Genomic DNA, 43,609 nt, shown 5'->3' on the forward strand with positions numbered 1-43,609 from the left:
CCCGTGCTCGGCCAGCAGCGCGCGCAGCCTTGTTGCCTGCTCGCCGTCGAGCACGCCGCCCTTGGCCGGGCCCTTGCGTCCCTCGGCGATCGCCATGATGACCCCGTGCAGGGTGTGCATGTCCTGCTTGGTCGGCTCCATGCGGCTGAAGATGTTGCGCAGGTTGACCAGCATGGTGTCGCGCTTCTCGGCCGGGCGCAGGAATTCGACCCGATCAAGCTCGCGCACAAGATTGTTGAAGAAGGCCTGCATCTGGTGCTGCGAGGCGCGCTCGGAGCGCTCCGGCATGCCGTGCGGCAGCTCGCCCGACGTCATCAGCTTGAACCATTCATAGCCGATCAGCAGCACGGCCTGGGCGAGGTTGAGCGAGGCAAAGCCCGGATTGACCGGGAAGGTGATGATGCGGTTGGAGAGCCCGACCTCCTCGTTGGTCAGCCCCCAGCGCTCCCGGCCGAACATGATGCCGGCCTTGCCCCCTGTGGCGACGTGACCCGAGATCTCGGCCACGGCGGCCTCTGGCCCCACCACCGGCTTGGCCTGGTCATGGGCACGGGCTGTGGTGGCGAACAGCAGGTCGAGGTCGGCGACGGCCTGCTCGACCGTATCGAACAACTCGACCCGTTCCAGAATGTGGTCGGCGCCGGCCGCCGCGCGCTGGGCGGCGATGTTGGGCCAGCCGTCGCGGGGGTTGACGATGCGCAGGCGGCTAAGCGCGAAGTTGCCCATGGCGCGCGCGGCCATGCCGATGTTCTCCCCGAGCTGCGGCTCCACCAGGATCACGATGGGACCGTCGAGGGAAAGGCCCGCCTTGCTCTTGTCAGTCCCCGACATCTCGTTTCGCTTTCACACTGGTTCTCAAGGCCTTGCAGAGGCGCTCTTAGGAATCGATTCAAAGCCGGCCATAGGGCCAGCCTGCCCGGTCGCCTGTCGTTTGCCTGTCCTGACAAAATTCTCAAGGGAAATAACGGGGTTAGATTCGACTTTTGAATCTCGCCTGTAACTTCACCCCCGCCGGTGCGACAGGGCCGCTCCCGCCCCCCATCTGTGGAAGCTGGATGGGCTAAAAGTGCATAATCACTTGGCTTTCGCCCGCCGCTGTCGGGTGCTAAGAGGCCCCCGATATTCACGTTGGCGCCAGCGGCGCCGTTCCCAAGAGGGCTTCCCCGATCATGGCAAAAATCAAGGTGACCAACCCCGTCGTCGAACTCGATGGCGACGAGATGACCCGGATCATCTGGCAGTACATCAAGGACAAGCTGATCAACCCGTTCCTGGATGTCGAGCTGCTCTATTTCGACCTGGGGATGGAGCACCGCGACCACACCAACGATCAGGTGACCATCGACGCAGCCGAGGCCATCAAGAAGGTCGGCGTCGGCGTCAAGTGCGCCACCATCACCCCGGACGAGGCCCGGGTGAAGGAGTTCAACCTCAAGCAGATGTGGAAGTCGCCGAACGGCACCATCCGCAACATCCTCGGCGGCGTGATCTTCCGCGAACCGATCATCTGCAAGAACGTGCCGCGCCTCGTTCCCGGTTGGACCAAGCCGATCATCATCGGCCGCCATGCCTATGGCGACCAGTACCGCGCCACCGACATCAAGTTCCCGGGCAAGGGCACCCTCTCGATGAAGTTCGTCGGCGAGGACGGCACCGTGATCGAGAAGGAAGTGTTCAAGGCTCCCGGCGCCGGCGTCGCCATGGAGATGTACAATCTCGACGACTCCATCATCGACTTCGCCCGCGCCTCCTTCAACTACGGCCTGCTGCGCAACTACCCGGTCTATCTCTCGACCAAGAACACCATCCTCAAGGTCTATGACGGCCGCTTCAAGGACATCTTCCAGGACGTCTTCGACCGCGAGTTCAAGAAGGAATTCGACGCGAAGGGCCTGACCTACGAGCACCGCCTGATCGACGACATGGTGGCCTCGGCCCTGAAGTGGTCCGGCGGCTATGTCTGGGCCTGTAAGAACTACGACGGCGACGTGCAGTCCGACACGGTCGCGCAGGGCTACGGCTCGCTCGGCCTGATGACCTCGGTGCTGCTCACCCCGGATGGCAAGACCGTGGAAGCCGAAGCCGCGCACGGCACGGTGACCCGCCACTACCGCGAGCACCAGAAGGGCAAGGAGACCTCGACCAACTCGATCGCGTCGATCTTCGCCTGGACCCGCGGCCTGTCGCACCGCGCCAAGCTCGACAACAATGCCGAGCTCGCCAAGTTCGCGAACACCCTCGAGAAGGTCTGCGTCGACACCGTCGAGGCCGGCTACATGACCAAGGACCTCGCGCTCCTGGTCGGCGCCGACCAGCGTTGGCTCTCAACCACCGGCTTCCTCGACAAGGTCGCCGAGAACCTGGCGAAGGCGCTGGCGGCCTAAGCTGCCATCCGCAATTTCGCCCGACTGGGCCAGACATCATCACGGGCCGCGCCTCAAGCGCGGCCCGTTTTCTTTGGAGGTGACCTCCCGCCGAGACACCGGCGTTCTCAGCGACATCACGACGGTACAACGTATTCATGCGCACGGCGGCTGGCTGGACGATACCCCCTGCGATCCGGCCGGCAGCTTTAGGAGCGTCCCCTATTCGGCTGATTACGTTTTCCTGAAGAAAGGCTGATATAGACTGAACCGAGCCGCCACACGGAGGTCTTGTCGATGCTCTTCATGGTGATCGAACGCTTCAAGGACCGCGATCCCATTCCTGTCTACCGGCGCGTGCGCGACGAGGGCGTCAAATTCCCCGAAGGTCTCAAATATCTCGGCAGCTGGATCGAGCCCAATTTCGACCGCTGCTTCCAGCTCATGGAATGCGACGACGCCCGCCTGCTGCAGGAATGGGTTTTGAACTGCCAGGGCTTTGGCATGACCTTCGAGATCGTGCCTGTGGTGCCCAGCAAGGAGACGCGCGAGGTCGTGGCGCCCTTCCTCGACCGGGACTAGAGCGTTTTCGAGCGAAGTGGATACCGGTTTGCGTAAAGAAATTGGCGCCTTGGGCAATTCGGCCGCAGAAGAAGGGCTCTTGCGGCCAGCCGCGTTGTGGGCGGCAGATTGTGCTGAGCTGGCTCTGCCGGCTTTCGTCCGACGCGCTCCAAATGATGAGCGCCCACGGAATGCCGTCGTCGGCGGACGTGAATTCGGACAAGGCAAGCGGCGCGGCAAGGCGCTGCGAACTCTTGCCTGGGCCGCGCACTCGGCAGCCAAAGAGGCTGAGGACAAAGCTGCAGAGTATGCGGCTCGCTCAGCGATGCTAAGCGCCGCTGTCGCCTACACCCACACCGATCTGACCCAAGGCTTGCCGGGAATTCGTCAGGCACGGCACCTGCTGGGACCAATCGTTTATGCGGCACTTGCGCTTGAACTGGAAGCAACCAGTCCAACCGATGTGGCGAACGATGTCATTTCCTTCGCAGTGAGAACGGCACCTCCAGAAGCTCTGGAATTGATTCGTCGTATGCCACCACAGCAACCAGGCACGACTCGTCTCGGTCGACTATTCTACGCTCTCGATGCGAAGCTTCGAGCGCCACTTTCCGACGGCGAGGATGATTGATTGTTTCTTGGCGCAAGGTCATGGCCAGCACAGATCGCTTCCGGATAAAAGCCGTCGGCGGCGCTTGCTCTAGCGGCTACGCGCCGCCGCGTCCGTCGTCCTGTTCGGCCTGCGCCAGTTCAGCCGCGGCGAGATCGCCAGTCTCTTCCAGCCGCGCTTTCGCGGTCTGGTGGACGTGGGCGGCCAGCGTCGGCATTCGCTCGATCAGGGCGTGAAAGTCCTGGGCGTCGAGCAGCAGGAGGCGCGTCTTGCGCGTCGCCGTCACCGTGCCGCTGCGCTTTGTCTTGTGCAGCAACGCGATTTCGCCGAAGAAGGTGCCGTCGGCGAGCCGCACATGCTGGCTCGGCAGCGAGATCTCGACCTCGCCTGCGGTGATGAAATACATCGACGAGGCGGCATCGCCCCGCCGCACCAAGACCTCGCCCTGCTCGATGGTCCGGGCCCTGAGCAGCCGCATGATGTCCGCGATCTCCGCTGCCGACAAATGCGAGAACAGCGGCACCCGCGCCAGCATGCCCCAGGTGACGACGAAGTCGCGCCGTTTCACCTCTTCCGCAAAGGCGGTCGAGATGATCGCGACCGGCAGCGCGATCATCGCGAAACCCGCGATGATCGTGAACACGGAGATGATTTTTCCGAGCGGCGTCACCGGCACCACGTCGCCGTAGCCAACGGTGCCCAGCGTCACGATCGCCCACCACATCGCCTGCGGGATGGTGCCGAGCTTGTCCGGCTGCACGTCGCGCTCGATGGCGTAGAGCAGCGAAGCGGAGGTCAGCACCGCGCCGGTCAGGATGACGATGCAGCCGATCAGCGCCCGCCGCTCGGCGTGCACGGCCGCGAGCAGCGAGCGCATCGCCGGCGAATAGCGGATCAGCTTGAAGAACGGCAGCACGCCGAGCGCGGCCAGCGTTGCATGCCGGCCGGTGACCAGCACGACCGCTGCGGGCAGGAACGACATGAGGTCGATGATGCCGAGCGCAGAAAAGGCATAGCCGAGCCGGTCGGCAAGCGGCGAGCCCCTGCGCGGCGTATGGCCTGCCACCGTCCACATCCGCGCGGCATATTCCAGCGCGAACACGATCACGGCGAGGATGGTGATCGCCGAGAACAGCGCACCGAACTGCGCGTCGAGCTCCGGCACCGAGGCGAGTATCATCGCGGCGACGTTGAGCACTATGACGCCAATGATGATCTGGATGAAGCGCGATCCGACCGAATAGGCCAGCGGATCGTACTCCAGCAATTCGTACAGGCGATCCCTTAAGTTGGGATCGCGCAAGCCACGTCCTCGCGGAACGAGGCGCATGGCTCTTTAAGCGCCTGCCATCGCTTTTTCGATCGCCACGAGGGCAGCGTTGGCATTGGCGCCGTCGGGACCGCCGGCCTGCGCCATGTCGGGCCGGCCGCCACCGCCCTTGCCGCCGAGCGCCTCGGAGGCGACGCGAACCAGGTTCACGGCATTAAAGCGCGAGATCAGGTCGGCAGTGACGCCGACCACGACGCCGGCCTTGCCGTCCCCGGTGACGCCGACGATGGCGACCACGCCGGAGCCGATCTGCTTCTTGCCGTCATCCGCAAGGCTCTTGAGATCCTTCATCTCGATGCCCTCGACCGCGCGCGCCATCAGCTTAACGTCGCCGACCTCGCGCACGCCTGAGGCTGCGCCATTGCCGGCGGACGCGCCGCCGCCCATCGCGAGCTTCTTGCGGGCATCGGAGAGCTCGCGCTCCAGCTTCTTGCGCTCGTCCATCAGTGCGGCGATGCGCGCCGGGACGTCCTCGATCGAGGTGCGCAGCTCGCCTGCCGCAGTCTTCGCCAGCGCCATGGTCTCGTTGGCATGTTTGCGCGCATAATTGCCGGTCAGCGCCTCGATGCGGCGCACGCCCGAGGCAACCGCGCTCTCGCCCGTCAGCGTGATCAGGCCGATGTCGCCAGTGCGCTTCACATGGGTGCCGCCGCAGAGCTCGACCGACCAGCCGAGCGCATTGGCGCCGCGCTCGCGCGCAGTCTTGCCCATCGAGACGACGCGGACCTCGTCGCCGTATTTCTCGCCGAACAGCGCGCGCGCGCCGGCCTCGCGGGCTTCGTCCACGCCCATGACACGGGTCGTGACCTCGTCGTTCTCCAGCACCACGTCGTTGGCGATGTCCTCGACGCGGGCCAGCTCCTCCGCCGTGATCGGCTTCGGATGCACGAAGTCGAAGCGCAGGCGGTCGGGCGCAACCATCGAGCCGCGCTGAGCGATGTGGTCGCCGAGCACCTGGCGCAGCGCCTCGTGGATGAGATGCGTCGCCGAGTGATGCGCGCGGATCGAGGAGCGCCTGCTGTGATCGACCTCGAGCTGCAGCGCGGTGCCCACCTTCAGCTCGCCCTGCTCGACCGTGCCGACGTGAACGAAGAAATCACCGAGCTTCTTCTGCGTGTCGGTGACGCGGAACTTGACGCCACCCTCCCCAAGCAGCACGCCGGTATCACCGACCTGGCCGCCGGACTCCGCATAGAACGGCGTCTGATTCAGCACGATCGAACCCGTCTCGCCTGCCTTGAGGCTGGCGGCTTCCTTGCCGTCCTTCACCAGCGCGGCAACGACGCCTTCGGCGCTCTCGGTCTCGTAGCCCAGGAATTCGGTGGCCCCGAGCTTTTCACGAAGCGGGAACCAGATCGCCTCGCTCGCCGCCTCGCCCGAACCGGCCCAGGACGCACGCGCCTTCTCGCGCTGGCGTTCCATAGCGTCATTGAACGAGGCCTGGTCGACGCCGATACCGCGCGACTTCAGCGCGTCCTGCGTCAGGTCCAGCGGGAAGCCGTAGGTGTCGTACAGCGTGAAGGCGACGTCGCCGTCGAACATGTCGCCCTTCTTCAGGGACGCGCTCTTCTCGTCGAGGATGGCAAGGCCGCGCGACAATGTCTTGCGGAAGCGGGTCTCCTCCAGCCGCAGCGTTTCCTCGATCAGGTTCTCCGCGCGCATCAGGTCGGGATAGGCCTGGCCCATCTCGCGAACCAGCGCCCAGACCAGGCGATGCATCAGCGGCTCTTTCGCACCGAGCAGCTGCGCATGGCGCATTGCGCGGCGCATGATCCGGCGCAGCACGTAACCGCGGCCCTCGTTCGAGGGCAGCACGCCATCCGCGACCAGGAAGGCCGAGGAGCGTAAGTGGTCGGCGATGACGCGGAACGATGCCAAGGTCTTCTCGTTCGGACCGCTACCGAGCGCGGAGGCCGTCGCATCGATCAGGTGGCGGAACAGGTCGGTCTCGAACACGCTGTCGACGCCCTGCAGGATGCAGGCCATGCGCTCGAGGCCCATGCCGGTGTCGATCGAGGGACGCGGCAACGGCACGCGCTCCTCCTTCGTCACCTGCTCATATTGCATGAATACGAGATTCCAGAATTCGAGGAAGCGGTCGCCGTCTTCCTCCGGGGAGCCCGGAGGGCCGCCCCAGATATGATCGCCGCGGTCGATGAAGATCTCCGAGCACGGGCCGCACGGGCCGGTGTCGCCCATCGCCCAGAAATTGTCCGAGGTCGGGATGCGGATGATGCGGTCGTCGGAGAAGCCGGCGATCTTCTTCCAGAGGCCGGCCGCCTCGTCGTCGGTGTGATAGACGGTGACGAGCAGCTTGTCCTTCTTCAGCCCGAAATCCCGGGTGATCAGCGTCCAGGCGAGCTCGATCGCGCGCTCCTTGAAATAGTCGCCGAACGAGAAGTTGCCGAGCATCTCGAAGAAGGTGAGATGGCGCGCGGTGTAGCCGACATTGTCGAGGTCGTTGTGCTTGCCGCCGGCGCGCACGCATTTCTGCGACGTGGTGGCACGCTGATAGGGCCGCTTCTCGACGCCGGTGAAGACGTTCTTGAACTGCACCATGCCGGCATTGGTGAACATCAACGTCGGATCGTTGCGCGGCACCAATGGCGAGGACGACACGATCTCGTGGCCGTTCTCGGCAAAGAAGTTCAGAAAGGTCGACCTGATCTCGTTGACGCCGCTCATGTTCATCCAATCGGGTGTGCTTGGACCCGCCAAAGGCCATCAAAACCTGTGATTTAGGCTGATATCTGCGGGCCAAAGCGCTTTTAGACAAGGCCAGCTTCGCTGTCCAGAAACTGTGCAAGGAGATGTGCAAGCAGATCAGTGGGTTGCCGCAGGCGCTCAATCCCGTTGAAAGACACCGAAGTCGCGTTGACAGGCTTGGCCGGGCTGTGGTCTGTACCTATCTCTATCGTACGGCCACGTCGGGAGAGACCGGCTCTGGTAGCCGGCGCCGAAGGAGCAACCGCCCCGGAAACTCTCAGGCAAAAGGACCGCGTGGCTTTGACAGCATCTGGAAAGAGGCGCCGACGGGCTTAGGCCCGGATTGCGTCCGCCGACGGGATAATACTCTCAGGCACAGCGACAGATGGGGCTTCGATTGGTGTCCTCAGGGGAATCGTCCCCGGGGAACCGCCGAGGGCCCCTGTGATGCTAGCGCGCGACAACCAAGATTCCCTCCGACGCACCCCCCTCTACGACCTTCATGTGTCGCTCGGCGGCAAGATGGTCCCCTTCGCGGGCTATGACATGCCCGTGCAATATCCGGCCGGGGTCCTGAAGGAGCACCTCCATACCCGCAGCAAAGCCGGTCTGTTCGATGTCTCCCATATGGGCCAGATCGCGCTCCGGCCGAAATCCGGCAAGGTCGAGGACGCCGCCCGTGCGCTGGAGCGGCTGGTGCCGCAGGATATCGTGGCGATTGCACCGGGACGGCAGCGCTACGCCCAGTTCACCAACGCCGATGGCGGCATCCTGGACGACCTGATGGTCGCCAATTTCGGCGATCACCTGTTCCTGGTCGTCAATGCCGCCTGCAAGGCCGAGGACGAGGCGCATCTGCGCGCGAATCTCGCAGGTGACTGCATCATCGATTCGCTCGCTGACCGGGCGCTGATAGCGCTGCAGGGGCCGAAAGCCGAAGCCGCGCTGGCGAAGCTTTGTGCAGAGGCGCCATCCATGAAGTTCATGGACGCCGGCCCGCACAGGGTTGCCGGTCTCGACTGCTTCGTCTCGCGCTCCGGTTACACCGGCGAGGACGGGTTCGAGATTTCAGTCCCCGCTGCGGATGCCGAACGCCTCGCCAAGACGCTTCTTGAAGATCCCGACGTGCTGCCGATCGGCCTTGGCGCCCGCGACAGCCTGCGGCTCGAGGCCGGGCTCTGTCTCTACGGCCACGACATCGACACCACGACCACGCCGGTCGAGGCCGCGCTGGAATGGTCGGTGCAGAAGAGCCGCCGCAGCGGCGGCGCCCGCACCGGCGGCTTTCCCGGCGCGGAAAAGATTCTCGCCCATTTCGACCAGGGTGCCGCCCGCCGCCGCGTCGGCCTGCGCACTGAAGGCCGCGCGCCGGTGCGCGAGGGCGCGCTGCTGTTTGCGGACGCGACATCGAGCCAGCCGGTCGGAAAGGTCACCTCGGGCGGTTTCGGCCCGAGCCTGAATGCGCCGGTCGCGATGGGCTATGTGCCCACCGCCCTCAGCGCGCTCGATACAAAACTCTTCGCCGAAGTGCGTGGCCAGCGGCTGCCGCTCATGGTCGCCGCCATGCCGTTCGTGAAAAACACCTACAAACGCTGAGGACCTGAGAATGACCACGACGCTGTACACCTCCGACCATGAATGGCTGGCCATCGACGGCGACGTCGCCACCGTCGGCATCACCGACTACGCCCAGCAGCAGCTCGGCGACGTCGTGTTCGTCGAGCTACCCAAGGTCGGCCGCACGCTGAAGAAGACCGAGGCCGCCGCCGTCGTGGAATCGGTGAAGGCCGCCTCCGACGTCTATGCGCCGATATCAGGCGAAGTGCTCGAGACCAATGAAGCGCTCGCCGCCGAGCCGGCGCTGGTGAACTCGGATGCGCAAGGCGCGGCCTGGTTCTTCAAGATCAAGATTGCTGACAAGAGCGAGCTTGGCGGCCTCATGGATGAAGCCGCCTACAAGGCCCATACGGCTTAAGGACGATGGAGCAAGCGATGACCGCGCACCGCAAATCCAGCGGCGAGACCGCCGCCAGTTTCGTTCGCCGCCACATCGGCCCGTCGGCGCGCGACGTCACCGCAATGTTAGAGACCGTCAGCGCCAAGAGCGTTGATGCGCTGATGGCGGAAACGCTGCCTGCCTCGATCCGGCAGGCATCCCCGCTCGATCTCGGCAAGCCGCTGAGCGAGACCGAGGCGATCGCACACATGAGCGAGCTCGCCGCCCAGAACAAGGTCTTCACCTCGCTGATCGGCCAAGGCTATTCCGGCACGATCCTGCCCGCGGTAATCCAGCGCAACATTCTGGAGAACCCGGCCTGGTACACGGCCTACACCCCGTACCAGCCCGAGATCAGCCAGGGCCGGCTGGAGGCGCTGTTCAACTTCCAGACCATGATCTGCGACCTCACCGGGCTCGACATCGCCAACGCCTCGCTGCTCGATGAGGCGACCGCGGCGGCTGAGGCCATGGCGCTTGCGGAGCGGCACTCGCAGGTGAAAGCGAAAGCCTTCTTCGTCGACAAGGACGTGCACCCGCAAACGCTCGCCGTGATGCGCACCCGCGCCGAGCCCCTGGGCTGGAACCTGATCGTCGGCGATCCCCTCACCGATCTCGACAAGACGGACGTGCTTGGTGCGCTGCTGCAATATCCGGGCAGTTCGGGCACCCTGCGTGACCTCAGGCCCGCGATCGCGACCCTGCGCGCCAAGGGCGCACTCGCGATCATTGCCGCCGATCTCCTGGCACTGACACTGCTCGCCTCGCCCGGCGAGCTTGGCGCGGACATCGCCATCGGCTCGGCCCAGCGTTTCGGCGTGCCGATGGGCTATGGCGGCCCGCACGCGGCCTACATGGCGGTGCGCGATGCGCTGAAGCGCTCGCTGCCCGGCCGCATCGTCGGCCTCTCCGTCGACTCGCGCGGCGCGCCGGCCTACCGCCTCGCGCTGCAGACCCGCGAGCAGCACATCCGCCGCGAGAAGGCGACCTCCAACATCTGCACCGCGCAGGTGCTGCTCGCCGTGATCGCCTCGATGTACGCGGTCTATCACGGCCCCGAAGGGCTGGCGCAGATCGCGCGCAATGTGCATCGCCGCACCGCCGTGCTCGCCGCCGGTTTGCGCAAGCTCGGCTTTGCGCCGCAGTCCGACAGCTTCTTCGACACGCTCAGCGTGGACGCCGGCACGAAGGGTGCCGAGATCGTCGCGCGCGCGGCCGCCGAGAAGATCAATCTTGGCGTTAGCGATGGCAGCTTGCGCATCGCGCTCGACGAGACCACGACACAAGCGACGGTGGAGGCAGTCTGGCGCGCCTTCGGCGGCCAGCTCGCCTATGCCGAGATCGACGCCGCGACGCGCGAGGCGCTGCCGGACGGCTTGAAGCGCACGACCGCGTTCCTCACCCATCCGGTCTTCCATGCGCATCGCTCGGAGACCGAGATGCTGCGCTACATGCGCAAGCTCAGCGATCGCGACCTCGCGCTCGACCGTGCGATGATTCCGCTCGGGTCCTGCACGATGAAGCTGAACGCGACCACCGAGATGATGCCGCTGACCTGGCCGGAGTTCGCGACGCTGCACCCGTTTGCCCCGCGCGAGCAGGCCGCCGGCTATCACGTGCTGTTCGCGCGGCTGGAAAAGTGGCTGTGCGACATCACCGGCTATGACGCGATCTCGCTGCAGCCGAATTCAGGCGCGCAAGGCGAGTACGCCGGGCTGCTCGCGATCCGCGGCTATCACGCCGCGCGCGGACAGAGCCATCGCAAGATCTGCCTGATCCCCTCCTCCGCCCACGGCACCAACCCGGCCTCGGCCGCGATGGTCGGCATGGACGTGGTGGTGGTCGCCTGCGAGAAGAACGGCGACGTTGACGTCAATGATCTCCGCGCCAAGGCGGAGAAGCACTCGAACGATCTCGCCGCTGTGATGATCACCTATCCCTCGACGCATGGCGTGTTCGAGGAGCACATCCGCGAGATCTGCGACATCGTCCATGGCCATGGCGGCCAGGTCTATCTCGACGGCGCCAACCTCAATGCGCAGGTCGGCCTGTCCAGGCCCGGCGATTACGGCGCCGACGTCAGCCATCTCAACCTGCACAAGACCTTCTGCATCCCGCATGGCGGCGGCGGCCCCGGCATGGGCCCGATCGGCGTGAAGGCGCATCTCGCCCCGTTCCTGCCAAGTCATCCTGAAAATCGCCACCCCACCACGCAGGCGGACGCACCGATCGGCCCGGTCTCGGCGGCGCCGTTCGGCTCGGCTTCGATCCTCACCATCTCCTACATCTACATCCTGATGATGGGCGGTGAAGGACTGAAGCGCGCCACCGAAATCGCGATCCTCAACGCCAACTATGTCGCAGCAAGGCTCGATGCGCATTTCCCGGTGCTGTACAAGAACGCCAGGGGACGTGTCGCGCATGAGTGCATCGTCGACCCGCGGCCGCTGAAGAATACGTCCGGCGTCACCGTGGACGACATCGCAAAGCGCCTGATCGATTACGGCTTCCACGCCCCGACCATGAGCTTCCCGGTGCCGGGCACGCTGATGATTGAGCCGACCGAATCGGAATCGAAGGCGGAGCTCGATCGCTTCTGCGACGCAATGATCGCGATCCGGAAAGAGATCGCCGAGGTCGAGGCTGGCCGCTTCAAGATCGAGGCCTCGCCGCTGCGCAACGCCCCGCACACGGTCCACGATATAGCGGATGACGGCTGGAATCGCGCCTACACCCGTGCCGAAGGCTGCTTCCCGGCAGGCACCTCGCGCACCGACAAATACTGGTCCCCTGTCGGCCGCGTCGACAACGTCTATGGCGACCGCAATCTGGTGTGCTCGTGCCCGCCGGTGAGCGACTACGCGGAAGCCGCGGAGTGAGACGCTACGTAGGATGGGTAGAGCGCAGCGAAACCCATCACTGCGTTCTGTTCCTGCGATGAGGAAAGCGATGGGTTTCGCTGTGCTCTACCCATCCTACATCCTGAACACGTATCAAGGTTCGACAATCGAACGGCTCTGCGCATCCCACCGCCAGAGCCGTTCATTGGTCAGAAGGGTGCCGCCCCACCAGCGTCTAATCGGGTTGTGACGGCGGAAATCTTCGCGGCCTTCCAGAACTGCTCTGCCAAATTCGGTCAACAAAGGCCGACTCCGGCGATAAGCGGCGTGGCGACCTCTCGAATCGTTCGGATCGAGTGTTGCGAGCTTGTCGTCCAGGCCCGCAACCACGGGAGCCGGGCCGAAAGCGAGCCCTTCGAGCAACGGACCCAACTCCCACCGGTCGAACACACGCGTGCCGAGCCCACCCGGCTCAAACAGCTCATTGGTACGATTGTGTCCCCGCGCAATCAGTTCGAGAAGCCGCTTCTCTGTCGCACCCAGCCCCGTTATCAGCGACGGCAGTTCCGCGAGCAGTTCTTCCAGGGCCGGCTTCAGGAAAGACAGCTTGCCAAGTTGCCTGCCTAGCAAGCCGGTGCAGAGCTCGGGCGTCGGCGCGCGGTAGGCCTCCCAAGGCGAGGCTGGCGATCTCAAGGTCGCTTTCCGAGAAATCGGCCTCCCGGACGGCGCGGTGACGAAGCTCCGCGGGATCTGCTCCGCGCAAATCGAAATCGACACATCGCAATTTCAGACGCTCAGCGAGGGATGGATAGGAGCGCAGGTAGTCGAGGATCCACATCAACTGCAATTGACTGTTCGGTTCAGGATCGAACCACAGCTCGATGACATCGACGCCGTGAATCTCGCAGACGCGGACCAATGTTTCATTTTTGTGCGAGAGCCCGGTCAGAGGCGACCGACCAACAAGGTCGCACCAGCAGACCTCAGGTTCGCCCTTGTAAGAACGTCCTCGGAGATAACGCGCGAGGTGGTCGGACGTGGGCAACGGCCCCGAAACAAACCGAAAGATGAGCGGGACGACCATGTCGGCGCGGCTCGCGTGGATGAGACCAACGCCGGACGAACTCGTCAGGATGACGCGCTTCATCGTCCTGGCGCCCTCCCCCCAAACGAAACGGGCACCGAAGACGTGGGCAACTCAACGTCCTCAGCGCCCGCTCCTCGCGAAAACTCTAGTGGTTGGCCTTACTCGTCCGCCGGCTCCTCGCCGTCGGCGTCACGCTCGGGGGCGCCGGCCAAAATCTGCTCGGCGATCAGGCCGGAGTTCTGGCGGATCGCGATTTCGATCTTGGCGGTGATGTCGGGGTTGGCCTTCAGGAACGCCTTCGAGTTCTCGCGGCCCTGGCCGAGACGCTGGCTGTCATAGGAGAACCAGGCACCGGACTTCTCGACGATACCGGCCTTGACGCCGAGATCAAGGATCTCGCCCATCTTGGAGACGCCCTCGCCGTACATGATGTCGAATTCGACCTGCTTGAAGGGCGGTGCCAGCTTGTTCTTCACCACCTTGACGCGCGTGGTGTTGCCAACCACCTCGTCGCGCTCCTTGATCGCGCCGATGCGGCGGATGTCGAGGCGGACGGAGGCATAGAACTTCAGCGCGTTGCCGCCGGTCGTGGTTTCTGGCGAGCCATACATCACACCGATCTTCATGCGGATCTGGTTGATGAAGATCACCATGGTGTTGGATTTGTTGATGGAGGCCGTCAGCTTGCGCAGCGCCTGGCTCATCAGACGGGCCTGCAGACCCGGCAGCGCATCGCCCATCTCGCCTTCGAGCTCGGCCTTCGGCACCAGTGCCGCGACCGAATCGACCACCAGCACATCCACCGCACCCGAGCGCACCAGCGTGTCGCAGATCTCCAGCGCCTGCTCACCGGTGTCGGGCTGGGAGATCAGGAGCTCGTCGATATTGACCCCGAGCTTGCGGGCATAGACCGGGTCGAGCGCGTGCTCGGCGTCGATGAAGGCGCAGATGCCGCCCTTCTTCTGGGCTTCCGCCACCGTGTGCAGCGCCAGCGTTGTCTTGCCCGACGATTCCGGCCCGTAGATCTCGACGATGCGCCCCTTGGGCAGGCCGCCGATGCCGAGCGCGATATCGAGCCCGAGCGAGCCGGAGGACACCGCCTCGATGTCCATCGAACGGTCGCTCTTACCGAGCTTCATCACCGAGCCCTTGCCGAATTGGCGCTCGATCTGGGAAAGCGCGGCGGCCAGAGCTTTACTCTTGTCCATGGAAGATCCTTCGACGATACGCAGGGCAGTGGTGGACATTGGGTCGTGCTCCTTATGGCGAGGATTCGCGCGAGGGACAAACGGTTGGCGAGGCGGGGCGCCGATAAAATCAATGTACCCTATTTGTTCCGGGTTCGCAATATGTTCTTTTGCGGCGTGGCGGCTGTCCGTATTTGACCCCAGATGACCTAAGTTGAATTTCGGGGTGTCCTAATTTGACTCGCTATCCGGCTCTCCGAGGCGCATAGTTCCGGGCATCACCGGGCAACGCTCTGTCCATAGGCACCGGTGGCTGAGAGACCAATCGCGCTCCCGCCTGCAACAGCTAGGCGGCACATTATGCCGATCAGGCGGCTGCTCAAGAGCAGCATGTTAGCGGCGGATGAAATCGATATTCTGACCCGAGCCTTTGACCAGGCTTTGCGCTCGCTGAACTTGTGCGACCGCAATGCCCCCGACCCCCTCATAGAAACAATCGCGCGGCAGATCATCGACGTCGGCGCGAGCACCATTCGCGATCCGATGGAGATCGCCAAGCTAGCCATCAAGCGGCTTCGCCTTCCGTAAGGCCGCCTCAGTTGGCGGCCTCTTCCGTTTTGACATCCCAACCTCGATGAACTCTTCCGGGTGCGTTATGGCTTCCTGGACAAGTATCCTATTTCCCCTCTGCGGGTGTCCCGTTACGCGACACAAAACTTTGGCACAACTTGTGCAAGATAATCCTCACCGGGGTTTTGCGTCACACCCTCCCGGGGCTGGAAAGCCGCCGCCCGCGATGCATTTAAGCGGGCGGCGTTTTTGCTTCGGTGCCTAAGGGGCGGCCCGCGCATCAGGACAGGAAAGGCCCCAGCGTCGCTTGCATACGCCGGGGCCCCTATTCCCGTTCCAAGCCGATCCACGCGCAGTAATACCTGCCACCAGAGGTCCGACAATACATTGCTGGACTTTGCAAGGGACCAGCCAGCGCGCAGCATGATTTCGCGACCTACAATCCGCAGGAGCGATGCTGGCGCATCAATATCGAGTATCTGCACTGCGAAGGGCTTGCCCGCGATTTTCGCCAAGGCCGTAAGTGCCTTGATGTCGACTTCGTAGAAGTCGGATCGCACTACCGTTTGGCTCGCAAGAGCTTCGCAGATTGCGGGTTCTAACAGTGTCCCAAGTCGAATCCGAGAGTGCGCACCGGGTTCGACAACTTGGCATCCGAGATCGTCAAGCGGATCTAGAGTGTCCTAAATCCTCCCTGCGCATGCTGTATGTAATCGAAAGGGGGCCACCTCGCGGCGGCCCCCTTGCCGGTTGCAATCTTGTTCGGGATGAAATGCCAGCCCCGGCAACAGACACGTTAGATGCAACAAGAGACCGGAGCGATTCCGGATAACTACTGTGCGTAACGCTGTCCTAATTTCAAATTGCAAGTGTCCTGATCAGGAGCTTGCTACTTTTTCTCAAAATCGTAAGCTGACGAGCCGGTCCTATACCGTGCGCGGACTGGCGGGGAATGGGAATAGAGCCCCGGCGCATTGCAAGCGACGCTGGGGCCTTTCCCATGTGCCCGCAGAGGAGAATGAGGGCAGTGCTCAGATGTGAGGACTGTCCAGATTTGACCCCACTGCCCTGAGCTCGTTTTGCGCTATCCCAATTTGAATTGAGCGCTGGATTGTTGCTTGAAGACTGATCTCAGCTTGCAGACGGCACCGCCACGAAGCGCAACAAGGCTGGTGCGACGACCACGAAGAAACCCAGGCTGCACGACTGCTGCCATAGCCGGGCCTCCCAGATGTCGGGCAAACCGTGCCACCAGGGCGGCCTCTCTAATTTCAAACGCAGTTCGAAAATCCGCATTTTCCATAATCGGAAGTGGCAGAAACTGCATAGGCTTGCGGCCCTAACTTAAGTTAAGTTTCGGGCATGGCGCATGAGCTTCTTGTACGCGTGGTTGCCATTGCGGCCGGTGTCTTCACCGTCGCCGCCATCTCGGCGCTGATCCTTACCCATTGATCTATCTCAAATCGCACGCGCCGTTCGGACCCAGTCTGCGAAGGGGCAGGAAACCCGAGCGGGGGCGCGCGTGCGGCCGTGGATGGTGCAATCTCTGGCGTGGACGCTGGCCTGTATCGGCCTGCTCGCCATTGTCTCGATGCTTCTATAGAGCTGCCTCAATTGGCTTGAGCCGGGCGCTTCGCGTCGCCCAGAATGAGCAGCGCCAAAGGCGCCAGGGGTCCGACGGCAACGGCGACCCAAAGCCACCTCCTCGACGACCTGTTGCGCTCGCGCGCCATCGCGCGCGCGAGCGGTATCGATCCCGTCGTGATGATGACGAGCAGCCAATAGCCCATGGCCATCTCCGATGTGGCACAGCACGATAGCATGCGAGCAGCTCATGCTGCTGCCCTCCGCAAAATGTGAGGCCGCACCGTCCTTCACTACGTGCGCCGGAGCGCAGCCCCCAAATTACGCGCGGACGAAGCCGCATCAGTGGCGCCCCTTTTTCGCTGCGTGCATTTGCAGCTCACCAAGTTCCCCTCCTCATCCACCGAAGCTGACGCGCAACAAAGACGCGCAAGCGGAGCGCCGCCATAATTCCGCAATCCTGCGGCACCGAACCTTTCTGCGGTGTCCGGCATTACTTGGGATCGACACTGCTACAACGGGGCTTCTTTCATGACGGAAAACACGCATCCCGATAGGCGTAATCTCCTGCTGGAGGCGGCGCAGGAGGAGATGGTGAAGTTCGAGCGGAAGGAAAACGAGTTCCGGAAGAAAGACCGCGAGGAGCGCGCCGCCGAACTCCATCTTCCCCTGAACGCGCTCAAGGTGCATTAGGCGCAGCGACAGCTTCCGCGGCTCGCTAGACCAGGCGGAGCCGCACCGGCCCCACCTCCGTCGGGCCCTCCTTCAAGGATTCTCGCGAGCTCCTCACGGTATCATAATACTGAATCGGCGGTGCTGGTCGCCGGCCGCGAGTGCGAAACCGGCCGAGGTCCTACTTTGCATGGGGTTGTTTTTCGATTTTTCGTCGAAAGGACGTGGCGGCGACCGGCCGGGCGCCTCGTGCAAGCCTGGCTCAGGCCCCCGCTCAGGATCTCATCGTCGATCGTCGGCGGCAGTCGCTGCGGGGCAATCGTTGTCTGCCCTACAGCAGCGCCAGCAGGATGATGCCGATCACCAGCACCACGAAGCCAGCCACCGTCGCGGCGGCGAATGACCGCTCTACGTTGTCCATGATGCCACCCCGTTGCCGGCGCGCCACGTTTCCCCCATGGCTGCACCGAACGGATGAAATCTCGCCTGCCGGTGTGTCCTCAGTTGTGCGATCGGATGTCGAAATTGGGACAGGTGCGGGGCCAGTGTGCGGCCCCTCGGAGAGCTGAAACCGCAGCTGCCGTCAGACGCCCGTAAGCCGACTCTCCCAACGTCGCTGTGCCCGGTGAACCAGCACCGGGCCTCCATACCCAGTTGAGAACCCCTCTCTGCCCCGAGCGGGGTTTTCTGTTTGTGGGCGCGGACGGACCCGTCCGATTCCTGGATTTGTCAGGCTGCCGTAAGCTGAGCCGTCTAGGGTTGCTTGGCTATGGTGTTGCAGCCCAGCACCTCAGCCTCCAATAACCTTCCACCCCGTCTGGCTCTGTCCAGGCGGGGTTTTTTCATGCCTCCCGGCCTGTTCAAGAGCCCCTCTCCTCCTGCGTCAGCCGCAGCGAGAAGGCGCGAATCGCGGGCGCCGCGAGCAGCACGATCGGCAGCATCGCGGCCCATGCGATCAGCCACGACACCATCCAGTGCTCGAGAAAAACCATCGCGCTGCCTGCGGGAAAGCTGGCGATCCCCGCCGCGATCAGCGAGGTCAGTCCGGACTGGATGATGCCGAAGACGAAATGACTGTAGCGGCGGGGAATGCCAAGCATGACGCGCCCTTGTTACTTGCCGTCGTCACGCCAAGCAAGCACGTGCCGTCGCTCGCATGAAGACAAGCTGTGACACCATCCCGCTCGATCTGCATCGCCGGCGCGAATCAGTGGCGCGAGTGGTGCAGCGGCTCGCGCCGCCTCGCCTCGGCGCGATCGGACGGGCATGACAGTCCCTCGAAGCGCCAGAAGGTGACGACGCTGGTCTCGCCGCACTGCTCGCAGACGAGCTTCTCATCACCGAGCATGAAGCGCGCATGCCTGAACGTCAGGGAAGACGCGGGGTGCTGGCAACGCGGACAAGCGAGCGAGAAATTCCGCGCGCTCCAGCGCAACACAAGATCTCTTAGAAAGTTCACGCCTTCCTCTTCGCCGGCGTCGCGCTCGAGGCCCCCTCCTGCGCCAGCAGAGCATCAACAGAGCATAGATGGGCAGCACGCAAAAGTGGAAAAGATTAGAACATGCGCTTCGAATGTCCGGCGGCGCTGTTGCGGATCCACGATGCGCGCTGGAACCGCACTGCGCGTGATTCTCCGCCCCCTGAACAAGGTTCCTCAACCGCACCGCGCGATGTTCTCGCGCCGCTTCGAGGGCGGTGTCTTTCGGATTCCGATTTCGTTTATTTCGGCGTACGCGCGCTTTCGGGATTTCCGCGAACTGTCCAAGGCTGACCGAAAGATTTTACTTGTCCCCGGAATACTAAAACGCCCAACATGTTCGCAGTCAGGGAAGGTGAATCGTGGGAGGCGACCATGAATCACAGGGGCGTAGAGTTCACCGTTGCCGAGACGGCGATTCCGGGAATCTGGCAGTGGCAGTTCCGCATCGGTGAGCAGGTCAAGACGGGCAAGACCGAGACGAAGATCGACCTGCTGGCGATCCGGCGCGTGCAGCTGCGCATCGATCGTGAGCTGAAAGCCATCGGGCAAGCGGACTGAGATCGGCGGCGTCACGGCGCCCATTGTACGCAGCCCTGGCGAAGCTCAGCCCTAGTCCGCGCTGGGCAGGCGCCGCATGGTAAATTCGATGTCGCCGCCGGGCAGTTCGCGCCAAGTCTCGACCGCGCTCATATAGCCGGCCTTGGGATAGCGGGCGAAGAAGGCCTGAGCCCTCGCCCGCGCCGCCAGGCGCGGCAAAGTGAAGGTCTCGCGCAGATAGCCGTCGCCGCGGCTTTCGCCCGGCTTGCCGCCCATCTTGCGCCGGCGCGCCATCCGCTCGGCGAGATCCCGCGGACGATCGGCCATCTCTTGCCTCCTCTACGCAACTCGCGTTTGAGGATATAGGAAGCGGACCGGGCAAAGAGGAGTCCTGGCCGGAGGCACATCGCCACGCCCGACCGGGCGACACGATCAGTTGGCGGTCGTGCCGGCCTTCTTCTTCGTCGCGCTGGTTGCGGCCGACGCCTTCGGCGCAGCCTGCTTCGGCGGATCTGAGCGCATGCCGCCCCAGGGATCGTTGGACGCCTTGGAGTCCGGAATCTTCTTCAGCGTTTCCTTGTAGGCCTTGTCACGCTCGGCATCTGCGGCCCTTTCTTCCGGGGTCTTGCTCGGACCTTCCTGCAGCAGATTGATATTGGGCATTTGCGCATAGGCCGGTCCCGCCAGCACGGTCAGCACCGCCGCCATACGGAAAAGCTTCATCATTCACTCCTTGATCATCCATTAGGGGCAGATCAACCGCGCCTTGTCATCCCTGTCAACGGCCCGCTCCGGGCCGCATGTCTCGCTAGAGCCGGTCCGATCTGCACGATTTCGGTGCGTTCAGCCAGTCGTCCCAGATCGGGCCGCACCGGGTGCACCCGTTCAGCGCGAGGCCGAGCGCGACCAGCCAAAACATGAGGACATACCGACGCAACATCGTCCACCTGCTCCCAAGCGCGGTATCATACCGGGCGAAGTCAGGCATTTTCAAGCCGACGGGACCTGCGCAAGACCGGGTGACTTTGCCGCGCCGATCCGCGCATATGGCCGAAACATGCGGCAACAAAGGAGGAAACGACAGCAATGCCATCGCAGCCAGAAGCCGAGTTCGGCATCACTGAGGCCAGACGCATACTCGGCGAGGTCTTTGCGCCCTGGGTCCAGGATCTCAACCTCGCGGTCGAGCGCATCGAGCACGCGCAGCCAGCGGATACGCCAGACTGGCAACCCGGCGCGCTGCTCCGCATGCCATTCTCGGAGCGCCTGTGCCGCAACGGCGGCGTGGTCTGCGGCCAGGCGCTGATGGCGCTTGCCGACACCGCGATGGTGATCGCGAACCTCGCCGCCAACCGCGGCTATCGTCCGATGACGACGGTGGACCAGACCACGCATTTCATGCGCGCGGTCTCCTCGTCGGATGTGCTCGCCGACGCGCGCGTGGTGCGGCTTGGACGCACCATGAGCTTTGGCCGCGTCACGCTGCTCTCCGCCACCGACAACAAACCGGTCGCGATGGTGTCGAGCGCGTTCGCGATGCTGCCGGGCTGAGCATCATCCGAAAAGCTGAGCATCATCCGAAAAGAAGAGAGCCGCGTGAGCGCAACGCGCACCGAGGCTCTCGATGACGATCACGGCGAGGCAAGAGGCCAAAGCGCGATGCCATCACGCTTGCCTCGCCTCACCTCGGAAGTTACCTGCCGAGCACTTCGTCAGCTGCGGTGACGATGCTGACATTCGGATTCTTTCCGCAATAGGCACCGAACTTCTTGGCGTTCTCGATGAACACGTCGGTGTCGATGATCGCGTTGTCCTCGTCGCCGTTGTACCAGCCGTCCATCCAGGTCAGCACGACCTGGATGTTGTCTTCGCCGCTTCGAGGAACTGCTTGCAGCTCATGGTCGAGAGGTCCCACTTGACGGCGTGGGCGGGCATGGACGACAGCGAGAGCACTGCAGCGAACAGAAGCGAAATCGTGGTCTTCATCAATATCTCCATCGGCGCGTAACGCAATAAAGGAAAGGCTTGTGGGGAAACTCGGCGGAGTGACTCACCGCTCCAACGTCGTAAACGAAGTCTGAAGCGCTGTGCAAGTGACGACAGTATTGAGTTTAGTTCAACGTAATTTCTATGCACTACTTTACAATCGTCATTATGGATCAACGTGGATGATCGAAAAGCGCACCGCGCAGCGTCACCGTGTTTTCAAGGGTGGAACGATCACCTTTGAAGACTGCGGCATTGCGTGCACGGTACGAAACATGTCGGCAAGCGGCGCCGCGATCGACCTCGAAAACCCGGTCACGTTACCGAAATCGTTCACGCTCTCGATCGCGCGCGACAATTTCGTGCGGAACTGTCGCACGGTCTGGCGCAATGACAAGCGCGTCGGCCTCGCTTTCGTGCAATAGCGCGCACGATGTGAACGACTGTTCGCATCGCATGCACAACACGTTTATGATTGCTTGATACGACGACTGCGACGCCAGCGCAGGCTTGCGACCACGAGCGCGATGATCGCGAGTACGATCGCCGACGACGCCGCAAAGAATCGTCCACCGGGACGATCGATCGTGTGCGACCACAGTGACGGCGCCTCGCCCGGCCGCGCCAGACGGAATGCAACGACGCTGTCGCCGATCGAGGTGCCTGCCTCGGAATGGCCACCAGCGCCGATTGCGACATATTGCTCGCCCTTCCAGAGATAGGTCATGGGATTGGCGACGCCGGGCACGGGCAGTCGCCCCTGCCACAGCTCTCTGCCGCTTCGCGCATCGAAGGCGCGCAGGTAGGCATCCATTGCGCCGGTGAAGACGAGACCGCCTGCGGTGACCGCGAGCCCGTTGACGAGCGGCGCCCCCCAGGGCAGCGGCACACCGAGCGGCGCAAGATCCTCGGTGGTGCCGACGGTCGAACGCCAGAGAATCTTGCCAGCCTTCAGATCGACCGCGACCATCTCGCCCCAGGGCGGCTTGTTGCAGAGCAGTCCAAGCGGCGACATCACGACCGCACGCGACATCGCGAACGGCGCGCCGCGCTGCTGGCCGAAATCGTGACCAGGCGGCGGATTGAATCCGGTGGCCGCCGCGCGCGGGATCAGCTTGATCAGATGAACGGCGCGGCTGGTGTTGGCGTAGAGGATCTGGTTGACCGGATCGAAGGCCGCGCTGCCCCAGTTCACCCCACCGCCGGTGAACGGAAACTCCAGCGTACCTTGCACTGAGGGCGGCGTGAACAGCCCCTCGTTGCGGGCCTCCGCGAACTGGCGCTCGCAAGCTGAGCGGCTCAGGCCGGGTAGCAGCGAGAGTGCGTTCTCGGTCGAGATTTTTTGCGATGTCAGCGCCGGCACATGCGTCGGGAACGGCTGCGTCGGCGACAACTTTTCACCTTCCGCGCCACCCTGCGGTACAGCGCGCTCCTCGACGGGCCACACCGGCTTGCCAGTGTCGCGATCAAGCACAAAGACAAAACCGTGCTTGGTCGGCTGGATCACGACGTCGCGCTGACCGTCACCGGTATCGAGGCGCGCGAGCGTCGGCTGCGCGGGCAGATCGTAATCCCAGACATCGTGGTGCACGGTCTGGAACGCCCACACGAGCTCGCCGGTTTCGATGCGCAGGGCGACCACCGAATTGGCGTGCTCGTTATTGCCCGGCCGCTTGCCGCCCCAAAAGTCCGGCGACGGCGAAGATGTCGGCAGGAAGATTAGTCCACGCGCCGCGTCGACCGACATCGGCGCCCAGACATTGGCGTGGCCGGCTTCGATGCCGTCGCGCTTGAGCGGCTCGAACGTCCAGCGCGCTTGACCGGTGCGCGCATCGAATGCACGCACCACGCCGCTCGGCGCGTCGACGCGGCGGTTGTCGCCGATCGAGGAGCCGACCACGACGACACCGCGGCCGACGGCCGGTGGCGAGGTGATCTGGAATTCGCCGGGCCATTCCAACGCCATACCAATATCAAGCCTGATCTCGCCGCCATTGCCGAAACCCGCACAGGGAATTCCCGTCTTCGCATCGAGCGCGATCAGGCGGACATCGTTCGTGCCCATGAAGATGCGCGATCGACAGGCGGCATTTGCTGGCGCCTCATCATCGATCCAGTAGGTCACGCCACGGCAGACGTAGCGATTAGCGGGACGTTGATTGGTGGCGATCTTCGGATCGAAGCGCCACTTCTGCACACCCGTGCCGGGATCGAGCGCAATCACCTCGTTGAAGGGCGAGCAGAAGATCAGGCTGTCCTCGACGAACAGCGGCGTCGCCTCGAATTTTGTTCGCCGCATCGCCTCAGGCGGGCGCGCCGTGAGATCACCGGTATGGAATTCAAACGCCTGAACGAGATTGCCGACATTATCAGGCGTGATCTCTCGGAGCGCCGAGAAGCGCGAACCGCCGGCATCGCCGCCCCAACTCTCCCAGGCCATGCATGGCCGCGGCAACAGCAAGAGGAGTGCGATCAGAGCCAAATGGCACAGGCGGATCACCACACCCGCCTCGCTTATTTCGGCTTCTTGGCAGGTTCAGCCGGACGGGCCCCGCTCCACGGGTCATACTTCTCCTTCGGCTCGGGAATGCGCTCGAGTGCGGCCTTGTAAGCCTTGTCGTCGACTTTGGGCTTATTGTCCGCCTTCTGACCGCCCTCGTTAGGATGGCGCCTGCCGCCACCCATCTGCGCTTGCGCTGAGGCAGCAGTCAGTGCCAGCACCGCGGCCGCTATGACCAAAATCCTCATGGGTGCAATCCCCTCGTCAGGGGGTACAAACTAGCCTGCAATCCCGTAATAGCAAATGCCGCGGGCTCCCCGGCTTCAGCAAATGTTGATCGGCGGGGACTTCACCGTGGCGCATTCGCGCCTATCTGTTGGCCTGCGGGGGGGGGGGACCTTCAGGAATGTTGCGGATTGTTGCTCATGTAGCGTTGCTCGCCAGCGCGCTTACGCTCGGTGCTTGCGGCTTTGCCGACAGCCGCGCGCCGGTGCCGGAATTTATGCGCATGAAGGAAGCCGAGCAGCCACCGCCCGAACCGCCCCCCGACGTCAAGCGCGTGGTGCGCGAGCAGATCGACGTCGTCTTCCTCAACACGTCCTATCCGCGCGAGGTCCGCGTCGCCGCACCCCATCGCGAGGTGCGGGGACCGGGCTGGACCGCCTGCGTCCGAGCGCAGCTCACCTCCGCCACCGGCACCGCGCTCGGCCTGCAGACCTACATCGTGACGATCAACGGCGGAAAGGTGATCGATCGCCGTCGTGCCGAATCCGACGACATCTGCGGGTCGGACAGCTACGAGCCGATCTAGGGACCGGACAAGACAGCTCGCCCGGTCCTGTCCTCATGACTTCGCCGGCGAATCGGCGTCAGGCGGCGACCGCTTGCTGCTGAAACTGCTCGTAAGCCGCAATCGCATCCGCTGCATACATCAGCGACGGACCGCCGCCCATGTAGACGGCCATGCCGAGCGTCTCCTCGACCTCCTGGCGCGTTGCACCGAGCTTGACGAGCGCTTCGGCGTGAAAGCCGATGCAGCCGTCGCAATGCGCGGCAACGCCGAGTGCAAGCGCCATCAGCTCCTTGGTCTTCTTGTCAAGCGCGCCGTCACGCGTGGCGGCCTGCGCGAGCATGGCAAATCCCTTCATCGTATCGGGAATATCGTTGCGAAGCTTCTTCATGTTGGCGGAGATTTGCCTGGTGATCTCGGGATAATTCTTGTCCATGACTGACTCTCTGCGGTTACTCAGGTTTCGAGCGGGTCGGCCGGCGTGACGAAACGCGTCAACGACGGCAGGTGAGAAACGAAGCGGGCGAGCACCATGCCGGCACACATCGCGGCAACGAAGATAAAGGCGGACGTCGAACCGAATCCAAGCGCGGTCAGCGCCGGCCCCGGGCAAAAGCCTGCCATTCCCCAGCCGATGCCGAAGATGGCGGGACCAGCGACGACTCTGGGATCGATATCCGTTCGTGTCGGAACGTAGAAGCGAGCCGAGAAGAACGGCCGCGCAAGCCTCAAGACTCGCTTAAACCCGAAGAAGGTGACAGCGATTGCGCCGGCCATCACGAAAGCAAGGCTCGCATCCCAGGTCCCTGCGGGAATCCCCCCGACATCCAGGAAGTTCAGCACTTTCGCCGGATTCGACATGCCGGAGACGATGAGGCCGAGACCAAAGATCAGCCCGATCGCGAATTGAACGAGGATCGCCATGACCGTCAGCTCCAGTGCCGCATCACGAAGACGGTGGCCATGCCCGCCGCCATGAAGGTGACGGTCGCGACCAGCGAGCGTACGGAAAGCCGCGACAGGCCACAGACGCCATGGCCGGACGTGCAGCCACTGCCCCACACCGAACCGAAGCCCGTGAGCAGTCCGGCGACGATCAGGACCGGCACTCCCGCCGCAATCGTCTGCTCCGGCAGACCTCCGGTGGCGAGCCGGACCAGCACGGGTGCGGCGACGAGGCCCACGACAAAGGCAAGCCGGCCGGCTAATTCACCGTCCTCATAAGGCGGAAACAGCCGCGCCGCGATGCCGCTGACGCCGGCGATCCGTCCCGTCGCCCACATCAGGAGCACGGCCGAAAGGCCGATCAGCGCACCACCCAGCAGCGAAGCAATCGGCGTGAAGGGCGTGACAGTCATTGTAGTCCTCCGGATCGAAGGCGCTCGCAAAGCGCAGCGCCGGATACCTCTCATTTCCATTGTTTCTTATTTTCGAATATACTAATATATAGAACAGCCATGACACGCAAGCCCCGAAATCAGGAATTGATCGCTCTGGAGGAGAAGGCCGAAGAGGTCTCCCGCCTCCTCACCGCCATGGGCAATCCAAAGCGGCTCATGGTTCTCTGCAACATGCTGGACAGCGAGAGATCAGTCGGCGAACTCGCCGACATCGCCGGTCTGTCCTCGGCGGCACTATCCCAGCATCTCGGGAAGATGCGCGCTTTGAGCCTGGTCAAGACCCGGCGCGAGGGGCAGACGATATATTACAGCCTTGCGAGCCGGGAAGTGCGGGCGGTGCTGCAGACACTGTACCGCCTCTTCTGCGCATCGGAATAGGACCGGTTGGTGCAAACGCGGGGAATGCCTCTCCCGCGACCATTTCGTGCCGGGTGACCAATAGCGAGCGCATCCAGCGAAGCCTCATCGGGCGGATGGTCAATGAGACATTAACAATACCGCTCGAATTGAAGCGTCGTCCCAACTGTATTTTCCAATCTTTGCGCTAAGCATGACGGCGTAACGCTGGCTTTTGCCTGCGTGAACGGGGACGACGGGACGTGGTCGACATCGCGCACCAGGCAGCGATCAATCCGGCATCTAAAAAGGGGGCCGCAGCGGCGCGCGCACTCGTCCCGCTTACGGCGATCGACCCCGGCCAATGGCGTGCGCTCGCGCAGCGCGCGGTCGAGCCAAACGGATATTACCTGCCGGGCTGGGAGCTCGCCGTCAGCGCAACCGCGCGCGGCCGCACTGATGCCTCGGCGCTTCGCGCATTCGGCGGACCTTCGTCGCGACTGATCGGGCTGATGCCGGTGATCTCGCTCTGGCGCGCCTGGAAGATCCCCCTGCCCGCGCTGGTGAGCGCGCATCCCTACGGCACGCTGTGCAGCCCTTTGATCGACCGCGACGCCCCGATCGACGCAGCGACGCGTCTGTTGCAGCAGGCGCGCGAAGCCGGCGCGCACGCCCTCGTGCTGAATGACGTCGCGCTGGACGGCGCGGCGATGAACTCGCTCAAGCAGGTCCTGAATCGCGACGGCCTGAAGCCGCGAACCCTCAGCTCCTACACCCGCGCCAGCCTCGATGCGAAGCAAGACGGCGAAATGCTGTTGCGCGACGCGCTCGGCGCCAAGAAACTCAAGGAACTGCGCCGGCAGCGCCATCGTCTTGAGGAGCACGGCCCTGTCGTGTTCGAGGTCGCACACAGACCGGACGAAATCAGGCCGGCGCTCGAAACATTCCTGCAGCTCGAAGCCAGCGGCTGGAAGGGCAAGCGCGGCACCGCGCTGATCCAGCATGCTGGCGATGCGACCTTCATCCGTCGCGCCGTCCCGGCTCTGGCAGAAACCGCACAATGCGAGATCGTCACCTTGCGCGCCGGCTCGACACCGCTGGCCGCCGGCATCGTGCTGCGCCATCAGGATCGCGCCTTTTTCTTCAAGCTTGGCATCGACGAACGCTTTGCAAAATATTCGCCGGGCGTGCAGCTCACACTCGAACTCACCCGTCATCTCTGCGCCGATCCGGCCATCGCCAGCGCAGATTCCACGGCGAGCGCCGATCACCCCATGATCAATCCGATCTGGCGGGAACGCCTTGCAATCGGTGACGTGTTGATCCCGCTGCGGCGGAACGATCCGGTTGTGACCTTGATTCACGCAGCATTGGTTGGCCTCAACGGCGCGCACGAGGCCGCGCGGCGCGTGGTCCGCCTGTTGCGCAAAAAAGCGCAAGCTACTCCGCCGCCTGCGCGTTGATCTCCGCTGAGACCTGGCGGATGGCGCGCGCGAGCAGGTTCGGATCCTGCGCGCCGGAGACGGCGTATTTCTGCGCGAACACGTAAGTCGGCACGCCGGAGATGCCCTTCTCGGCGGCCTCCTGTGCGTCGGCCGAAACGCGCGCAACGTCCTCGTCGGTGGCAAGGCGCTTGCGCACGTCCTCGGCGTCGAGGCCGACATCGGCCGCCGCCTGCACCAGCACATTCACGTCGGTGAGATCGCCGCCGTCGCGGAAGTACAGCTCCATCAGGCGCTGCTTCATTTCGGGCGCCTTGCCGATCGCCTCGGCCCAGAGAATCAGGCGGTGGCAGTCGATCGTGTTGGGCTGGCGAGCTACCAGCTCGGGCCGATAAACGAGGCCCTCCTCGCTGGCCGCCGCGACCACACGGCCGGCGATGCCCTTATAGGCCTCGACCGAGCCGAACTTGGTGGTGAGGTAGTCCTCGCGGCTGATGCCCTCGCGCGGCACCCAGGGATTGAGGAAGAAGGGGCGGAAATTGAGCTTGACCGGAACGTCGGGGACGAGCGCCAGCGCGCTCTCGATCCGGTGCTTGCCGATATAGCACCAGGGACACACCACGTCGGAGACGACATCGATCTGGAGCGGCTTCAATGTGCTCATGTCAGACGTGGTCATGGGCGCCTCCTTCGGGCGGTGCAGGGTTCGCCCAAAGATAAGCCGAACGGATCCCGAGGCAAGGGCGCTAGGTCATGGCTGCTGCCATCTGCCTGAGACGCTCGGCGGTGCGCTCGTCGGCCGGGAAGAACGTCTCCAGAGCCAGCTCCGACAACGTGATGTCGACCGGCGTGCCGAACACCATGGTGGTGGAGAAGAAACTGAGGATCTCCCCTTCGTGGCGCAGCTTGAACGGGATCGCGACATTGTCGCTCGACAGCGGCGCCGAGCGCGCCGGGATCGGGTAGCTCTTCAAATCATTGTAGAGCTGGATCAGCTCGGGATCTGCGGTTGCCTCGCATTGCCGGTGCAGCCGCTCCAGGAGATGCCCGCACCATTCGGCGAGGTTGACGGTGCGCGGCGCCAGCGCCTCGGGATGGAAGGCGAGCCGCAGCACGTTGAAGGGTTGGCCGAGCAGCCGCTGCGGAATGCCTTCGAGCAACGGCGCCACCATGCGGTTGGCGGAGACCAGATTCCAGTGCCGGTCATAGGCCAGCGCCGGGTTGGGCTCATGCGCCCTAAGCACGAGGTCGATCGCCTGGCGGGCTGATTTCAAGGCGGGATCCTCCAGCGAGCGCTGCGGGAAGGCCGGCGCGTAGCCGGCCGCGACCAGCAGCACGTTACGTTCGCGCAAGGGCACGTCGAGACGCTCGGCGAGCCTCAGCACCATGTCGCGCGAGGGCGCGGCGCGGCCGGTCTCGACGAAGCTCAGATGCCGCGCGGAGATCTCGGCCTCGCCCGCCAGATCAAGCTGGCTCATGCGGCGGCGCTGCCGCCATTCGCGCAAATGGTCGCCGATATGGACGGATTGGCTGCGTTCGGCCTGTGCGGTGGATGCATGTGCGTTCATGGTCGAAAACCTAGCATGCGGATTTCAGGCCTTCCATTACCCGCGAGGTAATCGAATTGGGCCCTGGGCGCGCGCATCTTCGGTCGCAACAGGAGATGACCATGATCGCGCTGCTGCTTTACCGGACCGTCGCAGACCACCTTCTGCCCTGGAGCCTGAAGTTCGGCGCCAGAATGCTGGCGCGCAGCCTCAACATGCCGGAACCGCTGGTGCACTCGACCGGCGACTACGTCATCGCGCAGGTGGTGACGTTCGAGCACAGCGTCGGCAGGAGCCTGTGCCCGTTCCGCCTCGGGCGCCTACTCCGCGCCTGGTGGCGCACCCTGTCCTGATCCCCTGACGTCCAACCAAGGAGAATGACGATGATTGACGCCTCCACCTTCCTGCGCCGCGCGCTGCTTGCCGATGCCGTGTTCAGCGGCATCGCGGCGCTGGGTTTCACCTTCGGTGCCGGCGCGTTTGCCGCGCTCTTCAACCTGCCGGAGACGCTGTTGCGCGAGACCGGCCTGTTCCTGATCGCCTACACCGCGCTGGTTGGCTGGCTGGCCTCGCGCAGCGCGGTGCCGAAGATGCTGGTCATGCTGGTAGTGGCCGGCAACGCCGCATGGACGCTCGCGAGCATCGCACTGCTGTTCTCGGGCGCGGTGGCGCCGAACCTTCTTGGTGAGCTCATGGTCGTCGCGCAGGCGATCGCCACCGGCGTGTTCGCGGAGCTGCAATATGTGGGATTGCGCAAGAGCGGCAGCGCAGTGACCGCGTAACGACGATCGCTACCCTCTTTTGTCAGAAGTGACCGCCCGGCCCAGCCGGGCGGCATTGCGTCAGCTCAATACAACCGCGGCAATCATTCCAACCAGCGTGAGCACCAAACCGACGATCAGCATCGGCACGAGGCTGCTGCCGGAATAAGGGTTGGCCGCGTCCTTGCCCGTCACGGCATGTGTCCGATGGATCATTGGTGATCTCCTACCTGATGTCGTCGAAACCTCTCGCCGCGCCCCAGGAAGACGCCTGCCCCGGTGGCGATGCCGAGTTCGAGGCTTGTCGCAATCCGCTGCGCCCGTTCGACGAAATGGGCCTCGGCTTCGGGCGGACATATTTCGCGGGCCGTCGCCTCGAACAATGCGAGCCATCGGTCGAAATGCCCGGCATCGACCGGCAGCGGCATATGCTTGACCATCGGCGTTCCGTGATAGCGGCCCGACATCAGCGCGACCGAGGACCAGAAAGCACACATCTGCTGCAGATGCGGTTCCCAGTCGTGAATGCGGGCTTCAAAGATCGGCGCCAGCACGGCGTCCTCGCGGACCTTCGCATAGAAGGCGCGCACCAGACGCTCGATCATCGCTTCCGTTATTCCGGTCCGTTCCGATATCTCCGCCGTGATTTGCTCGCGTCGTTCCGCTCCCGTCACGACCTGCTACCTTAAATATGCATTTCAAATACCTATTTATATCGCTATAGAGGATTTGCAAGCGAATCTTCCCGAGGATCTCATGCGTCTGACATCGTTCACGGATTTTGCGCTGCGCGCGCTTATGCGTCTCGCGGGAGAGCCCACGCGATCATTCGCGACCAACGAGATCGCCACCGAATTCGGCATTTCCCGCAATCACCTCGCCAAGGTAGTGCGCGACCTCGCAGGCTTGGGTTTCATTGCAACCCAGCGCGGCGCAGGCGGTGGCTTCACCCTCGCCCGGCCCGCCGAAACGATCACACTGGGCGAGGTCGTGCGCGCGCTGGAAGGCCCCCATTCGCTGGTCGAGTGCTTTCGCGATGATGGCGGCGCCTGCGTGCTCACCCCACGCTGCCGGTTGAAGTCGAAACTCGCGGCTGCGCGCGAAGCTTTCATGCGTGAGCTCGACGGCACGACGCTCGCAGAGTGTGCCTATCCCGCAAGGCCAAGGCGCAGCCCCGCACCGGCATGATCCGGTCTGGCAAGCAAAAGGTGCAATCGTGAAATCCGTCCAGCTCGAGAACGACACCTTTCAGATCGATGCAGACATCGTCGCCGAGGGTCTGCGCATTTCCCCGAACTCGCTCCGCGAGGAGATGCGCGCAGGCAGGATCACCGGATTTGCCGAACGGGGAACCGGCGCCGACGCCGGACGGCACCGCCTGAGCTTCCTGTCCGGGCATCGGCGCTTCCGCGTTGTCATCGACGACAAGACCGGTGAGATCATCCAGCGTTCGTCGATCGCCTTCGAAGGCTCGTCCTTGCCAGGGTCGGCCCGCAGACCTGGTAGCTAGAAGGTCAGCTCAGGCAGATTTGCGAGCGGTAGCGCTTGCCGCCTTGCCGTTGAGGGCCTTGCCGTTCAGCTTCTTCTTTTTGGCGCCCTTCGCGCCCACCTTCTTGGCCTTGCGCTCCGTGCGCGCCTTCACCTTGGACCGTTCGGCCCGCGCATCGGCGCGCAGCTTCTTGCGCTTGTTCTCGCAGGAGGCGCACTTGCAGCCGATCGGCTTCAGATACGCTTTGAAATAGTCGGTGCCGTAGTCGTAGTTGATCTCGTCACCCGGCTCGATGTTCTTGATGGCGCGGATGAAGACCTTGCGCTCGCGCGGCCGGACGTCGGACTCGGCGTTGGGCCGGCAGGAATGATTGATGTAGCGGGCGAGATTCTTGCGCAGCGAACCGTCGATGGTCCAGCGGCCGTTGAGCTCAAACAGGTACTTGTTCTCGATCGCGTCGTGCTCGGGAATCCGCGAGTCCAGGATCGGTCCGAAATAGCGGATGATCCGGGTCCCCTTCTTGATCGGCTTGGTGGCGAAGAGGCCGAGCCCGGTTTTCGAGCGGCCGACACGATAGGGTTTTTGCGAAGAGGTGGCTGGCATGATCAAAGGAACGAGGACGCGAACGAGGCCGATGGGCCCAAGCGAAGCCGCTCTTCTAGAACGATTCCGCGCCGCTGTCAGGTATCTGGCGACTCACTTTGAACCTTGCCCACAATGAAGACGTCTGAATGAGAGAGTTCCCGTTACATGAAAGCTTCATAGAGTCTCATGATGAACCGCATTGCGGCCTCGTGCCTTGTTTTGTCGCTGATCTGGAGCGGCCTGGAGAGTGCCGCCGCCCAATCCATAGGCAGCACCTACACCTCGACGGCACCCAAGGACTGCCGCCCTGTCGGCAAACCCAGCGAGCTCGACGGGAGCACCACGCGGGTATGCCCAGGCAAGGACGGCCTCATGGTGCTGATCGCCGAGGACGATCTTCGCGAGGTCGTCTCGGTCGGGCGCAATCGCAAGGCGGCAGCCGAGGAACCTGCGGCAAAGGCCTGGTTTGCCCCGTTCAATTCATCCGAGAATACCGTCGAGTGGCGCGCAGCGGGCACCAAACCGTTTGCGATCATCCAGCGCTGGCACATCGCCGATGGCGCCGATCCCGACCAGCACGGGCGCCCGAACACCAAGGCCATGCTCGTCGTGACACGGCTGCCGCCGGGACCGATCTGCCACGTCGCCTATGTCGACGCGATCGCCAACCCCAACGCCAATGAGCTTGCGCGCAAGGCGGCGGACGAATTCGCCCGCGAGTTCACTTGCGGCAAGGACGAGGTAAAGGTCATCGGCACGCGCGGCCGGGCCGTCGAGCTGGCGACGATGCACTAGGCGTTCGCGCTAGGCCTTGGCGCTAGGCCGGCGACAGCTTTCCCGGCGCGGACGACTTCAGCATCGCTTCCAGAAGCTGCTCGGCCGTCGTGCCCTTCGGCAGCCGCTCCAGGATGTCCTCGAGCCGGCCGTCGAGCAGCAGCATGGTGAAACCGTGCACCATCGACCAGGCGCGTGCGATCGCCGCGGCCTGCTCGAGGGTCATCGTGTCGCGGCGGATCTGCTCCTGCCGCATCGCGCCGATGGCGTTGGCGAGCCCGGCAAAAGAGGCTTCGGCAGCTTCGTGCAGCGAAGGCCTGGAATAGTCGAGCCGCTCGGTCCGGAACATGATGCCGTACATGCCAGGATGAGCCTGGGCGTAGGCGACGTAGGCCTTCGGCCGCGCCAGTGCACGTTCCAGCGGCGTCGTGGCGGCATCGCAGGCCGAGCCCATCGCCGCGTTGAACTGGCGGAAGCCGATCGCAGCGAGCTCGCTTACGAGGCCGGTCAGATCACCGAAATGATGGGTCGGCGCGGCATGCGACACCCCCCGCCTCGCGCGCCACCGCACGAAGCGTCAAGCCGGCGAGCCCGTCACGCTCCAGTACGCGCTCGGCCGCCAGCAGCAACGCCTCGCGCAGGGCACCGTGGTGATAGGGCGTTTCCGCCTTTGCGCTTTCCACGCCTCGCGCCGGCCGCGGCCGTGCGGTCGAAGTCGATGAGGACGTTTTCCGGGGACGGGAGCGGCGGGCTGTCTCTGTCTTGGCCATGGGAGCGTTATATGACGTCATTTTGACAGTGTAAAGATTTCGCTTGACGGCCGCAGCGGCTGCCCCTAGCGTATCTTTACGATGTAAAGATAAGGGAGGATGTCATGCTGCAGGATGCAGTCGGCCGGCCATTGAGCAATCGCGGGCCTATTCCGTTCGAGGCCGACGCGCCGTTTCTCAAGATCGTCGGCGAGCTGCCGCGCGAACTCAACGGCACGCTCTATCGCAATGGTCCCAACCCGCAATTCGACGCGCCCGGCGCCCATTGGTTCGTCGGCGACGGCATGCTGCACGCCTTCCATCTGGAGAACGGCCGCGCCTCTTACCGCAACCGCTGGGTCCGCACGCCAAAATGGCTCGCCGAGCACGATGCCGGCCGCGCGATGTTCGGCGGCTTCGGCCGCAAGATGCCGGACGCGCCGGCGCACGTGACCGACGGCGGCGTCGCCAACACCAACATCATCTTCCACGCCGGCAAGCTGCTCGCGCTCGAAGAAGGGCATCTGCCGACCGAGATCGAGCCGGGCACGCTCGCAACCCGCGGCTATTGCAACTACCAGAGCCGCATTGCCGGCCCCTTCACTGCACATCCGAAGGTCGATCCGATCACCGGCGAGCTGGTGTTCTTCGGCTACAATGCAAACGGCCCGCTGACGCCCGCCCTCTCCTATGGCGCAATCGACGCAAGCGGCAAGGCAACGCGCTTCGAGCGTTTCGAAGCGCCCTATGCCAGCATGGTGCACGACTTCATCGTCACCGAGAACCACGTGCTGTTTCCGATCCTGCCCATCACCGGCAGCATGGAGCGCGCAATGGGCGGCAAGCCGCCTTACGCCTGGGAGCCGGAGAAAGGCGCCTATGTCGGCGTGATGAAGCGCAAAGGCACAGCCAAGGACATCATCTGGTTCCGGGCCGAGACCTGCTACGTCTTCCACGTCATGAACGCCTGGGAGGACGGCAACCGCATCATCGCCGATGTCATGCAGTTCGAGGAAGCGCCGCTGTTTCCGCATCCCGACGGCTCGCCCACCAATCCGGAGAAGTCCTACGCGCGTCACTGCCGCTGGACCTTCGATCTCGACGGCAATACCGACAGGTTTCAGCAGACCTATCTCGACGACATTCCTGGCGAGTTCCCCCGCATCGACGACCGTCGCGCCGGGCTGAAGACCAGCCATGGCTGGTACGCCTGCGCCAATCCGAAGCTGCCGATGTTCGGCGCGCTGTCCGGTGTCGTGCATGTCGACGGTACGGGAAAGCGCCTCGGCCAATATCTGCTGCCGGCCGGCGACACCATCTCCGAGCCGGTGTTCGTCGAGCGGAGCAAGGACGCGGCTGAAGGTGACGGCTGGCTGCTCGCGGTGGTCTGGCGCGCTCGCGAGAACCGCAGCGACCTCGCCGTGTTCAACGCCACCGATGTCGAGGCCGGCCCGGTCGCGCTGGTGCAACTCGGCCACCGCGTGCCCGATGGCTTTCACGGCAATTGGGTGGGGGCGCAGTAGCGCCCTCCATCTGTCATTATGGGGCGGAGCGCAGCGACGAACCCGGAAATCCATTTCACCCGCACGTGATGCCGGACAATGGATTCCGGGCTCACGCTTCGCCTCCCCCGGAATGACGCTCGGGGGAGGCGCCTCCTCACATCATTTTGACAGCGTAAAGATTGCCCTTGAACCCTTCCCGCGCTTCCGCTACTAATCTTTACATCGTAAAGATAAGATCCGACCGAGGCGACCCATGACGATCTTCCTGATCCTTGCGCCCTACGGCATCTTCACTTTCCTGATGCTGGTGACCTCGGCCACCACGAGCGTGTTTGCGGCGGCTGCGGCCTGCCTTGCAACCATCGCGATCGACATCGCATACGGCCGCTCGGTCAAGGTTCTGGCCGCGGGCTCCGCGATCGTGTTCGTCATGATTGGCCTCACCCTCCTCTTCTTCGATCCCCAGCTGGGCACGCTTGCCGTCAAGCTCTCGGTCGATGTCGGTGTCTTCGTCATCTCGCTCGGCTCGCTGCTGCTACGCCGGCCGTTCACCCTGCAATATGGGATCGAATCCGTGCCGGCGGAAATCGCCGCGATGCCCGGCTTCCTGCAGGCCAACTACATCATCACGGCCGCATGGACCGCAGCGGCGCTTCTCATGATGGTCTCCAACCTCGTGTTGCTGTACGTCCCCGGCCTGCCGCTCTGGTCCAGCCTCGCGGTCGCTTTCGCCGCCCGCAATAGCGCGATCTACTTCACGAAATGGTACCCCGCGCACTGCCGGACGAAGCACGCTCAACCCTCGCAAGCACTGTCTCACCCGCATTGACCAGGACAGACGATGAAAAACGTATTCGCTCGCCTCGCCTCTGATTTCCTTTCCACCATCGTCTTCCTGATCGTCTATGTCGTCACCGACAACGTCATCCTGGCGACCTCGGTGGCGATTACGGGCGCGATCGCGCAGGTGATCTATGCCCGCGTCAGGGGCATGTCGCTCGGCTACATGACCTATGCCTCCCTTGCGCTCGTCATCGTGCTGGGGACGGCGACCATTCTCACCCAGGATCCGCGCTTCGTGCTGGCAAAGCCCTCGATCGCGCATTTCGCGATCGGCGCGATCATGCTCAAGCGTGGCTGGATGCTGCGCTACATGCCGCCGCGCGTGACCGAGGTCATTCCGGAATACGTCACGGCTGCAGGCTACGCCTGGGCCGCACTGATGTTCGCGCTCGGCGCCGGCACGATCGCGGTGGCCATGACGGGCGATCTCAAATTGTGGGCTTTCTACGTCTCCGTCGTTGCGGTCGGCGCCAAGATCGCGGCCTTCGTCCTGCAATATCTGATCTTCCGCGTCGTCATCACCAGCCGCCTGCGGGCCGCCGCCCGCGCCTAAGCGCCGCTTCCAAAGCGTTAGGCAGGCGGGGCAAGTTGAGTTATACGCTCCGCTCTGGAGCGATCGCGAGCCACGCGGTTCGCCGGGACAGGATTGGGAGACGGGAATGGCTGCAGACGGCAACTGGAATCTGACGATGACGACGCCGATGGGCGAGCGACAGGCAACGCTGAGCCTGAAGAGCTCCGGCTCCACGCTGACGGGCACGCAGGGCGCCGAAGGCAATACGGGCGAGATCTTCGACGGCACCGTCAACGGCGACAACGTCTCCTGGAAAGTCTCGATCACCAACCCGATGCCGCTCACGCTCGAATTCACCGGCACAGTCTCCGGCGACAGCATCAGCGGCGAGATGGGCATCGGCCCGATGGGCAGCTTCCCGTTCACAGGCGCGCGGGCGTAAGGCCGCTGCGAACCGTGCGCGCGCTCCGTCTCATCGCGGCAACGGTCCTGTGCGTCGCGACACAAGCGGCGCGCGCGGATGACACCGAACCGGCGTGGCGCGCAAGCGCGCTCGCCATGGTGCCGGCGGGTTACGTGGCCGGCACCGCCTATCGCACCGACGGTTTGACGGGATATCTCGCCGTCTATCCGGCGACATCGAACGATCCGAAAACCCCTGCCAGCGTGTTCGCCGCGCGCCAGTCGCTCGTGGTCACGCTCACACCGGATGCGACGCGTGCCGTCTCCGTCGCGTTGAAGCCGCGCACCGAGCCGGATCCGGACAACGACGACACCGATTTCGCAAAGCTGCACGCCGACCTCGCCGCAAAGCGCGCAACGCTGCCCGAGGGCACAGAGCCCTGCGATCTCGGCGCCTGGTCCATCGACAAGGATCCGAACGGCCTCAACGTGCGCGCCGAACCGTCGGTGAAGGCACGTGTGCTCGGCACCCTGCCGCCGCCTTACCAGCTCAAGCTCGGCGGCAGCGAGGACACGCCCGACGGCGGCTGGCTCACCGAATTCCGCATCATCGGCTCCAGGGACGGCTGGTTTCTGATCGAGGGCGCCAAGCCCCCGGGCAAGGACTACGAGGACGAGACCAAATATCCGCGCAGCGCGCCGAAGCCCTATGCGGGGCGCGGCTGGGTCGCGTCCAACAAGGTCGGCGCTGCCTATGCCAATGGCGCGACCCGCATGGGCGGACTGTTCCAGGCCCCCTTCGTCGATGCCAAATGGATGCCGGCCCAGCGCGAGCTCGGCGGCGCGATCGACACCGACGGCAGCCCGAAGCGCATCTTTGCCTGCAGCGGCCTCTGGGGACTCGTCGAGAGCCAGGACGGCGTCCGCGGCTGGTGGCGCGCGCTGTGCTCCAACCAGGTCACGACTTGCAGTTAGCTCTTTAGTCTCCCTCTCCCCGCTTGCGGGGCCGCGACGAGCTGCGCTCGCGCTGAGAGGGTTGGGGTGAGGGAGAGTCTCCGCGAGGACGGTGACAGTCGGACTCGTGGAGAGCCCCCCTCACCCGGACTTTGCGCCGCGCGCAAAGTCCGACCTCTCCCCGCAAGCGGGGCGAGGTGAAGAGTTAGCCCAGGTTCAACTCCTTGAAGAAGTCGTTGCCCTTGTCGTCGATGATGATGAAGGCGGGGAAGTCGACGACTTCGATGCGCCAGATCGCTTCCATGCCGAGCTCGGGATACTCGAGCACCTCGACCTTCTTGATGCAGTGCTCGGCAAGGTTCGCCGCCGCACCGCCGATCGAGCCGAGATAGAAGCCGCCGTACTTCTTGCAGGCCTCGCGTACGGCCGGCGCGCGGTTGCCCTTGGCGACCATCACCATTGAGCCGCCCGCGGCCTGGAACTGGTCGACGAAGGAATCCATACGGCCTGCGGTGGTCGGACCGAACGCGCCGGAGGCATAGCCCTCGGGCGTCTTGGCGGGGCCGGCGTAGTAGACCGGATGGTTCTTGAAGTAATCCGGCAGCGGCTCGCCCTTCTCCAGCCGCTCGCGCAGCTTGGCATGCGCGGAGTCGCGCGCGACGATCATGGTACCGGTCATCGAGACCCGCGTCTTGATCGGATACTTCGAGAACGTCGCAAGGATGTCCTTCATCGGCTGGTTGAGATCGATCTTGACGACCTCGCCGCCGAGCGACTGCTCGACCTGCGGCAAATACTGCGCCGGGTTGTGCTCGAGCTCCTCGAGATAGACGCCGTCCTTGGTGATCTTGCCGAGCACCTGGCGGTCGGCGGAGCAGGACACGCCAAGCCCGATCGGGAGCGAGGCGCCGTGGCGCGGCATGCGGATCACGCGCACGTCGTGGCAGAAATACTTTCCGCCGAATTGCGCGCCGACGCCGAGCGACTGCGTCATCTTGTGGATTTCCTTTTCCATCTCGACGTCGCGGAACGCATTGCCGTCGGGCGAGCCGTGGGTCGGCAGCGCATCGAGATAGCGGGCGGAGGCAAGCTTCACCGTCTTCATGCAGAGCTCGGCGGAGGTGCCGCCGATGACGATGGCGAGGTGATAAGGCGGGCACGCCGCGGTGCCGAGCGTCAGGATCTTCTCCTTGAGGAAGGCGAGCAGCCGGTCCTTGGTCAGCACCGAGGGCGTCGCCTGGAACAGGAAGCTCTTGTTGGCGGAGCCGCCGCCCTTCGCCATGAACATGAACTTGTAGGCGTCGTCGCCCTCGGCGTAGATCTCGCACTGCGCCGGCATGTTGTTGGCGGTATTCTTCTCCTCGTACATCGACAAGGGCGCGACCTGCGAGTAGCGCAGGTTGCGGCGCAGGTAAGCGTCGCGCGCGCCTTCCGACAGCGCAGCCTCGTCGTCACCGTCGGTGATGATGTTGCAGCCCTTCTTGCCCATGATGATCGCGGTACCGGTGTCCTGGCACATCGGCAGCACGCCGCCCGCGGCGATATTGGCGTTCTTGAGGAAGTCCAGCGCAACGAACTTGTCGTTCGGGCTCGCCTCGCCGTCCTCGAGGATCGCGCGGAGCTGCTTCAAATGGCCGGGGCGCAGATAATGGTTGATGTCGCCGAAAGCCGCTTCCGACAGCGCCCGCAGCGCCTCGCGCGACACCACCAGCATGTCTTTCCCCAGGACCTTCTCGACCCGGACGCCCTCGGACGTGATCTTCTTGTAGGGCGTCTCGTCCTTGCCCAGCGGGAACAGCGGGGTGTGCTTGTAGGGCGGAACGGGTTTTGACTGGTCGGGGAAAGCGGTGGGAGCGTTCATGAGGTCGATCTCGGGTTCTGGAGCCTCGCGCGGGCCCTCGGCATAGAAGCGTTCTAAGCATTTTTGCCGTAAAGGGAAGGAGCTATGGCGCGGTCGGGGCATCCCGATTCGGCACCGCTGCGGCCATTGTTCGGTCGCTGTCCGGGGGTCATCATGGTGCCCGATTGGGCCCGGCTGCACCCCTTGCGCTCTGCGCGCGCCGACGATTGAATACGCATGCTAAGGGGCTTTTCATCATGACATCGAATTCGAACGTCCGCGGCGCGATCCTCGTTGCCGCCGCCATCGCCGGCCTTGTGACTCTCGCCTCGCCTGCCCGTGCGGACCAGTGCGACGACATCGCAAAGCAGCTCGCGAGCGGCATCGACAAGCTGAAGGTCAACTTCAAGGCCGCCAACATCATCTACCTCACCCACCCGGCGGCGAAGGAGCTCTCGCTCGGCTGCCGCGCGCAGGGAAAGACCTATTCGAACGAGCTCTATGCCAAGGGCGACCGCAAGCCGACGCCGCAGTTCTACGACCTCGTCGGGTCCGCAGCGGCGATCATCTTCACGGTGCCGAAGGACGACACCACCAAAGGCGCCACGCGCTGCCTGAAGCGCATGGGCCTGTTGCGCGGCGACAAGGTGTCGATGCGCTTCAAGCGTCTCAACATGGAATGCACCCGCACCAAGACGGATGCGTCGATCGCGATCACGCGGCCGAAGGACGAATAGGCTCGGCGCTCACCACGCCGCGCGATGCTGGCGCGAAAGCGGAGCATCCCACCGCATCAGATCCCTCGCATTTTAACGATTGCCTTGACGGAAGTTTCGCCCCTCACAGGGCAAGGTCGATTGTTTCCATGTGTGAGGTATGTGGATGAGCGTTTCAACCGTTGCGCCGCCGCCGATCGCGACCGTGGTGCCGAGCTACGACACGACGACGCGGCAGGACGATCAGGCCAAGACCAAGGACAGCGCCCCGACCTACCAGCCGCCGCCGCCCGCGCCGCTGCCGCCGGGACAGGGAACGCGGATCGATCAGCTCGCCTGATCCGGCCCATCGAGGATGAAAAGCTCGATCCGGTCGATCGGGCCTTTTGCACGTCCGGCCGCATCTTCGCCGGATAGCGGGACCAGAATCGTGCGCAATTGACCTTGGACCTGCGCATGATCGCAAAACTGCTGTTGCAGAACACGATCGCCACCATCGCAATCGGCGCGCTGCTGTTCGTCTCCGCCGGGACCCTACGCTGGCCTTCAGCCTGGGTGCTCCTCGCGACCTCCGCCCTGCTCGGCCCGGTCTGCGGCTGGTGGCTCTATCGGATTGATCCGGCCCTGCTCGCGGAACGTCTGCGACCGGTGCTGCAAAGGGATCAGCCGGCCGCCGACAAAGTCTTCATGACCGTGTTCGTCGTCGCGATACTGGCCTGGCTCGCCGCGATGGGGCTCGACCGCCGCAATCAATTTTCCGACATGCCGGTCGCGCTACAGGCGCTCGGCTTCGTAATGTTCCTGCTCTCAACGCTGTTTATACTCTGGGTGTTCCGCGAGAACTCATTCGCGGCGCCCGTGGTGAAGCTGCAAGCCGATCGCGCACAGCGGGTGATCTCCACCGGGCCCTACGCGCATGTCCGCCATCCCATGTACAGCGGCATGATCCTGTTCTTCGCCGGCGTGCCGCTGCTCCTGGGCTCGTGGTGGGGACTTCCGATGATGCCAATCTTCGTCGCCCTGTTTGCGATCCGCATCCGCATCGAGGAGCGCACGCTGCGCGAGGGCCTGCCGGGCTATCCCGACTACGTGACGCGGGTGCGCTATCGTCTGCTGCCGGGCGTGTGGTGAACGCGTCTCACTGCCAACCGGTATCCGCTTCGCTCGAAAACCTCTAGCCATCCAGCTCGCGATAGCGGCGGAAGATGCCCTGCTCGTTGAAGGGAATGCGGCGTTCGCTGGCGAGATACGCCTTGATGTTCGGCCGCGCAGCGACGCGGTCGTGCAGGCCGACGAGACCCAGGATGTCCGCCTCGAACGCCTTCATGCGCTTTGGGAATGCGTAACGCAGTCCGTCGACGATCTGGAACAGCGAGAGATCGACATAGGTCAGCCTGCGGCCCGTGACATAGGCGCCGCCATTGCTGGCGAGAAGCTCTTCGAAATAGCCAAGATACTTCGGCACGCGCTCGCTCCAGAAGTCGGCCGTGCGCTTCTTTGCCGGCGGTTTCTGATCTTCGTAGTAGAGCGAGGGCCCGAGCGGATGATGGGTATCGTGGATCTCGACCACGAGGTCGGTGATCGTCAGTTGAAGCTGGTGCACCCAGAGTTTGCCGGCCTCCGTCTTCGGCGCGAGGGCATGACGCGCGCCGAGATAGAGCAGGATGTTCGCCGTCTGGCCGATGACGAGCTTGCCGGCTTTGAGGAACGGCGGCGCAAAGGGCGGCGTGCCCTTGTGCGCGTCCATCATCTTCATCATCGCGCTGGTGCCGCGCGGGCCGCGCGCGACGTCAACGTAAGCGGCTCCCGCCTCCTCCAGCGCCAGCCGCACATATTCGCCGCGGCCCTGGATCTCGGGCCAGTAATAGAGCTCGTATTTCATGGGAGGGGTCCGTGAGCGTGAACGCGTCTGGACCAATGTAGCACGTGGCTGCAAGTTCCGTCAGCGCAAGATGCAACAGCCGCTCCACATGCGCCGTCATTGCGAGCGCAGCGAAGCAATCCAGTTCGTCGTCACGGAGGGACTCTGGATTGCTTCGTCGCTACGCTCCTCGCAACGACGGAGGATCGAGCCTCAATTCGCCGCAAAACAATACAGCAGGCCGTCGCCGCCGGTGCTCTTCAGATCGGCCTGCGAACAGCCGCCGTCCGGACCGCGCGAGGGGTGAGAGCTGTTCCAGGACCTTGACGGCTCGTCGTCGCGCAGGCCTTGACGGTCGGCATGACCGACGACCGCGGCACCTTGCGTGCTCGACGTCCAGTTCTTGCAGGTCTTGTCATCACCCGCGGCAAACGCGGTGCCGTCAGCTTGCGATCCCGTAAGGATATCGTGCCGGTTTGGCGTGTCGCCACGGCCGTTGATGACCTCGCCCTTCTCGCTGAGTGCGGTCTGCTTGGTGAGATTATTGGCCGCGCCGTGCAGGTCGGCAACGTCCTTGGCAATCACGACGCCCTTGGCGTTCTGCCACGGCCCTCTGCCGATGCGGTCTCGCGCATTGACGGCTGGCTTGCCGTCGGCGGCCTGCGTCGAGAGATAGGCGCGCCAAGTCTTGGCGCCGGCGCCGCCAGTCTGTGCAAGCTTCTGGCATTGCGCATCGGCCCCCTCCAGGCCGCCGAGATCGGCGCCCTTGCCCGGGCCGTTGGAAGTTACGAAGAACGTCATGTCGGCCGACTGCGCTTGCGCCGATGGCGCTGCAAGCAAGGCAAGCGAGGCGACGGCGAGCGCGAGGCCCGAAATTGTCACGGATCTCTCGATACGGATCATCTTGTCCTCCGGTTGTGTTGTCGTTGGCCGCCTGATTTCAACCCGACGCGCGCCCGCTTATTCCGATGCCGCGATGCGAGACGTCCAATCGGCATAGGGGGCGACCTTGTGAGGTCGCTCCCCTGCCACACCACCCGGCATGCGGGTCCGCACCGGGCGGTTCGAGAAGTTGAGGTCATGAGAGTCGGG

At 63.9% G+C, this 43,609-nt stretch carries 50 protein-coding genes, 3 pseudogenes and 1 riboswitch; of the genes and pseudogenes, 28 read left to right on the plus strand and 25 right to left on the minus strand.

The window, feature by feature from the left end:
- The coding region (locus AC629_RS15810; protein WP_084805687.1) for an RNA methyltransferase at positions 1–831 on the minus strand (831 nt) is incomplete at its 3' end.
- Between the two features lie 338 nt (positions 832–1,169).
- Between AC629_RS15810 and AC629_RS15815 the strand changes: the two genes are divergently transcribed.
- The 4 genes and pseudogenes from AC629_RS15815 to AC629_RS15830 all read left to right on the plus strand — a co-directional run bounded on the left by AC629_RS15815 (position 1,170) and on the right by AC629_RS15830 (position 3,555).
- Positions 1,170–2,384 carry an NADP-dependent isocitrate dehydrogenase gene (locus tag AC629_RS15815; protein ID WP_084805689.1) on the plus strand — a complete coding sequence of 405 codons (1,215 nt, stop codon included), beginning with the start codon at positions 1,170–1,172 and terminating at the stop codon, positions 2,382–2,384.
- A 73-nt stretch (positions 2,385–2,457) separates the two neighbouring features.
- Positions 2,458–2,622, plus strand: a pseudogene (locus AC629_RS15820) (DUF3455 domain-containing protein); the annotation flags it as partial.
- 38 nt (positions 2,623–2,660) lie between these two features.
- The gene (locus AC629_RS15825) at positions 2,661–2,945 is read left to right on the plus strand and encodes a DUF3303 domain-containing protein (protein WP_084805693.1); all 285 of its coding nucleotides are present in this window, start codon (positions 2,661–2,663) and stop codon (positions 2,943–2,945) included.
- A 28-nt stretch (positions 2,946–2,973) separates the two neighbouring features.
- Positions 2,974–3,555 (plus strand): putative immunity protein, encoded by a 582-nt coding sequence (locus AC629_RS15830; protein WP_210419054.1) that lies wholly within the window; start codon positions 2,974–2,976, stop codon positions 3,553–3,555.
- A 76-nt stretch (positions 3,556–3,631) separates the two neighbouring features.
- On the opposite strand, the gene AC629_RS15835 is transcribed toward AC629_RS15830, so the two are convergent.
- Both AC629_RS15835 and alaS read right to left on the minus strand, forming a co-directional pair.
- Positions 3,632–4,864 carry a cyclic nucleotide-gated ion channel gene (locus AC629_RS15835; protein ID WP_084805695.1) on the minus strand — a complete coding sequence of 411 codons (1,233 nt, stop codon included), beginning with the start codon at positions 4,862–4,864 and terminating at the stop codon, positions 3,632–3,634.
- A 6-nt stretch (positions 4,865–4,870) separates the two neighbouring features.
- Complete coding sequence (gene alaS, locus AC629_RS15840; protein WP_084805762.1) at positions 4,871–7,549, minus strand: alanine--tRNA ligase; 2,679 nt, start codon at positions 7,547–7,549, stop codon at positions 4,871–4,873.
- A 233-nt stretch (positions 7,550–7,782) separates the two neighbouring features.
- Positions 7,783–7,872: riboswitch (glycine riboswitch) on the plus strand.
- A 145-nt stretch (positions 7,873–8,017) separates the two neighbouring features.
- On the opposite strand from alaS, the gene gcvT reads away from it, so the two are divergent.
- Genes gcvT through gcvP form a run of 3 tightly spaced genes read left to right on the plus strand, consistent with a single transcriptional unit; the run spans position 8,018 to position 12,445 of the window.
- On the plus strand, positions 8,018–9,166 hold the full coding sequence (gcvT, locus tag AC629_RS15845; protein WP_084805697.1) for a glycine cleavage system aminomethyltransferase GcvT: 1,149 nt from the start codon (positions 8,018–8,020) through the stop codon (positions 9,164–9,166).
- A 10-nt stretch (positions 9,167–9,176) separates the two neighbouring features.
- Positions 9,177–9,545 carry a glycine cleavage system protein GcvH gene (gcvH, locus tag AC629_RS15850; RefSeq protein WP_074117860.1) on the plus strand — a complete coding sequence of 123 codons (369 nt, stop codon included), beginning with the start codon at positions 9,177–9,179 and terminating at the stop codon, positions 9,543–9,545.
- A gap of 17 nt (positions 9,546–9,562) precedes the next feature.
- Positions 9,563–12,445 (plus strand): aminomethyl-transferring glycine dehydrogenase, encoded by a 2,883-nt coding sequence (gene gcvP, locus AC629_RS15855; protein ID WP_084805764.1) that lies wholly within the window; start codon positions 9,563–9,565, stop codon positions 12,443–12,445.
- Positions 12,446–12,559: 114 nt separating this feature from the next.
- On the opposite strand, the gene AC629_RS50170 is transcribed toward gcvP, so the two are convergent.
- Entirely contained in the window at positions 12,560–13,099 is a 540-nt protein-coding gene (locus AC629_RS50170) for a hypothetical protein (protein ID WP_349531108.1), read from the minus strand.
- A gap of 552 nt (positions 13,100–13,651) precedes the next feature.
- Positions 13,652–14,740: a recombinase RecA gene (gene recA, locus AC629_RS15865; protein ID WP_084805699.1), complete on the minus strand. Its 1,089-nt coding sequence runs from the start codon at positions 14,738–14,740 to the stop codon at positions 13,652–13,654.
- 300 nt (positions 14,741–15,040) lie between these two features.
- Here recA and AC629_RS15870 point away from each other — a divergent pair, with 300 nt between their 5' ends.
- A complete protein-coding gene (locus AC629_RS15870; protein ID WP_084805701.1) occupies positions 15,041–15,268 on the plus strand; it encodes a hypothetical protein in 228 nt (75 codons plus the stop codon).
- Positions 15,269–16,860: 1,592 nt separating this feature from the next.
- On the opposite strand, the gene AC629_RS15880 is transcribed toward AC629_RS15870, so the two are convergent.
- Positions 16,861–17,040 carry a hypothetical protein gene (locus AC629_RS15880; RefSeq protein WP_143199166.1) on the minus strand — a complete coding sequence of 60 codons (180 nt, stop codon included), beginning with the start codon at positions 17,038–17,040 and terminating at the stop codon, positions 16,861–16,863.
- A 325-nt stretch (positions 17,041–17,365) separates the two neighbouring features.
- On the opposite strand from AC629_RS15880, the gene AC629_RS45320 reads away from it, so the two are divergent.
- Entirely contained in the window at positions 17,366–17,527 is a 162-nt protein-coding gene (locus AC629_RS45320; RefSeq protein WP_143197881.1) for a hypothetical protein, read from the plus strand.
- A gap of 839 nt (positions 17,528–18,366) precedes the next feature.
- On the opposite strand, the gene AC629_RS15885 is transcribed toward AC629_RS45320, so the two are convergent.
- Both AC629_RS15885 and AC629_RS46845 read right to left on the minus strand, forming a co-directional pair.
- On the minus strand, positions 18,367–18,606 hold the full coding sequence (locus tag AC629_RS15885; RefSeq protein WP_084805707.1) for a DUF2798 domain-containing protein: 240 nt from the start codon (positions 18,604–18,606) through the stop codon (positions 18,367–18,369).
- A gap of 107 nt (positions 18,607–18,713) precedes the next feature.
- On the minus strand, positions 18,714–18,965 hold the full coding sequence (locus tag AC629_RS46845; protein WP_168195499.1) for a hypothetical protein: 252 nt from the start codon (positions 18,963–18,965) through the stop codon (positions 18,714–18,716).
- Positions 18,966–19,358: 393 nt separating this feature from the next.
- Here AC629_RS46845 and AC629_RS15890 point away from each other — a divergent pair, with 393 nt between their 5' ends.
- A complete protein-coding gene (locus AC629_RS15890) occupies positions 19,359–19,544 on the plus strand; it encodes a hypothetical protein (RefSeq protein WP_074117895.1) in 186 nt (61 codons plus the stop codon).
- Between the two features lie 51 nt (positions 19,545–19,595).
- Here the strand turns inward: AC629_RS15890 and AC629_RS15895 are convergent, their stop codons facing one another.
- Both AC629_RS15895 and AC629_RS15900 read right to left on the minus strand, forming a co-directional pair.
- Positions 19,596–19,850 (minus strand): hypothetical protein, encoded by a 255-nt coding sequence (locus AC629_RS15895; protein ID WP_084805708.1) that lies wholly within the window; start codon positions 19,848–19,850, stop codon positions 19,596–19,598.
- Between the two features lie 105 nt (positions 19,851–19,955).
- Positions 19,956–20,246: a hypothetical protein gene (locus AC629_RS15900; RefSeq protein ID WP_084805766.1), complete on the minus strand. Its 291-nt coding sequence runs from the start codon at positions 20,244–20,246 to the stop codon at positions 19,956–19,958.
- Between the two features lie 363 nt (positions 20,247–20,609).
- Between AC629_RS15900 and AC629_RS15910 the strand changes: the two genes are divergently transcribed.
- A complete protein-coding gene (locus AC629_RS15910) occupies positions 20,610–21,074 on the plus strand; it encodes a PaaI family thioesterase (protein ID WP_084805710.1) in 465 nt (154 codons plus the stop codon).
- A gap of 142 nt (positions 21,075–21,216) precedes the next feature.
- Here the strand turns inward: AC629_RS15910 and AC629_RS15915 are convergent.
- A pseudogene (locus tag AC629_RS15915) lies at positions 21,217–21,509 on the minus strand (HdeA family protein).
- Between the two features lie 182 nt (positions 21,510–21,691).
- On the opposite strand from AC629_RS15915, the gene AC629_RS15920 reads away from it, so the two are divergent.
- Positions 21,692–21,934 (plus strand): PilZ domain-containing protein, encoded by a 243-nt coding sequence (locus AC629_RS15920; RefSeq protein WP_084805712.1) that lies wholly within the window; start codon positions 21,692–21,694, stop codon positions 21,932–21,934.
- Positions 21,935–21,978: 44 nt separating this feature from the next.
- Here the strand turns inward: AC629_RS15920 and AC629_RS15925 are convergent, their stop codons facing one another.
- Together AC629_RS15925 and AC629_RS15930 are read right to left on the minus strand one after the other, a co-directional pair.
- On the minus strand, positions 21,979–23,949 hold the full coding sequence (locus tag AC629_RS15925; protein WP_084805714.1) for a pyrroloquinoline quinone-dependent dehydrogenase: 1,971 nt from the start codon (positions 23,947–23,949) through the stop codon (positions 21,979–21,981).
- Between the two features lie 74 nt (positions 23,950–24,023).
- Positions 24,024–24,257, minus strand: coding sequence for a hypothetical protein (locus tag AC629_RS15930; RefSeq protein ID WP_084805715.1), 234 nt, complete (start codon positions 24,255–24,257; stop codon positions 24,024–24,026).
- Between the two features lie 158 nt (positions 24,258–24,415).
- On the opposite strand from AC629_RS15930, the gene AC629_RS15935 reads away from it, so the two are divergent.
- A complete protein-coding gene (locus AC629_RS15935; RefSeq protein ID WP_084805717.1) occupies positions 24,416–24,820 on the plus strand; it encodes a hypothetical protein in 405 nt (134 codons plus the stop codon).
- A gap of 58 nt (positions 24,821–24,878) precedes the next feature.
- Here AC629_RS15935 and AC629_RS15940 read toward each other — a convergent pair whose 3' ends face one another.
- The 3 genes from AC629_RS15940 to AC629_RS15950 are packed head-to-tail and all read right to left on the minus strand — an operon-like array spanning position 24,879 to position 26,157.
- Positions 24,879–25,235 (minus strand): carboxymuconolactone decarboxylase family protein, encoded by a 357-nt coding sequence (locus AC629_RS15940; RefSeq protein WP_084805719.1) that lies wholly within the window; start codon positions 25,233–25,235, stop codon positions 24,879–24,881.
- 20 nt (positions 25,236–25,255) lie between these two features.
- Positions 25,256–25,723 (minus strand): DUF6691 family protein, encoded by a 468-nt coding sequence (locus tag AC629_RS15945; protein ID WP_084805721.1) that lies wholly within the window; start codon positions 25,721–25,723, stop codon positions 25,256–25,258.
- Positions 25,724–25,728: 5 nt separating this feature from the next.
- The gene (locus tag AC629_RS15950) at positions 25,729–26,157 is read right to left on the minus strand and encodes a YeeE/YedE family protein (RefSeq protein WP_084805723.1); all 429 of its coding nucleotides are present in this window, start codon (positions 26,155–26,157) and stop codon (positions 25,729–25,731) included.
- Positions 26,158–26,256: 99 nt separating this feature from the next.
- Here AC629_RS15950 and AC629_RS15955 point away from each other — a divergent pair, with 99 nt between their 5' ends.
- Both AC629_RS15955 and AC629_RS15960 read left to right on the plus strand, forming a co-directional pair.
- The gene (locus AC629_RS15955) at positions 26,257–26,577 is read left to right on the plus strand and encodes an ArsR/SmtB family transcription factor (RefSeq protein WP_084805725.1); all 321 of its coding nucleotides are present in this window, start codon (positions 26,257–26,259) and stop codon (positions 26,575–26,577) included.
- Positions 26,578–26,798: 221 nt separating this feature from the next.
- A complete protein-coding gene (locus AC629_RS15960) occupies positions 26,799–27,998 on the plus strand; it encodes a GNAT family N-acetyltransferase (protein ID WP_084805727.1) in 1,200 nt (399 codons plus the stop codon).
- Here the strand turns inward: AC629_RS15960 and AC629_RS15965 are convergent.
- Positions 27,976–28,641: a DsbA family oxidoreductase gene (locus AC629_RS15965; protein ID WP_084805769.1), complete on the minus strand. Its 666-nt coding sequence runs from the start codon at positions 28,639–28,641 to the stop codon at positions 27,976–27,978. The two genes, AC629_RS15960 and AC629_RS15965, sit on opposite strands and share 23 nt — an antisense overlap.
- A gap of 82 nt (positions 28,642–28,723) precedes the next feature.
- On the minus strand, positions 28,724–29,545 hold the full coding sequence (locus AC629_RS15970; protein WP_084805729.1) for a helix-turn-helix domain-containing protein: 822 nt from the start codon (positions 29,543–29,545) through the stop codon (positions 28,724–28,726).
- Positions 29,546–29,646: 101 nt separating this feature from the next.
- Here AC629_RS15970 and AC629_RS15975 point away from each other — a divergent pair, with 101 nt between their 5' ends.
- Positions 29,647–29,877 carry a hypothetical protein gene (locus AC629_RS15975; protein WP_210419055.1) on the plus strand — a complete coding sequence of 77 codons (231 nt, stop codon included), beginning with the start codon at positions 29,647–29,649 and terminating at the stop codon, positions 29,875–29,877.
- Between the two features lie 30 nt (positions 29,878–29,907).
- Positions 29,908–30,306, plus strand: a complete 399-nt coding sequence (locus tag AC629_RS15980; RefSeq protein ID WP_084805773.1) for a hypothetical protein — start codon at positions 29,908–29,910, stop codon at positions 30,304–30,306.
- Positions 30,307–30,366: 60 nt separating this feature from the next.
- Here AC629_RS15980 and AC629_RS49865 read toward each other — a convergent pair whose 3' ends face one another.
- Entirely contained in the window at positions 30,367–30,501 is a 135-nt protein-coding gene (locus AC629_RS49865; RefSeq protein WP_283846751.1) for a hypothetical protein, read from the minus strand.
- The gene (locus AC629_RS15985) at positions 30,498–30,959 is read right to left on the minus strand and encodes a group III truncated hemoglobin (RefSeq protein ID WP_245331882.1); all 462 of its coding nucleotides are present in this window, start codon (positions 30,957–30,959) and stop codon (positions 30,498–30,500) included. The genes AC629_RS49865 and AC629_RS15985 overlap by 4 nt, the downstream gene beginning before the upstream one ends.
- 82 nt (positions 30,960–31,041) lie before the next feature.
- On the opposite strand from AC629_RS15985, the gene AC629_RS15990 reads away from it, so the two are divergent.
- Entirely contained in the window at positions 31,042–31,473 is a 432-nt protein-coding gene (locus AC629_RS15990) for an RrF2 family transcriptional regulator (RefSeq protein WP_084805775.1), read from the plus strand.
- Positions 31,474–31,501: 28 nt separating this feature from the next.
- Positions 31,502–31,795, plus strand: a complete 294-nt coding sequence (locus tag AC629_RS15995; RefSeq protein WP_084805736.1) for a DUF6522 family protein — start codon at positions 31,502–31,504, stop codon at positions 31,793–31,795.
- Positions 31,796–31,804: 9 nt separating this feature from the next.
- Here AC629_RS15995 and AC629_RS16000 read toward each other — a convergent pair whose 3' ends face one another.
- Positions 31,805–32,377 (minus strand): SET domain-containing protein, encoded by a 573-nt coding sequence (locus tag AC629_RS16000; protein ID WP_084805778.1) that lies wholly within the window; start codon positions 32,375–32,377, stop codon positions 31,805–31,807.
- Positions 32,378–32,548: 171 nt separating this feature from the next.
- On the opposite strand from AC629_RS16000, the gene AC629_RS16005 reads away from it, so the two are divergent.
- Positions 32,549–33,154 (plus strand): hypothetical protein, encoded by a 606-nt coding sequence (locus tag AC629_RS16005; protein WP_084805780.1) that lies wholly within the window; start codon positions 32,549–32,551, stop codon positions 33,152–33,154.
- A gap of 22 nt (positions 33,155–33,176) precedes the next feature.
- On the opposite strand, the pseudogene AC629_RS16010 reads toward AC629_RS16005, so the two are convergent.
- Positions 33,177–33,903, minus strand: a pseudogene (locus AC629_RS16010) (TetR/AcrR family transcriptional regulator).
- Positions 33,904–34,007: 104 nt separating this feature from the next.
- Between AC629_RS16010 and AC629_RS16015 the strand changes: the two are divergent.
- The 5 genes from AC629_RS16015 to AC629_RS16035 all read left to right on the plus strand — a co-directional run bounded on the left by AC629_RS16015 (position 34,008) and on the right by AC629_RS16035 (position 38,121).
- Positions 34,008–35,405, plus strand: coding sequence for a carotenoid oxygenase family protein (locus AC629_RS16015; protein ID WP_084805738.1), 1,398 nt, complete (start codon positions 34,008–34,010; stop codon positions 35,403–35,405).
- 235 nt (positions 35,406–35,640) lie between these two features.
- Entirely contained in the window at positions 35,641–36,216 is a 576-nt protein-coding gene (locus tag AC629_RS16020) for a hypothetical protein (RefSeq protein ID WP_084805741.1), read from the plus strand.
- A gap of 12 nt (positions 36,217–36,228) precedes the next feature.
- Positions 36,229–36,783, plus strand: a complete 555-nt coding sequence (locus tag AC629_RS16025; RefSeq protein WP_084805743.1) for an inner membrane-spanning protein YciB — start codon at positions 36,229–36,231, stop codon at positions 36,781–36,783.
- 106 nt (positions 36,784–36,889) lie between these two features.
- Positions 36,890–37,186 carry a hypothetical protein gene (locus tag AC629_RS16030; protein ID WP_084805745.1) on the plus strand — a complete coding sequence of 99 codons (297 nt, stop codon included), beginning with the start codon at positions 36,890–36,892 and terminating at the stop codon, positions 37,184–37,186.
- 14 nt (positions 37,187–37,200) lie between these two features.
- On the plus strand, positions 37,201–38,121 hold the full coding sequence (locus AC629_RS16035; RefSeq protein ID WP_084805747.1) for an SH3 domain-containing protein: 921 nt from the start codon (positions 37,201–37,203) through the stop codon (positions 38,119–38,121).
- A gap of 184 nt (positions 38,122–38,305) precedes the next feature.
- Here the strand turns inward: AC629_RS16035 and AC629_RS16040 are convergent, their stop codons facing one another.
- Entirely contained in the window at positions 38,306–39,961 is a 1,656-nt protein-coding gene (locus tag AC629_RS16040) for a fumarate hydratase (RefSeq protein ID WP_084805748.1), read from the minus strand.
- Between the two features lie 236 nt (positions 39,962–40,197).
- Here AC629_RS16040 and AC629_RS16045 point away from each other — a divergent pair, with 236 nt between their 5' ends.
- The 3 genes from AC629_RS16045 to AC629_RS16055 all read left to right on the plus strand — a co-directional run bounded on the left by AC629_RS16045 (position 40,198) and on the right by AC629_RS16055 (position 41,787).
- Positions 40,198–40,677 (plus strand): hypothetical protein, encoded by a 480-nt coding sequence (locus AC629_RS16045; RefSeq protein ID WP_084805750.1) that lies wholly within the window; start codon positions 40,198–40,200, stop codon positions 40,675–40,677.
- Between the two features lie 145 nt (positions 40,678–40,822).
- On the plus strand, positions 40,823–40,996 hold the full coding sequence (locus tag AC629_RS46850) for a hypothetical protein (RefSeq protein WP_168195500.1): 174 nt from the start codon (positions 40,823–40,825) through the stop codon (positions 40,994–40,996).
- A 116-nt stretch (positions 40,997–41,112) separates the two neighbouring features.
- The gene (locus tag AC629_RS16055) at positions 41,113–41,787 is read left to right on the plus strand and encodes a methyltransferase family protein (RefSeq protein ID WP_084805782.1); all 675 of its coding nucleotides are present in this window, start codon (positions 41,113–41,115) and stop codon (positions 41,785–41,787) included.
- A 43-nt stretch (positions 41,788–41,830) separates the two neighbouring features.
- Here AC629_RS16055 and AC629_RS16060 read toward each other — a convergent pair whose 3' ends face one another.
- Both AC629_RS16060 and AC629_RS16065 read right to left on the minus strand, forming a co-directional pair.
- Complete coding sequence (locus AC629_RS16060) at positions 41,831–42,538, minus strand: glutathione S-transferase (protein WP_084805755.1); 708 nt, start codon at positions 42,536–42,538, stop codon at positions 41,831–41,833.
- A gap of 192 nt (positions 42,539–42,730) precedes the next feature.
- Complete coding sequence (locus AC629_RS16065; protein ID WP_084805757.1) at positions 42,731–43,420, minus strand: lectin; 690 nt, start codon at positions 43,418–43,420, stop codon at positions 42,731–42,733.
- Positions 43,421–43,609 lie beyond the last annotated feature (189 nt).

The sequence above is a fragment of the Bradyrhizobium sp. NAS80.1 genome (assembly GCF_001908205.1).
Lineage (GTDB): Bacteria > Pseudomonadota > Alphaproteobacteria > Rhizobiales > Xanthobacteraceae > Bradyrhizobium.

What these genes read in the sequence shown, in the direction of transcription:
- AC629_RS15815 (WP_084805689.1), top strand. Translation starts at nt 1,170, where the DNA reads ATGGCAAAAATCAAGGTGACCAACCCCGTCGTCGAACTCGATGGCGAC.
- AC629_RS15825 (WP_084805693.1), top strand. Translation starts at nt 2,661, where the DNA reads ATGCTCTTCATGGTGATCGAACGCTTCAAGGACCGCGATCCCATTCCT.
- AC629_RS15835 (WP_084805695.1), bottom strand. Translation starts at nt 4,864, where the DNA reads ATGCGCCTCGTTCCGCGAGGACGTGGCTTGCGCGATCCCAACTTAAGG.
- alaS (WP_084805762.1), bottom strand. Translation starts at nt 7,549, where the DNA reads ATGAGCGGCGTCAACGAGATCAGGTCGACCTTTCTGAACTTCTTTGCC.
- gcvT (WP_084805697.1), top strand. Translation starts at nt 8,018, where the DNA reads ATGCTAGCGCGCGACAACCAAGATTCCCTCCGACGCACCCCCCTCTAC.
- gcvH (WP_074117860.1), top strand. Translation starts at nt 9,177, where the DNA reads ATGACCACGACGCTGTACACCTCCGACCATGAATGGCTGGCCATCGAC.
- gcvP (WP_084805764.1), top strand. Translation starts at nt 9,563, where the DNA reads ATGACCGCGCACCGCAAATCCAGCGGCGAGACCGCCGCCAGTTTCGTT.
- recA (WP_084805699.1), bottom strand. Translation starts at nt 14,740, where the DNA reads ATGTCCACCACTGCCCTGCGTATCGTCGAAGGATCTTCCATGGACAAG.
- AC629_RS15870 (WP_084805701.1), top strand. Translation starts at nt 15,041, where the DNA reads ATGCCGATCAGGCGGCTGCTCAAGAGCAGCATGTTAGCGGCGGATGAA.
- AC629_RS15880 (WP_143199166.1), bottom strand. Translation starts at nt 17,040, where the DNA reads ATGGGCTATTGGCTGCTCGTCATCATCACGACGGGATCGATACCGCTC.
- AC629_RS45320 (WP_143197881.1), top strand. Translation starts at nt 17,366, where the DNA reads ATGACGGAAAACACGCATCCCGATAGGCGTAATCTCCTGCTGGAGGCG.
- AC629_RS15885 (WP_084805707.1), bottom strand. Translation starts at nt 18,606, where the DNA reads ATGCTTGGCATTCCCCGCCGCTACAGTCATTTCGTCTTCGGCATCATC.
- AC629_RS15890 (WP_074117895.1), top strand. Translation starts at nt 19,359, where the DNA reads ATGAATCACAGGGGCGTAGAGTTCACCGTTGCCGAGACGGCGATTCCG.
- AC629_RS15895 (WP_084805708.1), bottom strand. Translation starts at nt 19,850, where the DNA reads ATGGCCGATCGTCCGCGGGATCTCGCCGAGCGGATGGCGCGCCGGCGC.
- AC629_RS15900 (WP_084805766.1), bottom strand. Translation starts at nt 20,246, where the DNA reads ATGAAGCTTTTCCGTATGGCGGCGGTGCTGACCGTGCTGGCGGGACCG.
- AC629_RS15910 (WP_084805710.1), top strand. Translation starts at nt 20,610, where the DNA reads ATGCCATCGCAGCCAGAAGCCGAGTTCGGCATCACTGAGGCCAGACGC.
- AC629_RS15920 (WP_084805712.1), top strand. Translation starts at nt 21,692, where the DNA reads ATGATCGAAAAGCGCACCGCGCAGCGTCACCGTGTTTTCAAGGGTGGA.
- AC629_RS15925 (WP_084805714.1), bottom strand. Translation starts at nt 23,949, where the DNA reads ATGGCCTGGGAGAGTTGGGGCGGCGATGCCGGCGGTTCGCGCTTCTCG.
- AC629_RS15930 (WP_084805715.1), bottom strand. Translation starts at nt 24,257, where the DNA reads ATGAGGATTTTGGTCATAGCGGCCGCGGTGCTGGCACTGACTGCTGCC.
- AC629_RS15935 (WP_084805717.1), top strand. Translation starts at nt 24,416, where the DNA reads ATGTTGCGGATTGTTGCTCATGTAGCGTTGCTCGCCAGCGCGCTTACG.
- AC629_RS15940 (WP_084805719.1), bottom strand. Translation starts at nt 25,235, where the DNA reads ATGGACAAGAATTATCCCGAGATCACCAGGCAAATCTCCGCCAACATG.
- AC629_RS15945 (WP_084805721.1), bottom strand. Translation starts at nt 25,723, where the DNA reads ATGGCGATCCTCGTTCAATTCGCGATCGGGCTGATCTTTGGTCTCGGC.
- AC629_RS15950 (WP_084805723.1), bottom strand. Translation starts at nt 26,157, where the DNA reads ATGACTGTCACGCCCTTCACGCCGATTGCTTCGCTGCTGGGTGGTGCG.
- AC629_RS15955 (WP_084805725.1), top strand. Translation starts at nt 26,257, where the DNA reads ATGACACGCAAGCCCCGAAATCAGGAATTGATCGCTCTGGAGGAGAAG.
- AC629_RS15965 (WP_084805769.1), bottom strand. Translation starts at nt 28,641, where the DNA reads ATGAGCACATTGAAGCCGCTCCAGATCGATGTCGTCTCCGACGTGGTG.
- AC629_RS15970 (WP_084805729.1), bottom strand. Translation starts at nt 29,545, where the DNA reads ATGAACGCACATGCATCCACCGCACAGGCCGAACGCAGCCAATCCGTC.
- AC629_RS15975 (WP_210419055.1), top strand. Translation starts at nt 29,647, where the DNA reads ATGATCGCGCTGCTGCTTTACCGGACCGTCGCAGACCACCTTCTGCCC.
- AC629_RS15980 (WP_084805773.1), top strand. Translation starts at nt 29,908, where the DNA reads ATGATTGACGCCTCCACCTTCCTGCGCCGCGCGCTGCTTGCCGATGCC.
- AC629_RS49865 (WP_283846751.1), bottom strand. Translation starts at nt 30,501, where the DNA reads ATGATCCATCGGACACATGCCGTGACGGGCAAGGACGCGGCCAACCCT.
- AC629_RS15990 (WP_084805775.1), top strand. Translation starts at nt 31,042, where the DNA reads ATGCGTCTGACATCGTTCACGGATTTTGCGCTGCGCGCGCTTATGCGT.
- AC629_RS16000 (WP_084805778.1), bottom strand. Translation starts at nt 32,377, where the DNA reads ATGCCAGCCACCTCTTCGCAAAAACCCTATCGTGTCGGCCGCTCGAAA.
- AC629_RS16005 (WP_084805780.1), top strand. Translation starts at nt 32,549, where the DNA reads ATGAACCGCATTGCGGCCTCGTGCCTTGTTTTGTCGCTGATCTGGAGC.
- AC629_RS16015 (WP_084805738.1), top strand. Translation starts at nt 34,008, where the DNA reads ATGCTGCAGGATGCAGTCGGCCGGCCATTGAGCAATCGCGGGCCTATT.
- AC629_RS16020 (WP_084805741.1), top strand. Translation starts at nt 35,641, where the DNA reads ATGACGATCTTCCTGATCCTTGCGCCCTACGGCATCTTCACTTTCCTG.
- AC629_RS16025 (WP_084805743.1), top strand. Translation starts at nt 36,229, where the DNA reads ATGAAAAACGTATTCGCTCGCCTCGCCTCTGATTTCCTTTCCACCATC.
- AC629_RS16030 (WP_084805745.1), top strand. Translation starts at nt 36,890, where the DNA reads ATGGCTGCAGACGGCAACTGGAATCTGACGATGACGACGCCGATGGGC.
- AC629_RS16040 (WP_084805748.1), bottom strand. Translation starts at nt 39,961, where the DNA reads ATGAACGCTCCCACCGCTTTCCCCGACCAGTCAAAACCCGTTCCGCCC.
- AC629_RS16045 (WP_084805750.1), top strand. Translation starts at nt 40,198, where the DNA reads ATGACATCGAATTCGAACGTCCGCGGCGCGATCCTCGTTGCCGCCGCC.
- AC629_RS46850 (WP_168195500.1), top strand. Translation starts at nt 40,823, where the DNA reads ATGAGCGTTTCAACCGTTGCGCCGCCGCCGATCGCGACCGTGGTGCCG.
- AC629_RS16055 (WP_084805782.1), top strand. Translation starts at nt 41,113, where the DNA reads ATGATCGCAAAACTGCTGTTGCAGAACACGATCGCCACCATCGCAATC.
- AC629_RS16060 (WP_084805755.1), bottom strand. Translation starts at nt 42,538, where the DNA reads ATGAAATACGAGCTCTATTACTGGCCCGAGATCCAGGGCCGCGGCGAA.
- AC629_RS16065 (WP_084805757.1), bottom strand. Translation starts at nt 43,420, where the DNA reads ATGATCCGTATCGAGAGATCCGTGACAATTTCGGGCCTCGCGCTCGCC.